At 52.1% G+C, this 57303-nt stretch carries 62 protein-coding genes and 2 pseudogenes (1 of these 64 only partly in view); 5 read left to right on the top strand and 59 right to left on the bottom strand.

All coding sequences use genetic code 11. The features are described 5' to 3' along the window. From ETC02_RS07640 to ETC02_RS07520, 25 genes are all read right to left on the bottom strand, one after another. On the bottom strand, positions 1–934 hold the 5' portion of the coding sequence (locus ETC02_RS07640) for a gluconeogenesis factor YvcK family protein (protein ID WP_063211642.1). The gene continues 20 nt to the left of window position 1, outside the view; 934 of the gene's 954 nt are visible here — the first part of the coding sequence; it begins with the start codon at positions 932–934; the stop codon falls past the left edge of the window. Next, a complete protein-coding gene (rapZ, locus tag ETC02_RS07635; RefSeq protein ID WP_033012069.1) occupies positions 931–1827 on the bottom strand; it encodes an RNase adapter RapZ in 897 nt (298 codons plus the stop codon). The genes ETC02_RS07640 and rapZ overlap by 4 nt, the downstream gene beginning before the upstream one ends. Positions 1828–1845: 18 nt before the next feature. After that, positions 1846–2304 carry an NUDIX hydrolase gene (locus ETC02_RS07630; RefSeq protein WP_033012106.1) on the bottom strand — a complete coding sequence of 153 codons (459 nt, stop codon included), beginning with the start codon at positions 2302–2304 and terminating at the stop codon, positions 1846–1848. A 313-nt stretch (positions 2305–2617) separates the two neighbouring features. Then, the gene (gene trxB / locus ETC02_RS07625; protein WP_011232538.1) at positions 2618–3574 is read right to left on the bottom strand and encodes a thioredoxin-disulfide reductase; all 957 of its coding nucleotides are present in this window, start codon (positions 3572–3574) and stop codon (positions 2618–2620) included. Positions 3575–3649: 75 nt separating this feature from the next. Then, positions 3650–5119: a tetratricopeptide repeat protein gene (locus ETC02_RS07620; protein ID WP_063211644.1), complete on the bottom strand. Its 1470-nt coding sequence runs from the start codon at positions 5117–5119 to the stop codon at positions 3650–3652. Between the two features lie 152 nt (positions 5120–5271). Continuing rightward, a complete protein-coding gene (gene hisIE, locus ETC02_RS07615) occupies positions 5272–5919 on the bottom strand; it encodes a bifunctional phosphoribosyl-AMP cyclohydrolase/phosphoribosyl-ATP diphosphatase HisIE (protein ID WP_014196726.1) in 648 nt (215 codons plus the stop codon). Continuing rightward, complete coding sequence (gene hisF / locus ETC02_RS07610) at positions 5916–6674, bottom strand: imidazole glycerol phosphate synthase subunit HisF (protein WP_014196727.1); 759 nt, start codon at positions 6672–6674, stop codon at positions 5916–5918. The genes hisIE and hisF overlap by 4 nt, the downstream gene beginning before the upstream one ends. Beyond that, entirely contained in the window at positions 6671–7408 is a 738-nt protein-coding gene (hisA, locus tag ETC02_RS07605) for a 1-(5-phosphoribosyl)-5-[(5-phosphoribosylamino)methylideneamino]imidazole-4-carboxamide isomerase (protein ID WP_014196728.1), read from the bottom strand. Before hisA ends, hisF begins: the two co-directional genes overlap by 4 nt. Further along, positions 7408–8049 carry an imidazole glycerol phosphate synthase subunit HisH gene (gene hisH / locus ETC02_RS07600; RefSeq protein ID WP_014196729.1) on the bottom strand — a complete coding sequence of 214 codons (642 nt, stop codon included), beginning with the start codon at positions 8047–8049 and terminating at the stop codon, positions 7408–7410. The genes hisA and hisH overlap by 1 nt, the downstream gene beginning before the upstream one ends. A 225-nt stretch (positions 8050–8274) precedes the next feature. Next, on the bottom strand, positions 8275–8862 hold the full coding sequence (gene hisB / locus ETC02_RS07595) for an imidazoleglycerol-phosphate dehydratase HisB (protein WP_011232544.1): 588 nt from the start codon (positions 8860–8862) through the stop codon (positions 8275–8277). 3 nt (positions 8863–8865) lie between these two features. Further along, positions 8866–10140, bottom strand: a complete 1275-nt coding sequence (gene hisD / locus ETC02_RS07590) for a histidinol dehydrogenase (RefSeq protein WP_063211646.1) — start codon at positions 10138–10140, stop codon at positions 8866–8868. Between the two features lie 350 nt (positions 10141–10490). After that, complete coding sequence (gene hisG, locus ETC02_RS07585; protein WP_015375795.1) at positions 10491–11114, bottom strand: ATP phosphoribosyltransferase; 624 nt, start codon at positions 11112–11114, stop codon at positions 10491–10493. Positions 11115–11141: 27 nt separating this feature from the next. Further along, positions 11142–11303 (bottom strand): hypothetical protein, encoded by a 162-nt coding sequence (locus ETC02_RS07580; protein ID WP_156484087.1) that lies wholly within the window; start codon positions 11301–11303, stop codon positions 11142–11144. Next, positions 11293–12477, bottom strand: coding sequence for an ATP phosphoribosyltransferase regulatory subunit (locus ETC02_RS07575; RefSeq protein WP_063211648.1), 1185 nt, complete (start codon positions 12475–12477; stop codon positions 11293–11295). The genes ETC02_RS07580 and ETC02_RS07575 overlap by 11 nt, the downstream gene beginning before the upstream one ends. Before the next feature lie 283 nt (positions 12478–12760). After that, on the bottom strand, positions 12761–13258 hold the full coding sequence (locus tag ETC02_RS07570) for an acyltransferase (protein WP_063211650.1): 498 nt from the start codon (positions 13256–13258) through the stop codon (positions 12761–12763). 20 nt (positions 13259–13278) lie between these two features. Beyond that, positions 13279–13923: a pyrophosphatase PpaX gene (gene ppaX, locus ETC02_RS07565; protein ID WP_063211859.1), complete on the bottom strand. Its 645-nt coding sequence runs from the start codon at positions 13921–13923 to the stop codon at positions 13279–13281. Next, the gene (locus ETC02_RS07560) at positions 13920–14858 is read right to left on the bottom strand and encodes a nucleoside recognition domain-containing protein (RefSeq protein ID WP_063211861.1); all 939 of its coding nucleotides are present in this window, start codon (positions 14856–14858) and stop codon (positions 13920–13922) included. Before ETC02_RS07560 ends, ppaX begins: the two co-directional genes overlap by 4 nt. Positions 14859–14957: 99 nt before the next feature. Further along, a complete protein-coding gene (gene lgt, locus ETC02_RS07555; RefSeq protein WP_011232551.1) occupies positions 14958–15770 on the bottom strand; it encodes a prolipoprotein diacylglyceryl transferase in 813 nt (270 codons plus the stop codon). 59 nt (positions 15771–15829) lie between these two features. After that, positions 15830–16765 carry an HPr(Ser) kinase/phosphatase gene (gene hprK / locus ETC02_RS07550; RefSeq protein ID WP_011232552.1) on the bottom strand — a complete coding sequence of 312 codons (936 nt, stop codon included), beginning with the start codon at positions 16763–16765 and terminating at the stop codon, positions 15830–15832. 247 nt (positions 16766–17012) lie between these two features. Continuing rightward, complete coding sequence (locus tag ETC02_RS07545) at positions 17013–17375, bottom strand: phage holin family protein (RefSeq protein WP_033015030.1); 363 nt, start codon at positions 17373–17375, stop codon at positions 17013–17015. A gap of 102 nt (positions 17376–17477) precedes the next feature. Then, a complete protein-coding gene (locus tag ETC02_RS07540; protein ID WP_050367795.1) occupies positions 17478–17804 on the bottom strand; it encodes a magnetosome magnetite crystal formation protein family in 327 nt (108 codons plus the stop codon). Between the two features lie 128 nt (positions 17805–17932). Beyond that, positions 17933–20791, bottom strand: a complete 2859-nt coding sequence (uvrA, locus tag ETC02_RS07535; RefSeq protein WP_171698167.1) for an excinuclease ABC subunit UvrA — start codon at positions 20789–20791, stop codon at positions 17933–17935. 16 nt (positions 20792–20807) lie between these two features. After that, the gene (uvrB, locus tag ETC02_RS07530) at positions 20808–22784 is read right to left on the bottom strand and encodes an excinuclease ABC subunit UvrB (RefSeq protein ID WP_171698165.1); all 1977 of its coding nucleotides are present in this window, start codon (positions 22782–22784) and stop codon (positions 20808–20810) included. 175 nt (positions 22785–22959) lie between these two features. Beyond that, positions 22960–23181, bottom strand: coding sequence for a CsbA family protein (locus tag ETC02_RS07525; RefSeq protein WP_033012047.1), 222 nt, complete (start codon positions 23179–23181; stop codon positions 22960–22962). Positions 23182–23195: 14 nt separating this feature from the next. After that, entirely contained in the window at positions 23196–24368 is a 1173-nt protein-coding gene (locus ETC02_RS07520; protein ID WP_050367797.1) for a PDZ domain-containing protein, read from the bottom strand. A gap of 220 nt (positions 24369–24588) precedes the next feature. Between ETC02_RS07520 and ETC02_RS07515 the strand changes: the two genes are divergently transcribed. The 3 genes and pseudogenes from ETC02_RS07515 to ETC02_RS07505 form a co-directional block, all read left to right on the top strand. Further along, the gene (locus ETC02_RS07515; RefSeq protein ID WP_033012045.1) at positions 24589–25131 is read left to right on the top strand and encodes a MerR family transcriptional regulator; all 543 of its coding nucleotides are present in this window, start codon (positions 24589–24591) and stop codon (positions 25129–25131) included. A gap of 250 nt (positions 25132–25381) precedes the next feature. Next, positions 25382–25996, top strand: a pseudogene (locus ETC02_RS07510) (DUF6044 family protein); the annotation flags it as partial. A gap of 16 nt (positions 25997–26012) precedes the next feature. Then, positions 26013–26114: pseudogene (locus ETC02_RS07505) on the top strand (glycosyltransferase); the annotation flags it as partial. 130 nt (positions 26115–26244) lie between these two features. Here the strand turns inward: ETC02_RS07505 and ETC02_RS07500 are convergent. The 16 genes from ETC02_RS07500 to hpf form a co-directional block, all read right to left on the bottom strand. Further along, on the bottom strand, positions 26245–27705 hold the full coding sequence (locus ETC02_RS07500) for a S41 family peptidase (protein WP_050367799.1): 1461 nt from the start codon (positions 27703–27705) through the stop codon (positions 26245–26247). 603 nt (positions 27706–28308) lie between these two features. After that, positions 28309–29772 carry a transposase gene (locus tag ETC02_RS07495; protein ID WP_289668182.1) on the bottom strand — a complete coding sequence of 488 codons (1464 nt, stop codon included), beginning with the start codon at positions 29770–29772 and terminating at the stop codon, positions 28309–28311. 8 nt (positions 29773–29780) lie between these two features. Next, positions 29781–30182, bottom strand: coding sequence for an IS200/IS605 family transposase (gene tnpA, locus ETC02_RS07490; RefSeq protein WP_033012039.1), 402 nt, complete (start codon positions 30180–30182; stop codon positions 29781–29783). Continuing rightward, the gene (locus tag ETC02_RS07485) at positions 30157–30345 is read right to left on the bottom strand and encodes a hypothetical protein (protein ID WP_050367801.1); all 189 of its coding nucleotides are present in this window, start codon (positions 30343–30345) and stop codon (positions 30157–30159) included. Before ETC02_RS07485 ends, tnpA begins: the two co-directional genes overlap by 26 nt. Positions 30346–30540: 195 nt before the next feature. Continuing rightward, a complete protein-coding gene (locus ETC02_RS07480; RefSeq protein ID WP_033012100.1) occupies positions 30541–30765 on the bottom strand; it encodes a heavy-metal-associated domain-containing protein in 225 nt (74 codons plus the stop codon). 253 nt (positions 30766–31018) lie between these two features. Next, positions 31019–32317, bottom strand: coding sequence for a murein hydrolase activator EnvC family protein (locus ETC02_RS07475; protein ID WP_033012036.1), 1299 nt, complete (start codon positions 32315–32317; stop codon positions 31019–31021). A gap of 24 nt (positions 32318–32341) precedes the next feature. Then, entirely contained in the window at positions 32342–33235 is an 894-nt protein-coding gene (ftsX, locus tag ETC02_RS07470) for a permease-like cell division protein FtsX (protein ID WP_033012035.1), read from the bottom strand. After that, complete coding sequence (gene ftsE, locus ETC02_RS07465) at positions 33216–33911, bottom strand: cell division ATP-binding protein FtsE (RefSeq protein ID WP_011232571.1); 696 nt, start codon at positions 33909–33911, stop codon at positions 33216–33218. Before ftsE ends, ftsX begins: the two co-directional genes overlap by 20 nt. 259 nt (positions 33912–34170) lie before the next feature. Continuing rightward, complete coding sequence (gene cccB, locus ETC02_RS07460) at positions 34171–34509, bottom strand: cytochrome c551 (protein WP_033012034.1); 339 nt, start codon at positions 34507–34509, stop codon at positions 34171–34173. A gap of 62 nt (positions 34510–34571) precedes the next feature. Continuing rightward, positions 34572–35435 (bottom strand): YitT family protein, encoded by an 864-nt coding sequence (locus ETC02_RS07455; protein ID WP_171698164.1) that lies wholly within the window; start codon positions 35433–35435, stop codon positions 34572–34574. Positions 35436–35571: 136 nt separating this feature from the next. Next, entirely contained in the window at positions 35572–35832 is a 261-nt protein-coding gene (locus ETC02_RS07450) for a type II toxin-antitoxin system RelE family toxin (protein ID WP_042381729.1), read from the bottom strand. Then, complete coding sequence (locus ETC02_RS07445; protein WP_014196753.1) at positions 35801–36061, bottom strand: hypothetical protein; 261 nt, start codon at positions 36059–36061, stop codon at positions 35801–35803. Before ETC02_RS07445 ends, ETC02_RS07450 begins: the two co-directional genes overlap by 32 nt. Positions 36062–36169: 108 nt before the next feature. Then, positions 36170–37274, bottom strand: a protein-coding gene (prfB, locus tag ETC02_RS07440; RefSeq protein WP_122983794.1) for a peptide chain release factor 2 whose coding sequence is annotated in 2 segments (ribosomal slippage) — positions 36170–37198 and positions 37200–37274 — 1104 coding nt in all. Because the reading frame shifts where the segments join, the coding sequence is not laid out codon by codon here. 92 nt (positions 37275–37366) lie between these two features. Beyond that, positions 37367–39880 (bottom strand): preprotein translocase subunit SecA, encoded by a 2514-nt coding sequence (gene secA, locus ETC02_RS07435; RefSeq protein ID WP_171698163.1) that lies wholly within the window; start codon positions 39878–39880, stop codon positions 37367–37369. 108 nt (positions 39881–39988) lie between these two features. After that, positions 39989–40693, bottom strand: a complete 705-nt coding sequence (locus ETC02_RS07430; RefSeq protein WP_171698162.1) for a tropomyosin — start codon at positions 40691–40693, stop codon at positions 39989–39991. Between the two features lie 85 nt (positions 40694–40778). Beyond that, positions 40779–41327, bottom strand: coding sequence for a ribosome hibernation-promoting factor, HPF/YfiA family (hpf, locus tag ETC02_RS07425; protein ID WP_100664405.1), 549 nt, complete (start codon positions 41325–41327; stop codon positions 40779–40781). Positions 41328–41501: 174 nt separating this feature from the next. On the opposite strand from hpf, the gene ETC02_RS07420 reads away from it, so the two are divergent. Next, the gene (locus tag ETC02_RS07420; RefSeq protein ID WP_171698161.1) at positions 41502–42581 is read left to right on the top strand and encodes an HD-GYP domain-containing protein; all 1080 of its coding nucleotides are present in this window, start codon (positions 41502–41504) and stop codon (positions 42579–42581) included. Between the two features lie 139 nt (positions 42582–42720). Here the strand turns inward: ETC02_RS07420 and ETC02_RS07415 are convergent, their stop codons facing one another. From ETC02_RS07415 to flaG, 5 genes are all read right to left on the bottom strand, one after another. Further along, the gene (locus tag ETC02_RS07415; RefSeq protein ID WP_050367806.1) at positions 42721–43107 is read right to left on the bottom strand and encodes a DUF8042 domain-containing protein; all 387 of its coding nucleotides are present in this window, start codon (positions 43105–43107) and stop codon (positions 42721–42723) included. Between the two features lie 11 nt (positions 43108–43118). Further along, on the bottom strand, positions 43119–43472 hold the full coding sequence (fliT, locus tag ETC02_RS07410) for a flagellar protein FliT (RefSeq protein ID WP_050367807.1): 354 nt from the start codon (positions 43470–43472) through the stop codon (positions 43119–43121). Then, on the bottom strand, positions 43472–43873 hold the full coding sequence (fliS, locus tag ETC02_RS07405) for a flagellar export chaperone FliS (protein WP_050367808.1): 402 nt from the start codon (positions 43871–43873) through the stop codon (positions 43472–43474). Before fliS ends, fliT begins: the two co-directional genes overlap by 1 nt. Before the next feature lie 202 nt (positions 43874–44075). Next, positions 44076–45686, bottom strand: coding sequence for a flagellar hook-associated protein 2 (locus tag ETC02_RS07400; RefSeq protein WP_171698160.1), 1611 nt, complete (start codon positions 45684–45686; stop codon positions 44076–44078). 15 nt (positions 45687–45701) lie between these two features. Next, positions 45702–46064, bottom strand: a complete 363-nt coding sequence (gene flaG, locus ETC02_RS07395) for a flagellar protein FlaG (protein WP_171698159.1) — start codon at positions 46062–46064, stop codon at positions 45702–45704. Between the two features lie 166 nt (positions 46065–46230). On the opposite strand from flaG, the gene ETC02_RS07390 reads away from it, so the two are divergent. After that, the gene (locus tag ETC02_RS07390; RefSeq protein ID WP_171698157.1) at positions 46231–46779 is read left to right on the top strand and encodes a hypothetical protein; all 549 of its coding nucleotides are present in this window, start codon (positions 46231–46233) and stop codon (positions 46777–46779) included. A 54-nt stretch (positions 46780–46833) separates the two neighbouring features. On the opposite strand, the gene ETC02_RS07385 is transcribed toward ETC02_RS07390, so the two are convergent. From ETC02_RS07385 to ETC02_RS07325, 13 genes are all read right to left on the bottom strand, one after another. Continuing rightward, positions 46834–47208 (bottom strand): hypothetical protein, encoded by a 375-nt coding sequence (locus tag ETC02_RS07385; RefSeq protein WP_171698158.1) that lies wholly within the window; start codon positions 47206–47208, stop codon positions 46834–46836. Further along, the gene (locus ETC02_RS07380; protein WP_062898942.1) at positions 47171–47767 is read right to left on the bottom strand and encodes a hypothetical protein; all 597 of its coding nucleotides are present in this window, start codon (positions 47765–47767) and stop codon (positions 47171–47173) included. Before ETC02_RS07380 ends, ETC02_RS07385 begins: the two co-directional genes overlap by 38 nt. Next, positions 47764–48111: a hypothetical protein gene (locus tag ETC02_RS07375; RefSeq protein ID WP_062898943.1), complete on the bottom strand. Its 348-nt coding sequence runs from the start codon at positions 48109–48111 to the stop codon at positions 47764–47766. Before ETC02_RS07375 ends, ETC02_RS07380 begins: the two co-directional genes overlap by 4 nt. Positions 48112–48345: 234 nt before the next feature. Continuing rightward, the gene (locus tag ETC02_RS07370) at positions 48346–48651 is read right to left on the bottom strand and encodes a hypothetical protein (protein ID WP_062898945.1); all 306 of its coding nucleotides are present in this window, start codon (positions 48649–48651) and stop codon (positions 48346–48348) included. 16 nt (positions 48652–48667) lie between these two features. After that, the gene (gene pseC / locus ETC02_RS07365) at positions 48668–49849 is read right to left on the bottom strand and encodes a UDP-4-amino-4,6-dideoxy-N-acetyl-beta-L-altrosamine transaminase (protein WP_062898946.1); all 1182 of its coding nucleotides are present in this window, start codon (positions 49847–49849) and stop codon (positions 48668–48670) included. 44 nt (positions 49850–49893) lie between these two features. Beyond that, the gene (locus tag ETC02_RS07360) at positions 49894–50841 is read right to left on the bottom strand and encodes a GDP-mannose 4,6-dehydratase (RefSeq protein WP_062898947.1); all 948 of its coding nucleotides are present in this window, start codon (positions 50839–50841) and stop codon (positions 49894–49896) included. 12 nt (positions 50842–50853) lie between these two features. Then, positions 50854–51909: a pseudaminic acid synthase gene (gene pseI, locus ETC02_RS07355; protein WP_062898948.1), complete on the bottom strand. Its 1056-nt coding sequence runs from the start codon at positions 51907–51909 to the stop codon at positions 50854–50856. Between the two features lie 4 nt (positions 51910–51913). Continuing rightward, complete coding sequence (gene pseG, locus ETC02_RS07350) at positions 51914–52963, bottom strand: UDP-2,4-diacetamido-2,4,6-trideoxy-beta-L-altropyranose hydrolase (protein ID WP_062898949.1); 1050 nt, start codon at positions 52961–52963, stop codon at positions 51914–51916. A gap of 27 nt (positions 52964–52990) precedes the next feature. After that, positions 52991–53197 carry a glycosyltransferase gene (locus ETC02_RS07345; protein WP_253264104.1) on the bottom strand — a complete coding sequence of 69 codons (207 nt, stop codon included), beginning with the start codon at positions 53195–53197 and terminating at the stop codon, positions 52991–52993. Positions 53198–53319: 122 nt separating this feature from the next. Further along, positions 53320–54045, bottom strand: a complete 726-nt coding sequence (locus ETC02_RS07340; protein ID WP_062898951.1) for a cytidylyltransferase domain-containing protein — start codon at positions 54043–54045, stop codon at positions 53320–53322. A 12-nt stretch (positions 54046–54057) separates the two neighbouring features. Further along, positions 54058–55026 (bottom strand): ATP-grasp domain-containing protein, encoded by a 969-nt coding sequence (locus ETC02_RS07335; RefSeq protein ID WP_062898952.1) that lies wholly within the window; start codon positions 55024–55026, stop codon positions 54058–54060. Positions 55027–55048: 22 nt separating this feature from the next. Next, positions 55049–55723, bottom strand: coding sequence for an HAD family hydrolase (locus ETC02_RS07330; RefSeq protein WP_062898953.1), 675 nt, complete (start codon positions 55721–55723; stop codon positions 55049–55051). 58 nt (positions 55724–55781) lie between these two features. Beyond that, positions 55782–56951 carry a glycosyltransferase gene (locus tag ETC02_RS07325; RefSeq protein ID WP_062898954.1) on the bottom strand — a complete coding sequence of 390 codons (1170 nt, stop codon included), beginning with the start codon at positions 56949–56951 and terminating at the stop codon, positions 55782–55784. Between the last annotated feature and the right edge of the window lie 352 nt (positions 56952–57303).

Raw genomic sequence — 57303 nt, 5'->3', positions numbered from 1 at the left:
CGAGAAGAAGGGCGGCGACTTTCGCCGTATTATGGCGAATGACCCCATCCTCGTACGTGACAATATCGTCGCGGATGACTTGCAACGAAAGCCCGCTACTGTCGTCACGCACCGGCTCGGCCCGCTCCGCCTCGTAGCGGCGGCGGATCGCTTCCGGGATCGCTCCGCTGTTGATGATCACCGCGTCCAAAAACGGGCCGCCAAGATGAGCATGAAGCGCCTCCACATGGTCGCTCACCGTATAGTGCGGCGTCTCGCCGGCCTGAGTCATAATGTTGCATATATATACTTTTTTCGCCTTCGCCTTGCATACTTCCTGCCCGATTTTCGGCACGAGCAAGTTCGGCAAAATGCTTGTGTACAGACTCCCCGGGCCGATGACAATCAAGTCGGCGCCGCGGATGGCGGCGGTCGTCTCCGGCAACGGTTCAATATCTTCCGGGGTTAAAAACACCCTCTTAATTTTTTTCCCCGCGCCAGGAATTTTCGACTCGCCCGAAACAATGGTACCATCTTCCATTTCCGCGTGCAACACGACGCTTTTGTTCGCCGCCGGCAACACTTGGCCGCGCACGTTCAACACTTTGCTCATTTCGCGGATCGCCTTCACAAAATCGCCGGTGATCGATGTGAGCGCCGCCAAAATCAAATTGCCGAGCGAGTGTCCCGATAAGCCGTTGCCGTTTTGAAAACGGTGTTGAAACAGCTCAACAATAAGCGGTTCGACATCAGACAGCGCGGCGAGCACGTTGCGCACATCCCCAGGCGGCGGGATGTGCAGTTCATCCCGGAGCCGCCCGGAACTCCCCCCGTCATCGGCGACGGTGACGATAGCCGTCAAGTCAAGATCGTGCTGTTTCAGACCCCGAAGCAGGACGGGAAGCCCAGTGCCGCCGCCGATGACGACGATCTTCGCTGCTCGTTTGTCTCTCATCGATGCGCTTCCTTTCTCCTCTCCATGTCCCGGTGCGAGACAACCGTTTTATAATCGGCGGAAAAATGGCGGGCGATATGCTCAGCGAGCGCCACGGAACGATGCTGACCGCCCGTGCAGCCGATGGCGATCACCAGCTGGCTTTTTCCTTCGCGCTGGTAATACGGCAGCATAAACGCCAGCAAATCAATCAGCTTTTCCAAAAACTTTTGCGTTTCTCCCCATTTGAGCACATATGACGCCACTTCCTCATCGAGCCCGGTTTTCGGCCGCATATGCTCAATGTAGTGCGGGTTCGGCAAAAAGCGGACATCAAACACCAAGTCAGCGTCAATCGGGATGCCGTATTTAAATCCAAACGACATAACGTTGACCGTAAAGCCGGACTGGGCGTGCGATGAAAACTGGCGGACGATTTTCTCCCGCAGTTCGCGCGGCTTGAGCCCAGTCGTGTCATAAACGATTTGCGCCCGCCCTTTGAGCTCCTCAAGCAGTTTCCGCTCCAGGCGGATGCCTTCAAGCGGCGGCTCATTCGGCGCGAGCGGATGCGTCCGCCGCGTTTCTTTATAGCGGGCCACAAGCGTCGAGTCTTGCGCATCCAAAAACAAAATTTGCGGCATAATCCACGCCTGCCCGGCCAACTCATCGAGCGCGGCAAACAAGTGGTCGAAAAAGTCGCGGCTGCGCAAATCCATGACGAGCGCGACTTTATTCATTTTATTCCCGGACTCTTTCACAAGCTCCAAAAACTTCGGCAACAGCGTCGGCGGCAAGTTGTCGACGCAAAAAAAGCCGAGGTCTTCAAAGCTTTGGATCGCCACCGTTTTGCCCGCCCCGGACATGCCGGTGATGATGACGAGTTGAATCGGTTGCTGCGCCCCGTGTTTCCCCATTTTTCTGCTCCCCTTCCGCTAACTTGGATCAAGACGATATGAAAGCAGCTCAAACTCCTCCGTATATACAAACGTTCCGTACATGACCCCTTCGCCTTTGACAGCGTATTCTAAAATATGGTAGTCTCCTGGGGCCATCGGCAACGTGGACAGCGCTTCAACCTCATGCCAAGCGAGCGTCCCTTCTTCGGAAGACGGCACGTTTTCGCCGATGAAGTCGTCGGCGAAAAACGTAAACATCATCCACTCCGACACCGTTTCATTCCCGTTTTTCATCACGATCGTAAAAACGCCCTTGAGCCTCGGATTTTTCAAATAAATGCCCGTCTCTTCCCGGTATTCACGAATGCAAGCTTCACGCACCGTTTCACCGGGCTCCATTTTGCCGCCTGGGGCGACCCACCACCCGCGCTTTGGTTTTTGCAAAAGCAACACGCGGCCGTCTTTATATAGTACGCAATTCGTTACCCGTTGCAAGTCGTTCCCCCCAACTGTTGCGCGCATCTCATTATTTTTATTTTACCATAAATGGCTAGGCCGCTCCACCTTCAAACCGTTGGAAAACGCCCGTCTGTCAAAACGCCGGCGGCCTTCCCGCACTCCGCCCGGCCAACGCCTTTCGCGCCCAGCGAGCGCCAGACAAAAAAAGACGCGGACAAATGCCCGCGCCAAAAAGGATCTATATAAAAGGGGGTCAATTACTTACTTATAGCATACGACAAATGTGTTGCGCCCGTGTTACAGATGGGTTAAATAACCATTACGATTTGATTGCGATTTGGTTACCGGATCAGCTGACTCCTTGCTTATTGAGCTTTTCTTTCAGTTCCTCAACGTAATGCTGGGCGCTTTGCGCGGCGATGCTGCCGTCGCCGGTAGCCGTCACGATTTGCCGGAGCGTTTTTTCCCGCACATCACCGGCGGCGAAAATGCCCGGCACTTTCGTCTCCATCTTTTCGTTCGTGACGATATAGCCGTTTTCATTCGTGATGCCAAGATTGGCAAACGGCTTCGAGAGCGGCACCATCCCGATGTAAATGAAAACGCCGTCGCACGGAAATTCGCGTTCCTCGCCTGTTTGCGTATGCACAAGCGTCACGCTGCCGACTTTTCCGTCCTTTTCGTTGATTTGTTTCACCGTATGGTTCCAGATGAAATCAATTTTTTCATTGGCGAACGCCCGGTCTTGCAAAATTTTTTGCGCCCGCAGCTTGTCGCGGCGGTGAACGATCGTCACTTTATTGGCAAACCGCGTCAAATAAACGCCCTCTTCGACCGCCGAGTCGCCCCCACCCACGACGACCAAATCTTTTCCTTTGAAAAACGCCCCGTCGCACACCGCACAGTACGAAACGCCGCGGCCGCCGAGCTCCGCTTCACCCGGTACACCGAGTTTTTTATATTCCGCTCCGGTGGCGATGATGACCGCGCGGGCCTTGTACTCTTTATCGCCGACGATGACCGTTTTGTACGCCTCGCCGTCGATGATTTCTTTCACATCGCCGTATGCGTACTCCGCGCCGAATTTTTTCGCATGCTCAAACATTTTCGCCGCCAATTCCGGGCCTAAAATCGTTTCAAAGCCGGGATAGTTCTCGACTTCCTCAGTGTTGACCATCTGCCCGCCCGGAACGCCGCGCTCGATCATCAGCGTCGACAAATTGGCGCGCGATGTATAGACAGCCGCCGTCAGCCCAGCCGGCCCGGCTCCGGCAATAATGACATCGTAAATTTTTTCGTCTGCCACACCGTCCACTCCCTCGCTTGAGAATCATTCCATTTTCATCGTATAGAAGTCGATTCGCCCTGTCTATTGATTTGCTCATGTATAGAGCCGGCGCGCTTTTTGCACGTATTTTTGCACCGTCGACGCCGACACGCCGTATTTGGCCGCCATCTCTCTTTGCGTCACACGCTCTCCTTGCTGTCGGCGCCACATGTATTCAATCGCCGCCGCCCACGCCGCTCCGTTCGCAAACCGTTCGCCATCGGCCAGCGGATGGACGGCAATCGCAAACGCAAAGCGGCAGAGTGCTTCCTTTTCTTCATTATTTGCCGAAAGCGCATCGACCATGCGGCCGACGTTCCCCGCCCGGGCGGACGAGCCGTCGGTCAAGCCAAATAAAAACGAGTCGATGAATGGACGCAAGCGCGGGTCAGACGGCAACAAGCGGCAGACCGCCAGCGACATGGCCGTTTCCTCCGCTTGCTTCGAGCGGCTGAACAAATATAAGCCGTACAACTGGTCAGCCAATCCTTCCTGCTCAATCCAGCGGATGATGCGGGCAAACGCTTCGTCGAACGACGGAACAGCCCACGGCTCCTCGCCGCGCTTTTCCGGATGAAACACGAGAAACTCTTCCCACATGTTCCGAGCGAGCGATTCATGCCCCGTATGGTAGGCGGTGCAGGCGAGCCAGTAGTAAAACGGCCCGTCGCCGCGAAAGCCGCTTTTGTACAGGCGGTGCAGCCAGCGGAACGCCAAATCGAACCGCCCGACAAGCGCGAACGTCGCCCCGAGCTTGTATTGATGCTCATGGAAAAACGGATAAAGCCCGGCGAGCGTCCGGCAAAGGGAAGAGACTTGCTCCTGATCATGCAAGTAATACGCGAAAACGAGCGCATTGCAAAGCGCATGCAAATTGCCGGGATCGCGTTTGAGCACTTCACGCACTTTCTGTTTCGCTTTGTCGACATCGCCGCTGTAAAAATAAGCAAGCGCCAAATTGTTATGCGCCGACCAAACGTCCGGATAGCGCACGACGAGCGCTTCAAGCGCTTCAATCGCTTCCGCAAACCGCTCCTCCTCAAGCAAACGGCGGGCCCGATCCTCCAGCACCATCAGCTGCTCCTCTTCTTCCGTCCATTCCGAGCCATCGAGCCGAAGCAGCTCAAGCAAGTCAGCAGCATCGTCGGCAAACTCTCCGGCCGGCTCATGCGCCAAATAACGTTCCGCGTATTGCCTTGCTTCACGAAACAAGCCGAGGCAGGCGAAATTGTTCGCCAAAAAATACAAACAGTCGTACATCGTTTCGTCCAAATCATGGATAATTTTGAACAGCCATTGATTGGAAAATTGATATTCACCAAGCTCCGACAGCACAAGGGCAAGCTGCAAGGCGAATGAGGCGTCGCGCTCATCCAAACGGACGGCGCGCTCAAAATATTTCCTCGCCTTTTCCAAATCGCCTCGGTCGTATGCTTTCATTCCTTTTTTAAAAAAGTAATCTCCGCTTTGGATGAACGGTACAATCGTCGCTTTTCGTGATGATCGCTTCAGTTGTTTTCCCATTCTGTCCTCCGTCGTCCGTAAAATTCGTCGAACAACAGTATACCATATCGGCGGCGAAAACAAGCAAGAAACTTTAGGAATGCGGTTTTTCCGTGCAAAAAAGGAACGCCGGCGCGATGGCAGACGTTCCTTTTTCTCACCTAACCATCTTGTTATTTTTTGTCGCTCGCTTCCACCTTTTGCGCGTGCCGCTCGGCAAGCGTCGCAAGCACCGCGTCAAGCGGCAGCTTTTGTTCGCGCAACAGCACAAGCAAATGGTACAACAAGTCGGCCGCTTCCCATTTCAATTCGTCATGGCTCCGGTTTTTCGCCGCGATGATGACTTCCGCCGCTTCTTCGCCGACTTTCTTCAAAATTTTATCGACGCCTTTTTCAAACAAGTACGTCGTGTACGACCCTTCCGGCCGTTCGGCGTCGCGCTGGGCGATGATCTGTTCCAACTCGTTCAAAATGGCAAACCGGTCGGCCGCCGGCGTGCGCGCCGCGCCGTCCAGCGAGCGGGAAAAACAGGAATACGACCCGGTATGGCAAGCCGGGCCGGCCGGCTCGACGAGAACGAGCAGGGCGTCGGCGTCGCAGTCGTAGCGGATGTCGACAACGCGCTGCACGTTTCCAGATGTCGCCCCTTTATGCCATAGTTCTTGGCGCGAGCGGCTGTAAAACCATGTTTCTCCGGTCTCCAGCGTTTTTTTAAGCGACTCTTTGTTCATATAGGCAAGCGTGAGCACTTCCTTGCTTTGCGCATCTTGGACGATGGCAGGTACAAGCCCTTTTTCATCAAAGCGAATGTCCGCCGTCATCGCACGTTCACCCCTTTTTCTTTCAAGTACGCTTTCACTTGTCCGACTGACGTTTCTTTGTAATGGAAAATCGATGCCGCGAGCGCCGCGTCTGCTTTCCCTTTTTCGAACGCTTCGAGGAAATGCTCCGCCTTGCCGGCGCCGCCCGAGGCGATGACCGGAATCGGGACCGCTTCGCTCACCCGCCGCGTCAACTCAATATCAAAACCGTTTTTGCCGCCGTCCGCGTCCATGCTCGTCAGCAAAATCTCCCCGGCGCCAAGACGGACCGCTTCCTGCGCCCAAGCGACGACTTCCCAGTTCGTGGCGTTGCGGCCGCCGTGCGTATAGACGCGCCATGAACCAAGCGTTTCATCGTATTTCGCGTCAATGGCGACGACGATGCATTGCGAGCCGAAAAAGTCCGCCCCTTCGGTGATCAAGGTCGGATGGAGCACCGCGGCGGTGTTGAGCGACACTTTGTCGGCCCCGGCGCGAAGCATCCGCTTCATATCCTCAAGCGAGTGGATGCCGCCGCCGACCGTAAACGGAATCGCTAGCTGGGCGGCGACGCGCTCGACGACATCGACCATCGTTTTCCGCCCTTCATGGGAAGCGGAAATGTCCAAAAACACGAGCTCGTCCGCCCCTTGCTCATCGTACGCCTTCGCGAGCTCCACCGGATCGCCGGCATCGCGCAGCTGGACAAATTGTACTCCTTTGACGACGCGCCCGTCTTTCACATCGAGGCACGGGATGATGCGCTTCGTGATCATCGCTCGTTCACCGCCTTGAGCGCTTCCGCGAGCGTAAACTGATTCGTATAAAGCGCCTTGCCGACGATCGCGCCGCCGATGCCTTGTCCAGCATATTGGCAGAGCGCGCGCAAATCGTCAAGCGAGCTGACGCCGCCAGAAGCGATCACTTCTTTTCCCGTCGCCTCGGCCAACCGGACCGCGGCGGCGATGTTCGGGCCCGACAGCGTGCCATCGGTCGCAATATCGGTGAAAATAAACGTCTCCGCCCCCGCCTCAGCGAGCATCCGCCCGAGCTCTTCCGCCTTGACGTTCGACGTCGCAAGCCACCCTTCCGTCGCCACGAAGCCGTCGCGGGCGTCAATGCCAATCACGATGCGGCGGCCGTATTTTTGGAGCATCTTTTTCACAAACGGCGGGTCGGAAATGGCCGCACTTCCTAAAATGACGCGGGCGACCCCATTTTCTAAATAATGCACGATATCCTCTTCCGTCCGGATGCCGCCGCCCACTTGCACATGGACGGAAAGACGACGGGCCGCTTCAATGACAAACCGGTCGTTGACGCGGCGCCCTTCTTTCGCTCCGTCCAAATCGACCATATGAATCCACTCCGCCCCTTGAGCGGCGAATTGCTCGGCCATCGCGACCGGCGAATCGCCGTACACCGTTTCTTTGTTGTAATCGCCTTGCAGCAGGCGGACGCACTTGCCGCCGCGCATATCGATCGCCGGATAAATCGTAAACGCCGCCATCAGCCGTTCCCCCTTCCCGTGGCGATGCCGACATAATTGTTCAAGATGCTCATGCCGACCGCACCGCTTTTTTCCGGATGAAACTGTGTGCCAAACACACAGCCGCGCCCGACGACCGCCGGAACATCAACGTCATATTCACTGCTCGCGAGCACGACGTCCTCATCCCCTGGAATGACATAATACGAATGGACAAAATAGACATGCCCTTCCTCGACGCCACGAAGGAGCGGCGACGGACGATGAAAGCGGAGCCGGTTCCAGCCCATGTGCGGCACTTTGTATGGCTCGCCGGTTTTCGTGACGCCCGGAAAGCGGACGACGCGGCCGCGAAGCAAGCCAAGCCCTTTTGTCGGCCCGTTTTCTTCGCTTTCGTCAAACAACAGCTGCATCCCTAAACAAATGCCGAGCAGCGGCGTGCCGTTTTCAACCGCCGAACGGATGAAAGCAGCTAGGCCTGTCTCATTTAAAATGTGCATCGCATCGCGAAACGAGCCGACACCGGGCAAAATCAGCCCGCGCGCCTGCTCGAGCTCCTCTTTGTCGCCGCTTAGGACATACGGACAGCCGAGCCGCTCGAGCGCTTTGCTGACGCTGTATAAGTTGCCCATGCCATAGTCGATGATCCCGATCATCGTCATCCCATTCCTTTCTTCCCTGATCCATGCCCATCCCCTTGTTCAATGAACAACGGTATGGCGGCATGCTTTTTTACGGCGCTCCTTCCATGTGCAAACCTCTCCTTGGCATCCGGTCGCCTTTCCTGCATCCATGGAGCTTTTCCCGCAGGAAGCGCTGCCTCGATCCGACCGCCTTTCCTGCGCCTGCGGAACTCTTTCCCCACGGGGGGCGCCCCACTCCATCGGCTACAGCATCCCTTTTGTCGACGGAACGCCTTTGACGCGCGGGTCGATCATCGTTGCTTCATCGAGCGCCCGCCCGAGCGCCTTAAACACCGCTTCGACCATATGGTGCGTATTGCGCCCGTAATGGACGATGACATGCAAGTTCATCCGCGCTTCAAGCGCCAGTTTCCATAAAAACTCATGCACGAGTTCGACATCAAACGCGCCGACTTTCGCTGCCGGAAACTCGCCGCGAAACTCAAAATGCGGGCGATTGCTCAAGTCGATCACAACTTGCGCCAAGGCGTCATCCATCGGCACAAACGCGTTGCCGTACCGCTTGATTCCTTTTTTGTCGCCAAGCGCTTCCTTGATCGCCTGCCCGAGGCAAATGCCGATGTCTTCCGTCGTATGGTGGTCGTCAATATGCGTGTCGCCTTTGGCCTCAATGTGCAAATCGAACTGGCCGTGCTTGGCGAACAAATCGAGCATATGGGTTAAAAACGGCACGCCCGTTTCCAGTTCCGCCTTCCCTTCGCCATCCAACGAAAGCGATAACTGAATGCTCGTCTCGTTCGTCGTTCTTGCGATCATCGCTTCCCTTGCCATCATTCATTCCCCTTTCTCGAGCCGCACCTCAATGGCGCGCGCGTGCGCCTCCAGCCCCTCGAGGCGGGCAAAGGCGGCGATTTTGTCGCCATGTTGTTTCAATGCGGTTTCACTGTAAACAATCACGCTTGATTTTTTCACAAACTCGTCAACGCTCAAGCCGCTTGAGAATCTGGCCGTGCCGTTGGTTGGCAGCACGTGGTTCGGCCCGGCGAAATAGTCGCCGACCGGCTCGGAGCTGAAGCGGCCGAAAAACATCGCTCCCGCATGGCGGAGCCGGCCGAAAAGCGAGAGCGGTTCTGCCGTCATCACTTCCAAATGCTCCGGCGCCAGTTCGTTCACGACATCCACCGCTTCCTCAAGCGTCTCGGTGACGTAAATGGCGCCGTAGTTCTCGAGCGCCGCTTGGGCAATGTCGCGGCGCGGCAGCGTTTCCAGCTGCCGTTCGACTTCGCTCGCCACCGCCAGCGCCAATTTCATCGACGGCGTCACCAAAATGGCCGACGCCCGCACGTCATGCTCGGCTTGCGACAACAAATCCGCCGCAATCTCATCCGGTCGGGCCGTTTCATCCGCCAGCACGACAATTTCGCTCGGCCCCGCGATCATGTCGATCGCCACATGCCCGAACACTTCCCGCTTCGCCAATGCCACATAAATATTGCCCGGCCCGAAAATTTTGTCAACCGGCCGGATCGTTTCCGTCCCATAAGCAAGCGCGGCGATCGCCTGCGCGCCGCCGACTTTGTAAATTTCCGTCACGCCGAGTTCATAGGCGGCGGCCAGCACCCCAGCCGGGAGCGTGCCGTCTTTGTTTGGCGGCGAGGTGATGACAATCCGTTTCACCCCCGCCACTTGTGCGGGAATAACGTTCATCAGCACAGACGACGGATAAGCGGCCGTCCCGCCTGGCACGTACAACCCGACCGCATCGAGCGGCGTCACCTTTTGTCCGAGAATTGTGCCGTCTTCTTTCGTCATCCACCATGATTCGCGCTTTTGCCGTTTGTGGTAGTCGCGAATGTTGGCCGCCGCTTGGCGAATGATCTCCAGCATCTCCGCATCCATCGCCGCATGCGCGCGCTTCATTTCCTCTTCCGTCACCTTGAGCGAATCCAGCTTGACGCCGTCAAACCGTTCCGTATATTCTTTCAGCGCCGCATCGCCACGCACCCGCACCGCGGCGATGATATCCAGCACCGCGCGCCGCTGCTCCTCCGTTCCGCTTTCAATCGTGCGCCGCAGCGAGACGCCGCCTCGGATCCGTTCGATTTTCATCGTTCGCTCCCCTTTCTGTGACGTCCATCGGTTTTCGTCCATTGGCAATCTGTATCGATGCAATTTGAAGCTTTACCATTTGCAGCTTTTACCGAGTATTTGATCGACTGTCGGGCGACCGAACAACGCCGCTTAAAGACCCATATATGGGTCTGTGAAGCAGGCGGTTGTTCGATCCTCCGTCAGTCGAAAATGGACAAACCGCTTTTCCGTCAAGGATATGTTAAAGTTCTTCGTTGCATCTATATGCTATTTTCCAACGGCGTTGTCAACGCCGCTCCGCCATTCCCGAATCTCCACCAACCCATTCTTCGGAAACCGCCCATTTCCGCTCTGTCACACCTTTTTTCCTACGGCTGGGGAATGACCGCCGCCAATCGGTCGACCAACCGTTCAATGTCCCCGCCGTTTAGCCGGTAGCTCGCCGGGTTGACAATCAGGCGCGACGTCACCTCGGCGATCCGTTCAAGTTCGACAAGCCCGTTTTCTCTGAGCGTCCGCCCCGTGGAAACGATGTCCACGATCCGGTCGGCAAGGCCGATCAGCGGGGCGAGTTCAATGGATCCGTTCAGGCGGATGATTTCGACTTGCTCGCCTTGCTCGCGAAAATACGTTGACGCGATGTTCGGGTATTTCGTCGCCACCCTTGGTGCGATTTCGTTCATCTTGGCGCCGGGCAGCCCGGCGACCGCCAAATGGCAGCGGCTGATGTGCAAATCGAGCAGTTCGTACACATCCCGTTCTTCTTCCATCAGCACGTCCTTGCCGGCAATGCCCAAATCCGCGACCCCATGCTCGACATAGGTGACGACATCCATCGGTTTCGCCAAAATAAAGCGCATGTTTTCCTCTGGCACATCAATGACGAGCTTGCGCGACTCGGTAAATTCCGGCGGCAGCGCATAATCCGCCCGCCGCAGCAACTCGACCGCCTCTTCAAAAATGCGCCCTTTTGGCATGGCAATCGTCAGCATCATTCTTCCTCCTTGCTCCTCATCATGTCAAATGCGGCGCTGGGCCTCGAGTACACCGCATGCTCTCCACCGCCATGGGCAGCCTTTCCCGTCCGTTCTTCGCATCCGCTCTGTCCCGCCAATCGCTGCCGTTTTCAACAGCGTCGATGACCAACCGGCGGCGCCTTCTCTGTTATGTTCACTGCCCATCGCGCCCGCTGCGGCCAAGCAAATACACGATCGACCGGTAGCGCTGGCTGTAGGCGTCAATATCACGAATGCCGGCAATGTGCTGCAAGACGACGCGCTTGCCTTCCGCCCGTTTCGCCTCGGCGAGCTCCACCGCTTCCGCCAGCCGCTCTTGGCTAAAGACGATGCACTCGATGTCATCGCGCACATCCGTTTCCCCAATCGCCTCAATCAACCGATCGACGCGCAACCCAAACCCCGTCGCCGGCGCCGGGCGCGAGAACTTCGCCAATAAATCATCATACCGCCCGCCGTTGCCGATCGGGAATCCAACCTGCTCGGCGTACACGTCAAACAAAATGCCAGTGTAATAGCTCATATGGCTGACAAGCGCCATATCGAGCTTCACCGCCTCGGCCACCCCATACGTCCGAAGCGCTGCCATGAGCGCCGCCAGCTCGTCGGACGCCCGCCGCCCCTCCTCGCTTGTGACGAGCGTTTTCGCCTGTTCGATCACGTCCGTTCCGCCGCGCAAGGAAAGAAGATCCAACAGCCGTTTTTGATCGATCGACGAAAGCGGCCACGACTTCACATGTTCACGGTAGCCGACGTAATTTTTCTCATATAAAAAACGGCGCAATACACTCGCCCGCTCCTCATTCCCTAAAATCTCCAAAAACAGTGCGTTCACATACCCGATATGGCCGATGGCCACCGAAAAGCGGCCCAACCCCACGCGCTTCAACAACGCGACCATTAAGCTGATGACTTCGGCGTCGGCGGCCACCGTGCCGTCGCCGATCAGCTCGACGCCGATCTGCTCAAACTCCGCCGGCCGGCCGCCCTCGCGCTGCTGGGCGCGGAACACGTTGGCATTGTACGCCAACCGGAGCGGATTGCCGTCGTCATACAACCGCGACGCCGCCACCCGGGCGATCGGCGCCGTCATATCGGGCCGCAATACGAGCGTATGCCCTTGCTGATCGAGGAGCTTAAACAGCCGATGATCGGCAATCGCCGACGCCGCCCCGACCGTTTCATAATACTCAAGCGTCGGCGTTTCGATAAACTCGTACCCCCAGCGCTCAATTTCTTCCGCCATCACCGAGCGCACTTGCTTTTTCAACTCATATAAAAACGGCAGCGTATCGCGCATGCCTAACGGTTTTTCAAACATGAACAGCTTTTTTGCCATGTCCCCACGCCCTTTATCAAAATGCTTTAGTTTGCTAATATGGTAGAGAAGTGAAGTTATTAGTAGTTTACTCCTTTGCGGCCACAGCGTCAAGGGGAAAACGCTTTGCCAATAACAAAACGGACAAGATCGCTTCAAAAACAAGAAGCGCTTCGTTCCACACGGCATAGGCGGTGATCTGCTTTCTAATAAAAATAGCGGTAGTCCATCTTGTCAAAATCCGCAATTCTCCTTTTTTGTTTCTTTCCTTTTTTCCTATTCCAAAATGGAAAACCGCCCCCGTTCAATCGGAAGGCGGTTCATTCCGGCGAACGATGCGCATCGGGCAGCCGGCGACCATCGCTCCGGGCGGGACGTCTTGATGAACGACCGTGCCGGCGGCGACCACGGCGCGGTCGCCGATCACCACACCAGGCAAAATGGTCGAGTTCGCGCCGATCATCACCTCATCGCCGATCACGACATCGCCGAGGCGGTATTCGTCAACCAAATATTCGTGGGCGAGAATCGTCGTGTTGTAGCCGATGACGCAGTTGCGGCCGATGCGGATTTTTTCAGGGAAGAGAATATCTGGCATGACCATAAAGGCGAGCGCGGTTTGCTCGCCGATGTTCATGCCGAGAAACGTGCGGTACAGCCAGCGTTTCAGCGGCAAAAACGGCGTGTAGCGCCCGATTTGAATGATGATGACGTTTTTCAGCACTTTCCAAAACGATACGGTGCGATACAATTGCCAGAGCGAGTTCGCCCCTTGGACAGGGTATTTTGTCGTTCGTCTCACCGGGAGAACGGATCCCCCTTTCATTCGTTGATGCCAACAATGGCCAACAAGTCGCTCATTTTTTCCAGCATATAGTCCGGTTCATATTGTTCCAAATATTGGCGGCCTTTAATCGCCCACGCGACGCCGGCTGTTTTGACGCCGGCGTTTTGGCCGGCCAACATGTCGTGGTAGTTGTCGCCGACCATGAGCGCTTCGTCCGGTGTTGACTGCAGCACCTCAAGCGCCTTGTAAATCGGCTCGGGGTCCGGCTTTGGCCGCGTGACGTCATCGAGGCCGATGACGCACGAGAAAAACGGCGCCAGCCGCGTTTTTCTTAACCCCATCAGGGCGGTGTCGTGCATTTTCGTCGTCACAACGCCAAGGCGGAAGCCATGGCGGTGGAGCGTTTCGATCGTTTCATACACGGTGTCAAACTCGCGAATCAGTTCGTCATGATGGGCGTGGTTGAACGTGCGGTACGTCTTCACCATCTCCTCGACCCGTTCCGGATCGAGCGAGCCGAACGTTTCATAGAGCGACGGGCCGATGAACGGCAAGACGTCCTCACGCCCGTAGCGGCCCGGATAATACTTCTCCAGCGTATGCAAAAACGACTGGATGATCAGCTCATTCGTATCAATCAACGTTCCGTCAAGGTCAAATAAAATCGTGCGAATCGTCATGATGCGGCTTCCTTTCTCATCGGGTGTTCAAAACGGCGCCAAAGGAACGCCACCGCCATCGTCAACAGCACAGCCGTAACGAGGCGAATGACCAACAACGGCCAGACCGGGATGCCGAGCGGAACGAAAATGAGCGTGTCTTCGACAACCGCATGGCAAGAAACGAGAAAAATAAACGCCAACGTCAAATCGCGCTTCGAGACGCCGTCTTCTTTCGCCGCCTGAATCATCACCCCCGCCCCATAAGCGAGGCCGAACACAAAACCGGCGGCAAGGGTGAGCGATGTGTTCGCGCTCATGCCGAGCATCTTGGTCGCTGGCGCCATCCAGCGCGAAAACGTCTCAATCCAGTGGCGTTCTTTCAACACTTGAATGATCGTCATCAATGGAATGACAATCGCAACCAGCTGGACGATGCCGGTCGCCGCTTTTTTCAGCGCCGCCAAGATGATCTCTCCCCAGCCGGACGGCGGGGCGGCTTCAGGCGAGACAAACCCATATTGAGCGAGTTCCTGCCCCCCATCCCATAGATGGGCGATCAACAAACCGGAGACAACGGCCAAGCCAATGCGCACGGCGAGCATGAGCCAAACGCTCATACCCGTCCGCGAAGCGACGGAAGACTCGACGATCAAGTTGTGAGAAAAGGAAAGCATGACAGCGAGAATGAGCACTTCTTTCACTGTAAACTCGATCGTCAGCATCGCCCCGATCGCGGCGTACAGCCCGAGCAAATTGCCGAGCACCAGCGGCACGGCCGCGTCGCCGGATAAGCCGAACCACTTCATCAGGGGAGTGACAAGGTCGATCAACCATGAAAATAAAGGGGTCGGCTGCAACAGCGCTAAAATGAGCGTCACTGGAAAAATGATTTTGCCGAGCGCCCATGACGTCTTCAGTCCGGCGATGACGCCGCGCTGCAATGTTCCTACCATATCTCCTCTCTCCTTCGCTTGTCTTCATGCCGCCGTGTGACCTTTTCACCACACGCCGCCTCTCTTTTTCCCTAGTCATCCGTCAACGGATAAGGACGGCTATTCGTCTTGATACCTTGCTTTTGCCCATCCTTTCGCCCGGCGCACGATCCACAGTGCGATCGACAACACGATCAGCGTCACGGATACGACTTGGGCCGCGCGCAGACTGCCGGCCAGCATCAAGCTGTCGGTGCGCATCCCTTCAATCCAAAAGCGGCCGACGGAATACCAAATCAAATAGGACAAAAACAGCTCGCCGCGCCGCAAATTGACGCGCCGCAGCCAAAGAAGCAAGAAAAAGCCGACGAGGTTCCAAAGGGACTCATATAAAAAAGTCGGATGCCAATAACGGCCGTCAATGTACATTTGATTGATGATCCAATCCGGCAAATGCAAATTTTCAAGAAACTGGCGCGACACAGGGCCGCCGTGCGCCTCTTGGTTCATAAAATTGCCCCAGCGCCCGATCGCCTGGCCTAAAATGATGCTTGGTGCGGCAATATCGGCGAGCTTCCAAAACGACAGCCCGCGCGCGCGGGCGAACACCGCGCCCGTCGCCACCGCGCCAATCAAACCGCCGTGAATGGCGAGGCCGCCTTGCCAAACTTTTGGAATCTCGGACAAATGCTTTGAATAATAGTGCCATTCAAACAGCACGTAGTACGCCCGCGCGCAGACAATGGCGATCGGCACGGCAAATAACACCAAATCGACAAACGTCTCTTTCGGCAAGCCGCGCCGCACTGCTTCGCGCGTCGCGAGCCATAGCCCAATCAACACACCGGTGCCGATAATGACCCCATACCAATAAATCGTAATAGGGCCAAGGTGCAAAAACACGCGGTCGAGCGGCTGAATCGTCGATTCCATCGTTTCCACCTCCTATGCTTCATGCCCAAACGAGATCCATTCCTTTGACGCAAGAAACATCAGTCGTAATCGTGCGCGCCGTCTTCGATGGCGTCGCTCAATCGCGCCGAAAACTCCTCAGCCGCGTTGACCCCGAGCCGCTTCAGCCGGAAGTTCATCGCCGCCACTTCGACGATGACCGCCAAGTTGCGCCCTGGGCGGACCGGAATCGTTAATTTCGGCAATTCGGTATCCAAAATTTTCACTTTCTCTTCTTCCAACCCGAGCCGATCGTACTGCTTCTCCGGATCCCAAAGCTCCAAGTCGACGACGAGCGAAATGCGCTTATGCGTCCGCACCGCCCCTGCGCCGAACAGCGTCATCATATTAATAATGCCGAGGCCGCGAATTTCAAGCAGATGCTCGATCAGCTCCGGCGCGCTGCCGACGAGCGTATCTTCATCTTCTTGGCGGATTTCCACACAGTCGTCGGCGACCAACCGATGGCCGCGTTTGACGAGCTCCAGCGCCGTTTCGCTTTTGCCGACGCCGCTTTTGCCCGTGATCAACACCCCGACGCCGTACACATCGACAAGCACCCCGTGCACCGCGGTGGTGGGGGCGAGCTTGCTTTCCAAATAGTTTGTCAATCGGCTTGACAGGCGGGTCGTTTTCATCGTCGAGCGCATGACCGGCACCGACTGGCGCTCAGACGCTTCGATCAGCTCCGGCGGCACTTCCAATCCACGCGAGACGATGATCCCTGGCGTAATGTCGGTGCAAAGCCGTTCCATCCGCGACTTTTTTTCTTCCGGCGTCAACGTTTCATAAAACGACAGCTCCGTCCGTCCGAGCAGCTGCAGACGCTCCGCCGGGTAATAGGCGAAATAGCCGGCCATTTCAATCCCCGGCCGCGACAAATCGCTTGTCGTAATCGGGCGGTAAATGCCCTCCGCGCCGCTGACGAGCTCGAGCTGGAACTGTTCAATGATGTCTTTCGTCCGCACTTTTGGCATACGTCGCCTTTCTCCCCTTTCTTCATCTTTTTCCATTGTAACACGTTTCGTTCCGCCATTGAATGGAAAACATCGGGGAAAACAAAACAGGGACGGCTCCCCCCGTCCCGATCAAGCCAAACACATCAAACCGAAACGATCTTCACCGCATCGTTTCTCCCATTGCAACCCCTTGCCGCATTTGCCATCTTTTCACACGATCACGGAAAACCATGGCGCCACCGGCCTTCCAATGGATCACGCCCCGTTACGACCGGTTGTGGAGCGGCTCGATCACCGCTTTTTGCACAAGCAAATGGAAAAACGACAAGACGATCGACGCAAGCAGCGCCGTGCCAAAGCCGCCGATTTGAAACGCATCGCCCATCAGCCCTGCAGTCATCATGAGCGTGATGGCGTTAATGACAAACAAAAACAAACCAAGCGTCAACACGGTCACCGGCAGCGTCAACAAGATGAGCACCGGGCGCACGACGGCGTTGAGCACCGCCAAAATCACGCTCGCCAAAAACGCCGCGCCGATGCCGCTGAAGTGAATATCGTCAAAATAGCCGTCAATCGCCATGAGCAACACCGTATTGATCAACACACCGATCAGCCAATTGAGCATCCCATCACCATCTTTATTCGAGTCTCGCGCCCGCCGGCCACACCTTGTTACAGTCCCAAAGAAACGGGGCCACGGCATTCGCCGGCAAACGGGCGCTTTCTCTTATTTTAACACTTGAATCCCTTTTATGACATTCCAAACAATGACAACAAGATTCACCGCCCCAGCAACGAAGAACCCAAGCCAGACGAGCCCGCCGCCAAAAAGAAGCGATTCCTCGCCCCAATGGCCGAACAGCACCGGCGACGCGGCCAACGCAATGAACAAGAGGATCGTAACGGCCGGAATCAAATGCGACACGAGCGACCGCTTCGCATGGCGTTTGACTTCAAGATCTTCGACAACAAAATAGACGACAATCGGCAAAATGAACGGCGCAAAAAAGACGCTGAAATAACAAAGCGCGGATAACACTTTGTTCGTCGACAATCGGCAATCCCCTTTCCAAGTTTCCTTTACCTGTATATACGACGGCCGCTAGGAAAAGTTTCCTGCCGACGGCAAAAAAAGGAGGCGGCCGCCGGTATCCCAAGCGGCGGACAAAGCCGCAAAGGCCTTTACGCCTTCGCCGCTTCATATTGCGCCTGCATGCGCGCCCGGTCGCGTTCGAGAATCGGTTTTAAGTAGCGGCCGGTGTGCGACTCCTCCACCTCGGCCACCTCTTCCGGCGTGCCGACGGCCACGATTTGCCCGCCGCGGTCGCCGCCCTCTGGGCCTAAATCAATAATATAGTCCGCGGTTTTGATGACGTCCAAATTATGCTCGATGACAAGCACGGTATCACCGTTGTCGACGAGCCGATGGAGCACGTCAAGCAGCCGGGCGATGTCATCGACATGAAGCCCGGTCGTCGGCTCGTCCAAAATGTAGAGCGTCCGTCCGTTGGAGCGGCGGTGAAGCTCAGCGGCGAGCTTGACGCGCTGCGCCTCGCCGCCGGAGAGCGTTGTCGCCGGCTGGCCGAGCTTCATATACCCGAGCCCGACGTCATAGAGCGTCTCGAGCTTGCGTTTGATTTTCGGGATCGAAGCGAAAAAGTCAAGCGCATCTTCGACCGTCATGTCGAGCACCTCGGCGATGTTTTTTCCTTTATACGTCACCTCGAGCGTCTCGCGGTTGTACCGTTTGCCGTGGCACACTTCGCACGGGACGTACACGTCCGGCAAAAAGTGCATCTCAATTTTGATGATCCCATCGCCATGGCACGCCTCGCAGCGCCCGCCTTTGACATTGAAGCTGAACCGCCCTTTTTTGTAGCCGCGCACTTTCGCTTCGTTCGTTGAGGCAAACACGTCGCGGATGTCGTCAAACACCCCGGTGTACGTCGCCGGGTTCGACCGTGGCGTGCGGCCGATCGGCGACTGGTCGATGTCAATCACTTTGTCGAGATGCTCCAGCCCGCGGATGTCGCGATGCTCGCCCGGCTTGGCTTTCGCCCGGTGCAGCTTTTGCGCCAGCGCCTTATACAACACTTCGTTCACGAGCGTGCTTTTGCCCGAGCCCGACACCCCGGTGACAGCGACAAACGTGCCGAGCGGGATGTTCACCGATACGTTTTTCAAGTTATGCTCGCGCGCGCCGACCACCTCAAGCCAACGTCCGTCCGGACGGCGACGCTCGGCCGGAATCGGGATGAATTTTTTCCCCGATAAATACTGGCCGGTGAGCGAGTTCGGATTGTCCATCACCTCTTCCGGCGTGCCGGCGGCGACGACCTCGCCGCCGTGGATGCCCGCCCCCGGACCAATGTCAATCAAATAGTCCGCGGCTAGCATCGTATCCTCGTCGTGCTCCACCACAATGAGCGTATTGCCGAGGTCGCGCATGCTTTTCAACGTCGCGATCAAGCGATCGTTGTCGCGCTGATGAAGCCCGATCGACGGCTCGTCGAGCACGTACAGCACCCCCGTCAGCCGCGAGCCGATCTGCGTCGCCAAGCGGATGCGCTGCGCCTCGCCGCCGGAGAGCGTTCCTGCCGAGCGGCTGAGCGTCAAATAGTCGAGGCCGACGTTTTGCAAAAAGCCGAGCCGGTCGCGAATTTCACGCAAAATAAGGCGGGCGATTTGCGCTTCTTTTTCGGTCAGCTCGAGCCCGTCAAAAAAGGCGAGCGCCTCGGTCACCGACATGGCGGTGACCTCGCCGATATGCTTGCCGCCGACAAGGACGGCCAGGCTTTCTTTTTTCAGCCGGTAGCCTTGGCATGTCGGACATGGTTGTTCCGCCATATACTTTTCCATCTGCTCGCGGATGTAGTCCGAGCTCGTCTCGCGATAGCGGCGTTCGACGTTCGGAATGACGCCTTCAAATGCGATGTATTGTTCGCGCACTTGTCCGAAATCATTCGTATAGCGGAAATAAATCGGCTCTCCGCCGCTGCCGTACAAAATTTTATCGAGCTGCTCTTTCGGCAACTCCTTCACCGGCACGTCCATCGGGATGCCGTAATGGCGGCACACGGCTTCGAGCAGCTGCGGGTAATATTGCGAGCTTTGCGGCTCCCACGGAGCGATGGCGTGTTCTTTTAACGTCAGCTCATCGTTCGGGATGACCAAATCGAGATCCACTTCGAGCTTCACCCCGAGCCCGTCGCAGTCCGGGCAGGCGCCGAACGGACTGTTGAACGAAAAGAGGCGCGGTTCAAGCTCCCCGATCGAAAAGCCGCAGTACGGACAAGCATGTTTTTCGCTGAACAAGAGCTCCCCCTCGCCGATCACGTCAACGACCACTTTGCCGTCGGCGAGCTTCAGCGCCGTCTCCAACGAATCGGCAAGCCTTGATGCGATGCCGTCCTTGATGACAATCCGGTCGACGACGACATCAATCGAATGTTTTTTATTTTTTTCAAGCTCAATGTCCTCCGTCAACTCGCGCATCTCACCGTCAATGCGAACACGCACATACCCTTGTTTGCGAATATCCTCCAATGTCTTGGCGTGCGTCCCTTTTTTTCCCGAGACGATCGGCGCCAAAATTTGCATTTTCGTCCGCTCCGGGTAAGCAAGCAGCCGGTCGACCATTTGCTCGATCGTCTGCGATTGGATTTCAATGCCGTGCGTCGGGCAAATGGGGCGGCCGATGCGGGCGAATAGAAGCCGCAAGTAATCGTAAATTTCTGTCACCGTGCCGACGGTTGAGCGCGGGTTGCGGCTCGTCGTTTTTTGATCGATCGAAATGGCCGGCGACAAGCCTTCAATCGCATCGACGTCCGGTTTTTCCATCTGCCCTAAAAACTGGCGGGCGTACGCCGACAGCGATTCGACGTAGCGCCGCTGACCTTCCGCGTAAATCGTATCAAACGCCAGCGACGACTTCCCCGACCCGGACAGCCCGGTCAAGACGACGAGCTTGCCGCGCGGGATTTCAACGTCAATGTTTTTCAAGTTGTGGGCGCGCGCCCCTTTGACAATGATTTTCTCCATTCCGTTCACCCGGCCATCATCCTTCCGCTTTCAATTCGAAAATGATATCGCGCAGCTGGGCGGCCCGCTCGAAGTCGAGCGCTTTGGCCGCCTCTTTCATCTCCGCCTCGAGCGTTCGAATCAGCTCTTCCCGCTCTTGTTTCGTCATCGCTGCCGCCGGCTTCGCCTCGTACATCTCCGTCTCTTCCGCCGCATACGTCGCGCGGATGACGTCGCGAATCTCCTTTTTCACCGTGCGCGGCACGATGCCGTGCTTTCGGTTGTACTCTTCTTGAATCGCCCGGCGCCGCTTCGTCTCTTGAATAGCGATTTCCATCGATTTCGTCACTGTATCGGCGTACATGATCACATGGCCGTTCGCGTTGCGCGCCGCCCGGCCGATCGTCTGGATGAGCGAGCGCTCCGAACGCAAAAACCCTTCTTTGTCGGCATCCAAAATGGCGACAAGCGACACTTCCGGAATGTCCAATCCTTCCCGCAGCAAGTTGATGCCGACCAGTACATCGTATTTGCCGAGCCGCAAATCGCGGATGATTTCAATGCGCTCGAGCGTCTTAATTTCCGAATGCAAATACGCCACCTTGATCCCCGCTTCTTTTAAATAATCGGTCAAATCCTCCGCCATTTTTTTCGTCAGCGTCGTCACGAGCGTCCGTTCATTCCGCTCGGCGCGCTCATGAATTTCGCCGATCAAATCGTCGATTTGTCCTTTTGTCGGACGGACGTCGATCGTTGGGTCAAGAAGCCCGGTCGGGCGAATGATTTGTTCGACAACGCCCGGGCTGTGCTCGAGCTCGTACGGCCCTGGCGTCGCCGAGACGTAAATAATTTGATGGATTTTTTGCTCGAACTCTTCAAAGGTAAGCGGACGGTTGTCGAGCGCCGACGGCAGACGGAAGCCGTGGTCGACGAGCACTTGCTTGCGCGCCCGGTCGCCGTTGTACATGCCGCGCAGCTGCGGCAAAGTGACGTGTGACTCATCGACGATAATCAAAAAATCGTCCGGAAAATAGTCAAGCAATGTATACGGCGTCGATCCCGGCGGCCGCAGCGCCAAATGGCGCGAGTAGTTTTCGATGCCGGAACAAAAGCCCATCTCGCGCATCATTTCCAAATCATAGCGCGTCCGTTGCTCCAGCCGCTGCGCCTCCAACAGCTTTCCTTGGGCGCGCAGTTCGGCGAGCCGCTCCTCAAGCTCTTGTTCGATGTTTTGAATGGCGAGCTGCATTTTCTCCTCGCGCGTCACGAAGTGCGACGCCGGGAAAATGGCGACATGCTCGCGCTCGCCGAGCACTTCGCCCGTCAAGGCGTCCACCTCGCGGATGCGCTCGATTTCATCGCCAAAAAATTCGACGCGAATGCAATGTTCATCGCGCGACGCGGGGAAAATTTCGACCACATCGCCGCGGACGCGGAACGTGCCGCGCCGAAAGTCGATATCATTGCGGTCGTATTGGATGTCAACGAGCCGCCGCAGCAACGCGTTGCGCTCGATTTCCATCCCCACGCGCAATGAAACGACAAGCTCGCGGTATTCTTCCGGCGACCCTAAGCCGTAAATGCATGAGACGCTGGCCACGATGATGACATCCCGGCGCTCAAACAACGCCGACGTTGCCGAGTGCCGCAATTTGTCGATTTCATCGTTGATTTTCGCATCTTTTTCAATGTACGTATCCGTCTGCGGCACGTACGCTTCCGGCTGATAATAATCGTAATAGCTGACAAAATATTCGACGGCGTTGTGTGGGAAAAACTCTTTCAGCTCGCTGTACAATTGACCGGCGAGCGTTTTGTTGTGGGCGATGACAAGCGTCGGCTTGTTGACTTGGGCGATCACGTTCGAGATCGTAAACGTTTTGCCCGTCCCCGTCGCCCCAAGGAGCGTTTGATGTTTCACACCCCGCTGCAAGCCGTCCACAAGCTTGGCGATCGCCTGCGGCTGATCGCCTTGCGGTTCGTACGGCGACACTAATTGAAAACGGCCCTCCACCGTTTCGCCTCCTTCTTCAATCCATCTTTCCCCATTGTATCATATCCTCTGCGCAGATGCACAAAAAATGCGAACTGGTATTCGTTCCAACCTGCACAGCGATTTCCATTCCGTCAGGCCGCTTCCAGCTGCATAGATGAAAAAGCGGACCGCTGCAGATGGGTCCGCTTCTCTGTCATTTCTTTAAGTTGTCCAACATTCGCCCCGCCAACAGAAAACCGGCAATCGTCGAGGCGATGTCGGCGACGATTTCGTGCAGCTCGTCCGTATACCCTTTGGCATACGAGGCGACAAGCAAGGCAACGGTCAACAACAACGCAATGTAACGGTTGTACGTCACCCGCGCAAACAGCAGCAACAAAAGGCACGGGATGATAAGGGCCGCGAGAAACCACATACGTCTAGTCTCCTTTACGACACAGCTTCGGACGCCGAAGCGCCTCGTTGATGAACGAACAGCAGACCAAGTTCGTGGTGGCCGTCTTCATACACCGCTCCTTGAACGAAGCGGATCTCGCCGTTATGGCTGATGACTTCCAGCTTGCAAAACGCGCGGTTGCGCTGGAGCGCCTCGTAAAACTCGGCCTCAGTCTGCACTGGAACGCCGTTCGCTTTTACAATCACTTCACCAATGCTTAACCCCATTTGTTCCGCTTTGGAATTCGGGAGCACCCCGACGATCACCACGCCTTGCGGATGGCGGGCAAACCGGGGCGGGCGGGCGCGGTCGGCGCGGTGACCGGAAAAGGCAATCCACTCCCGCCCAATGATGGCTGCAGCTCCTGCGGCAGCCCCTAGCAACGGATGCCATAATCCGAAGACGGCCAGCACGGCGACAAGCCAAGCGAGGCGAAGCACGCGCCGCCCTTCTTCACGAGCTGCTTCCGCTGGCAGCACGTGCTGCCGGCGCTGCGAAAAGCCGAGAAGAAACGGCACAAGCCAAAACGAATAGCCGTCCCCAGCTGGAATGAGCGGCCACCACGAAACCGACGGCAACGCGCCGTCGGATATCGGCAGCACGACCGGCACAAACCAAAACCGTTGCGTCCACTGCATGCCGACAATCATTCCGCGTTTGCTTCTCGCAAGCTGCGGCGAGGCCGCCCCATTTCGCGAGCGGAGAATCAGCCATCCTTCCGCCAACAGCAACAACACAAGCAGGGCGGCAAGCGCCCCTCCATCCGCCGCGCCGTCTGACAACAGATGAGCGGCAAGTCCGCTTGGCCCCGCCAAGCCGAGCAAGACGAGCGCTCCGCCCACTGTATAAGCCGGTGAAAGGAGGCGCGCCTCCATCGTCAGGCCAAGCAGGATCGTCAACCCCGTCACCGCCCACACCGCATCCGGCGGCAACGCGAGCCCGATGCCGGACGCAATGACAGACAGCACAGCGCCCGCAACCCATCCCCACGTCCAAAGCCCACGCCATTCTTGCCCCAGCCGATAGACGCGCACATGAAAATCGCGGCGCTCCCGCTTCACCCGCCGCCAACCGGCACCCCAGGCCAACAGCAGGCCGTAATACAAGAGCGGCTGCCGCCACACATTGGCGACGCCTTCCAACCATTCCAATCCCCAAGTTGCCATCCGCCTTCCCCCTCGCTTCGTTCCCCATTCTTTATCTTCTATTCTACCAAATGACTGGGACAAATCCCATGCCTGTCGCCATCTTTTTTGCCTGAATGGCGAATTTGCGCTGTTTTCCACTTTCTTTGCCGAATGGACACTAGTTTTGTCGCCCGGGCAGGATTTCTTACGCCAATGAAAAAAGGGATATAGAAGAAGACAAAAAAGGAGGAGTGGAACGATGGAGTTAAAAACACCCGACGTTGCCGCCCGTCTCGGAGTGTCGCCAAAAACGATCCAGCGCTGGGTGCGGAAATACAACATTCCGCTGCAAAAAAATGAAGCCGGCCACTACTTGTTTGACGAAAAAACGATCGCCCTGCTTGAGCGGGTCAAATTTGAACAAGGCGCCGCGCTGGAAACGCAGCCGAAAGCAGAACCGAAAACACCGCCGGCCCCTAGCCGTCCTTCAACATCGCCGCCGAACGTTCCTATTCATGCCCTGTTTCAAGAATATGTCGGACCGGAAATCAGCCGCGTCTCCCTGCGCCTTGATCAACTCGAGCAGCAACTGGAACAAAAAGCGGATGACGTCGTTTCCGTTCAATTGCTGCACCACCGACGGGAGATGGAAGAAATCACCGCCCGCCTGACCGCCTTGGAACAGCTCGTCGCCCGCCTCGAGCAACAGCTGAATCACCAGCCGCCCGCCCCGCACAATCCGTCCGAAGAACCGAAGCGGAAACGGCGCGGCCTCGGGCGGGTGATGAACTTGTTTGTCTAACCGTGCAAAAGCACAATCAGCCCCACCAAACAGGCAACGAGTTTATCGTGCGCTCTGCCTTAGGCAGGGCGTTTTTTCTGCCCTTCCTTATGATCCGTCCTTTTCCTTCTCTTCACTGCTTCTTTACTCTTTTTTTATTCTTTTTTAATCATCGTTCTTTATAATGTCCCGTGTTGCCAATGCTACGCCTGTCCAAAAAGGGGGAGCAACAAGTGAAACAGATTGAACGCAGGGCCATCGCCGCCTCCTTTTTGCCTTGGCCTTGCAAATCTTAGCCAAGGAACGGACCGCATGGCGGCGCCTCGTGCCGATCGCCTTGGCGCTGCAGCTGCTTTTGCTTGGCGGGTTTAATGAAGAAATCCGCTATCGCCTCGCTGGCACCCCATCGTTCGAGCAGTTTTATTCCGAACATTTATTTACCAAAATCAAGCAATATATCGGCAAGCCGGTATCGTCCTACCGCGTCGCCAGCGTTGGACTTCACCCGGCCATCGCCCAATACAACGGGTTTTATACGCTCGATACGTACAACAATTTTTACCCATTATCGTATAAGCGGAAGTTCCGCCGCATCATTGCCAAAGAATTGGACAAAAGCCCCGTGCTGAAAGACTATTTCGACCATTGGGGCAACCGCGTCTATTTGTTTTCGGCAGAGCTCGGGAAACATTACATGTTCACGAAACGCTCGCATAAGGTCATCCGTCATTTCGAGATCGACACAAAGGCGTTCAAACAGCTTGGCGGCAAGTACATTTTTTCCTCCGTTCCGATCGAAAACGCCCGCGACATCCATCTCCGCTTCTTGCGGGCGTTCACCGATCGACAGTCAGTCTGGAAAATTTATGTGTACGAAGTGGAGTGAAAGGGAGGCAAGAAACATGGTGGACAAACCATTGTTAGCCATCGTCGTCCCCTGCTACAACGAAGAAGAAGTGCTGCCAGAAACGGCCCGGCGGCTGACCGCTTTGCTTGAGCAGCTGCCGCTTCCATCAGAAAAGGAGAAAACACCAGCCCATTTGTAGGAAGCCAGCGATAGTCCACAGGCAAATCAGTCACAAAGAAAAGGGTGCCTCTGCGTTGTCAGAGGCACCCTTTTCTCTTTACTCGTCATCATTGGCTCGCTCGCGACGGAAACAACACGCCAAGCGCTTTTTTCAACTGCACATCATGCTTCGGATCGCGGACGGCTTCCATGATTTTCGTTTGCAGCACATCCGCCGTCGTCTCATCGATTCGCCCCGTAACCGGGAGCTGATTCGCTTTTTGGAACGCTTGGACGGCTTGCTCGGTGTCTTTGCTGAAGTAGCCATCCGTGCGGCCCGGGTTGAAGCCAAGCCCTTTGAGCATTTTTTGCGCATTGGCGATTTGCTCGTCGTTCATGTCATACCGAAGCGGTTTTTCGACATGAAGCGGAGCGACGTGGAAATAATCCGGCTGCGCCACCGCGACATCCGGCTTGATCCCTTTTTTATGGATCCAATGCCCATCTGGCGTCAGCCATTTGTACAGCGTCAATTTGATGTTGCTGCCGTCGCCCATCGGGATCGCCTGCTGCACCGTCCCTTTGCCGAACGTTGCCTCGCCGACCAGCTTGTAGCCGCCCGCTTCCTTCATCGCTCCAGCCAAAATCTCTGACGCCGATGCGCTTCCTTTGTCGATGAGCACAACGATCGGGTATGGCTTTTTCGCCGTTAAATCGGAATAAAACTTTTGCCGATCGCCATCGCGTTCTTCAATTTGCACATATGGTTTGCCTTTCGGGATGAGTTGCTTCAAAATTTCCTCAACGCTTTGCAAATAGCCGCCCGGGTTGCCGCGCACATCGATGATCAAGCCATCAATATGTTCGGCCTCAAGCTTCGCCAGTTTCTTTTTAAAATCGGCGGCCGTGTTTTCCGAGAATGATGTAATTTGCAAATAGCCGGCCTTTTTGCCTTCATACGTTTTGACCGACTCATACACCGTCTGAATCGGAATTTCGTCGCGGACGACTTTGACTTTCATCACGTTTTTGACGCCCGGGCGCAAAATGTCAAGCTCCACTGTCGTCCTTTTTTTGCCGCGGATTTTCAGCACCGCTTCATACAAGTCAAGCCCCTCTAGGCTTTCCCCGTTCACTCGCAAAATTTGGTCGTTCGGCTTCAGCCCCGCTTTTTCCGCCGGCGAATTTTTGATCGGAGCGACGATCGTCACCTTGCCGTCGATCATGCTCACTTCGGCGCCGATTCCTTCAAACGACGAGTCGAGCGACTCATTGAACTGCTCCGTCGTTTCCGCATCCATGTAGACGGAATACGGATCATGGAGCGTGTCGATCATCCCTTGAATGGCGCCTTCCGTTAATGTTTCTTCATCCACTTTTTCCACATACCGGTTTTTAATGAGTTCGTACGCCTGGCGGATTTTTTTCATTTCGTCATGATCGCTGGCCGTCTTGGACAGTTCCTCAGAAATGGCCTCCGGCATCGGCCCGTCTTCTGCTCCGCCAGCCAGCTGCAAACCGGCATACGTTCCGCCGGCCCCGACGAGCATTGAGATGGCCATGAGTGCGGCCGTTGTCGTTTTCTTCACGTTGTTTCCTCCTCACCCTAAACCTGCCCTTTCCATTGCCTGCAACGGAAGGGAAAGGGGGTCTCTTCGTTCTCCTTCGGCGAAACAAGCGGATGCCTCTAACGCCAATGAGAAAAGGAAAAGCACCGCCCAAACGCCGTGCCATGCCTTTATCTCCATCATATGTTAGGCTTGTACCGAGTATGCTCATTCGTTGTCTATCCTTTACTAGTTTACACGCTGCGTTTTGATTTCTCAACTCATACGGGCGCGGAAAAAAGAGGCACCCCCCGCCATTTTGGCGAACGATGCCTCTTTTTGATTCGTCTTCTTAGCCGCATCCGAAGTGGCTGTCAAACGAATGAACCGCACAAAAACGAAATGCTCTTACTCCTCTTTGGGCAAATCAATGAGCATGAACTGCGCTCCTTCGTTCGTCACCAAGCGAAGCGCCGGCGTGTCCCTGAACCTCCCGATGGCTAAAGCCACGGGGTTCTTGTGTACTATAGAGCTTCTTCCATACCTTCGCATGGACACTGACTCTAATTCCACAAGACTTTCATGGGCAAACACCTTACTGGTGCTTATCGCCCTGTGCGCCCGATTCAAGACGCTTTTTATCATTTAAATTCCCATACTACTTACGACACATGAATGAAGATGAAGTCGTTTGATTTCTTCATCATGCAGTCGAATAAATTGATCCCATCTCTCTAAACATTTTTGTCTATCTATTTCTTTTCGATTGTCTTTCACATTCATGATTAAAAATGCGCTGTATAAATCTCGTTGCACTCTGCGTCCGTCTACTTCGTGCCATCGTTGGGAAAGTGTTTTCTTGTTGTACTCATCGTTTTGGTGGTCGTATTGACTTGCCTTGACGCGAAATGTGTCGATGTATTGAAGGGAATAGCCTTCATATTGCAGTTTTTGATTCAGTATGTTTAAAAACAAACTTGGTGCACGATTCGCAATACTTTTTCCAAATCGTTTTTTCTTTTTGTATTTTCCGTTGGCATCGACTTTTGTTTCTTTTGCCTTTGCTTGAAGTGCTCTGAAATTCATTTTTTCTACTTGGATATGATGACCTAATGCGATGATCCAATTGGCAAGCCGTTGATGATCTTGTTTCCGTTTATCTGCCATTTTTCTTTGTAATTCTGCTAACTGATTTCTCGTTTTGAGATAATTTTTACTCCAAACCCATTTTTCCTTGTTATCTTTTTTTATTGTCCCATCTTCATTGTATTTGTGCGGATTATTCGCCCGTCTTTGACGATCCAATTTTCGTTGAAGAACTCGCTTTTGCTTTTCTATGTTTTCGACACTCGGCGCAAGAATAAGCAACTTGACATTATTCATCGAGCAAATAGCGACGGTTTGTGTTCCTATGTCGATACCAACATCGCCTCGCCCTATTGGATGTTTTATTTCTCCTGTTTGGCGGTTTATTTTCTTTGGTGGCACACCTTCAAGAGTGAGTTGAAGAAAATACTTGATTTTTCCTCTAATTCGTCTACGGACGATGCGACAATATTTTATACGGTCTTGTAGAGCCAGATGTGTATATATGTCGTTTGGGTGAATTATAACAGGAATAGATAAACCATTCCAAAGCAAATGTTTGTTTTTGAAACGGATGCCTGCGCTATTTGTTTTTCCTTCTAATGAATCCATATCGTTGTATTTCTTAAAAGACACTTTTTTTGCATTACCAAAGATGAGTTCTTCCATTGCCATCCATGCTCTCGTAGCGATTTTTTGTGCGGTGTGTGAGTCGATGTGTTTCTTGAAATGGTGTTGCATTGGCTTAACAAAATCGTGCATAGCGTATTCATTGATTCCGTACTGACGATATAACTCATTTAGCAAGTTGTTTCTTTCTTTTGATTTTGGTTGTTGGGCTAGATGACGATACTGCTTATCATGTTGTAGTTTTTTATGCCGTTTCAACAATTCGCCCAAACAAGCGTTGTATATTTTTCTGCCAATTTCAAAACGTTTCTCTAATATGTACGCCTGCCATAGTTCTGTTTTGAGTTTCAACGTCAGCACATAACTTTTGGTTTTTGTTTTCGCCAACGACACCACTTCCTTTATACGTTCTTTTGATTTTCGATGTATTGTTTAACCGCTTCTTCTGAAATATAGCCGACAGTACAACAAAAATAACTTCGTGTCCATAGCGATGGTAGTCTGCTTTTTAACGAAGGATATTTCTCCCTTAATATTCGACTGCTTTTCCCTTTAAACGCTTGTATAATTTTGTGCAAATGTTGACGAGGGTCAAAAGAAATGAACAAATGAACATGATCAGGCATAATTTCCATTGCTTTGATTTGTACATCATGTTCTTTGGCAACTTCTTCAAAAATTTTTTTTAAATCTCGTTCAATATCTCCAACTAACACTTTTCTACGGTATTTTGGACAAAACACAATATGATATTGATTGAGATAAACAATCCCTTTTTTATGGGTGTATTTTTCGTTTTCCAAAAACAATCACCTCTATACTAAATATACCATAAACAATAGATAAAATAAACACATCTAATAAATTTATCAAAAAAAATACGCAATTCATCCCCTTGTCTAAAGACAGGGGCTTTCTTGCGCTTCCCCCGTAATAACGGGATGAAGCCCGGTCGATGCGGATCATCTTTTCCACTCCTTCATTGCAAGAAATGATGGGCCATCAAGCGCTTGCTGTTCCGAATCCGCAAGTGCCATAACCACCAACGCCTACGCTATTGATTCCCGTTTTTTCTTGTCTCATCCTCGTTAGGCGCAACCATTTCTCTTCATTCAATAAATCTTGAATTCGAGATAATTATATAAAACTTCCGTTCGCCTGTCAACCTAAAAACAGGCGAAAAATGTCCCCCGGCTCGTAATGGGCGTTTTTGACCGCTTGTCTCGCCATGTCAACGTCTGTGTCCTCGGGCAGCGCGAATACTGCTTCACCGCGCTGGAAGCTGACATCCATCAGCTTGGCCCCAATCGCCCCCAGCGCTCTGGCGACATGTTGTTCACAGCCGGTGCATGTCATGCCTTGGACGGTCATTCGGTATGTTTTCATGATAAAAATCACTCCTATCCAGAAATGTCTCTTTCTTAATTTGTTCAGATCCTCGATCATGAACCCTATATCACTCATTCTCCTTTCGACAACGGGAAGATTTCCATTGTTGTGTACCATTATAAACAGTGTACTAAGGTACAGAGTCAAGGGGGGATGTGGTGCAGCCAAACCGTTTTCCTTGATGTCAAATCAATCAAAAAAATACGCAACTTGTCCGTCTCATAGACAGACAAGTTGCGTATAGCAGAATTTAGAAAGCGATGTAATTACGCGGATCGACCGCATTCGTTTTTCCTGGGTTCCAGCCGCCGCGGTGCAGTTCAAAATGAAGGTGCGGACCGGTCGAATTTCCAGTATTACCCATATAACCGATGACTTGTCCTTTGCGAACGTGCTGCCCTTCGCCAACAAGACGCGCTTCTAAATGAGCATACACAGTCGTATAGGTTTGCCCATTAATCACATGGCTGACGAAAATGACGTTGCCGTAGCTGCTAGAATAGTAGGAGCGGAACACAATGCCGTCCGCTGCCGCGACAACCGGCACAACAGGAGCTCGCTTGCCAATGTCGACCCCGGGATGGAAGTCCGTGCCACCAAACCGGTAGCCAAAGCCCGAGTTGATCGGACCGTTGGCTGGACGGGTGAAGGCCCCGCTCGACACAGGCGGTGTGCTGCCGCCCGATGGCGCTTCTTCTGATGACGATCCTCCATCGTTTGGCGCGGTATATGTACGTCCCCTCTGTTTCGCTTCTTCTTCCGCCCGTTTTTGCCGTTCGAGTTCGGCAAGCTGCTCTTTCACCGCCGCTTCTTGTTTGGCGATCAGTTCTTTTTCTTCTTCAAGCGCCATCTTATGATCATGCTCTTCTTCCTCTTTTTGCTTCAAATCAGCCATCAGGCGATTTTTTTGTTCCAACTGGCCAGCCAGTTCAGCCTGCAGCTGCTTCAATTCTTGCAAATCCGCTTGCAGCTTGTTCCGCTTTTCGGTCAATTCTGTTTCCTTTTTTTCTTTCAGCGCTTTGTCCGCTTCCTGTTCACGAATGATTTGCTGGTCCGCTTCCATAATCGTGGTGACGGCGCTCATCCGGTCGATGAAGTCGCTGAAGCTTTGGGCGCCGAGCAACACTTCCAAGTAGCTGATCGCTCCGCCGCTTTCCTGCAAGGAACGAAGCCGCTCCTTCAAAATTTCATTCCGCTTTTCAATCCGTTCTTGAATTTCGGCAATTTCTTGTTTCAATTGGTCAATGGCTTGCTCCGTTTGGTCAATATCTGCGCTGACGTTGCGGATTTTGCCGCTCGTTTCGTCAATCGCCACGTTGAGTTTTTGAATGTCATTGGCAACTTGGCGCTGTTGCGAGCGAAGCGATTCGATCGTTTTTTGCGCCTCATTGATTTTTTGCTCGACATCGGACCGCTTCGAACGCAGCGAATCCATTTCATCCCGCTTCTGCTCGATGTCGCGCGTACTGACGGCGTCCGCCGCCGGCGGGAGAATGCCCAGCCCAAGCGCCCCGGCAACAGCGAGCGCCAACATGCGTTTCTTTTTCATCTTTCCCCTCTCCCTTTCTATCATTTATACTTTTAAAAACTTGCGCACAGACATAACGCTTCCCCAGACGCCGATGCCGGCGCCAATCACTAGCAGCAGCCCGCTTAACTGCCACATAAACGGCGAAAACGGAAGAAGTTCAAAAAACGGCAAGGAAACCCACTGTTCATACACCTGATACACGTTGTAGTACACGATCGAAAGCGCCGCGATCGGGAAGAGAGCGCCAAGCATTCCAAGCCATAACCCTTCCAAAAAGAACGGCCAGCGGATAAACCCGTTCGTCGCGCCCACGAGCCGCATAATTTCGATTTCGCGGCGGCGGGCGAAAATCGTAATTTTGATCGTGTTGGAAATGAGAAACATCGCCGTAAACAACAATCCGAGAATGAGCACGAGCCCCACGTTGCGCGCCACTTTCAGTGCGTCAAACAGCTTCTCGACCGTCCCTTGGCCATAATTGACTTTATGGACGAACGGCAATGTTTCGATTTGTTTGGCGATTTTCACTGTATCTTGCGGGCGGGCCGCTTTCACGACGTATACATCGCTTAGTGGGTTGTCCTGTTCAAATAAGCGGAACGACGAGCCTTCCTCCCCCATGCTTTTGATCAGCCGCTTCAGCTCTTCGTCCTTTGATGAATAGCGCACTTCCTTGACGTTTGGAATGGCTTCAATTTGCCGGCGCAAAGCGTTTTTTTGCTGGTTGTCGGCCGTCAGCTCGATATGGACGCGAATTTCGACATCGTTTTCGACTTTCTGGGCAAAATGGTTGATGTTGAACATGACGACAAAAAAGACGCCGACAAGCAACAGCGTCACCGTGACGGCGCTCGCGGACGCAAATGTCATCCAACCGTTGCGGCCGAGGCTTTTCATGCTCTCCCGAACGTGGCGCTTAAACGTATGAAGCGTCATAACCGTATTCCCCCTTCGCCTCGTCGCGGACGATTTTCCCGTTTTCGATGGCGATGACGCGCCGCCGGGTCGCGTTGACGATCTCTTTGTTGTGGGTCGCCATCACAATCGTCGTTCCCCGGTCATTGATTTTTTCAAACAGCTCCACAATGCCCCATGAGGTTTCCGGGTCCAAGTTTCCTGTCGGTTCGTCGGCAATCACGATCTTCGGGGAGTTGACGATTGAGCGGGCGATCGAGACGCGCTGCTGTTCGCCCCCGGACAGTTCGTTCGGGTAAGAGCGGATTTTATGTTTGAGGCCGACTAGGTCGAGTACTTCCATCACTTTTTTGCGGATCACTTTCGGCGATTCTTCAATGACTTCCAAGGCAAAGGCCACGTTTTCGTAAACGTTGAGCTTCGGAAGCAGCTTGAAATCTTGGAACACAACACCGATATGGCGGCGCAAAAGAGGAACTTTGCTGTCTTTCAGCTTGGCAAGGTTGACGCCGTTGACCATAATGGTCCCGCTCGTCGGCTTTTCCTCGCGGTACATCATTTTAATAAACGTCGACTTCCCAGCTCCGCTGGGCCCAACGACGTAGACGAATTCTCCTTGCTTGATGCGAACGTTGATGCCGTTTAGCGCCACAACGCCGTTTGGATACGTTTTGTATACATCTTGCATTTCAATCATCATCATCACCTATTTTCGACTTTCCTGCTGCCATTTCTCGAGCTGTTTCGAATGAATCCCGCAAAATTCCGCAAGGATTATTATAACACGATTTTCTATTGTCGAATTTTACATTTATATTTCAAATGGGGAACAATGGAGAAACTAGGACAAAAGACGCAAAAACAGAAAACACCGCCCAGTTCTTGAGCGAACAAGGCGGTGCACTTTCCTTGAGTGAAACGATCTTTTCTTTCAAAGAGTCAGAAACATCCATCCATTATTTTTTCGCGGCCAGCCACTCGGCCACTTTATCAGCGTCTTCCCCTTTGATGATTCCGGCCGGCATGGCGCCGCGGCCGTTGGCAATGATCTCTTTGATCTGCTCTTTGGAGTACTTGCTTCCAACCTTTTGCAAGTTCGGACCGACCCCACCCGAAAGGTCTTGACCGTGGCATGATGCACAGTTTTGCTGATAGATTTGTTCAGCAGCGGCAACGGTATCCCCTCCACCGTTGTTATTGCCGCCGTTTTGGTCCCCGGCGTTGTCCCCGCCACCGCCGCACGCGGCAAGCGCGAGCGAAACGCCAAGGAACATCGCAGCCAACTTCCACTTCATGGCGAACTCCCCCCAGAAAACAAAAATTTCATTCTCCTTTATTATAACCGATTTTTTCCGTTTTACGTACGTTGAAATCCCTCTCCAAGCACTTCAGCGGCGTTGGCAACGACGACAAACGCTGTCGGATCAATGGTTCGCACGATTTGTTTCAATTTTGTGAACTCCGATTGAGCGACGACGCACATCAACACCGGCCGTTCATGTTCGGTGTAACCGCCGTACGCCGGCAGCCGCGTCACCCCGCGATCGATTTCGTGCAAAATGGCGCGGCGCACTTTTTCTTCTTCCTTTGTAATGATGAGAGCGATTTTTGAGTAGCCGAGCCCGACTTGGACGAGGTCGATCGTTTTGCTCGTCACATACAAGGCGATCAGCGCGTAGAGCGCTCGCTCAATGTCAAAGACAAACGCCGCGGTCAACACGATCAAGCCGTCAATCAAAATCACACACATGCCGAGCGACAGCCCGGTATATTTATGGATGATTTGCGCCGCCAAATCGGTGCCGCCCGTCGAAGCGCGGCCGCGAAATACAATGCCAAGGCCGAGTCCGACACCGATACCGCCAAAGATCGCGCCAAGAAGCGGATTCGTCGTCGCCGGCTCCATCCCTTTCGTCAAATAGACGACAAGCGGCAAAAACACCGTCCCGACAAACGTCTTGACGCCAAACTGCCGGCCCAAAAGCACAACGCCAGCGATAAAGAGCGGAATGTTGAGCGCCCATTGGACGTAGGCAGGCTCAATGCCAAACAGCGCGTGCATAATCGTGCTCACGCCGCTTACCCCGCCCGAGGCGATCCGATTCGGCAGCAAAAACACGTTAAACGCCACAGCGACGATCGCCGCGCCGATCAGAACATACGCATACTCCAAAGCCGCCTCCACCGCCGGAGGCATGGTCTTCTCTCTTCGCTTCCGCATGCTTCCCCACCTTCCTCTGTGAGTATAGCATGCCCGTTTTGGCAAGTAAATGACAGCCGATTAACGCGATAATGGTCTGCTATGCTAAAGGAAAAAAGGACGATCCGATGATCGCCCTAGCCAAAAAATACAAGCCTCAATACACATCCCCGCGGTTGCCGATCGCCTCAATATAGATGATTCGTTCTTCATGATCGATGCGAAACAAAACACGATATGTTCCGACCCGCAGCCGATATAATCCATCCTGCCCCTTCAACTTTTTAATATCCCCCTGCGGCGGGATCGCAAGCAGACCTTGCAACCCAGAGGCCAACCGTTCTTGAACCTCTTTTTCTTGCCTAGCGATGAATTTGACTGCGGCCCTACGGTAAATCAACTTGTAGCCCGAATTCACGCTTGGCTTCTCCCCCGGTGATATATCCTTCATCGCTTTGCAGCTGCTGGCGCTCTTCTTCCGTCAACGCTTCTTCTTCATCTGTTTCGTCAATCCGCTCCCATACCATTCGTTCCTTTCTGGACCGATCAAGCAAGTACATCAAAAAATCGTACACTGTTTGATGATCCGTTTCATCCAACCGGTCAATCAGTTCGTAAAGCAATTGTTTGCGCACAGCCAAAGCCATCGCCCTCCTTTTGCCTTTCGTTACCTTCAGCATACCACCGGGATGCAGATGCGTCAAAATCAGAAAAATGATTTTTGAAACGAAAAAGGACGATCGGATGATCGCCCTTTACTTCAACTTCGCGCGCAAATACGCGTCAATGAACACATCGATTTCCCCATCCATGACCGCCTGCACATTGCCGACCTCGACGTTCGTCCGATGGTCTTTGACAAGCGAATACGGATGGAAGACGTACGAACGAATTTGGTTGCCCCAGCCGATTTCTTTTTGCTCGCCGCGCAGCTCAGCGAGTTCGGCTTGTTGCTCCTCGAGTTTCTTTTGGTACAATTTCGCCTTCAACATATTCATCGCTTTTTCGCGGTTTTTGATTTGCGACCGCTCCGATTGGCACGTGACGACAATCCCGGTCGGCAAGTGGGTGATGCGCACGGCCGAGTCGGTCGTGTTGACGTGCTGCCCGCCCGCGCCGCTTGAGCGGTACGTGTCGATTTTCAGCTCTTCCGGCCGGATCTCAATTTCAATGTTATCATCCATCTCCGGCACAACCTCGCACGACACGAACGACGTATGGCGGCGGCCTGAGGCGTCAAACGGCGAGATGCGAACCAGCCGATGCACCCCTTTTTCCGCTTTTAAGTAGCCGTAGGCGTTGTGCCCTTTAATGAGCAGCGTGACGCTTTTAATCCCCGCTTCCTCGCCCGGGAGGTAATCGAGCGTCTCGACTTTAAACCCTTTTTTCTCCGCCCAGCGCGTGTACATGCGCAACAGCATCGACGCCCAGTCTTGCGACTCCGTGCCGCCCGCACCCGGGTGGAGCTCCAAAATAGCGTTGTTTTGATCGTACGGCTCATTGAGCAGCAACTGCAACTCAAACTCGCTGAAGTCTTTCATCAGCTTTTTCGCTTCCTCGACGAGCTCAGCTTGGAGCTCGTCATCCGGCTCTTCCTTGAGCAGTTCGTACGTCACTTCCAAGTTGTCAAACCGTTCTTCAAGCGAGGAAAATTCCTCGACGAGATCTTTGAGCGCATTCACTTCGGAAATGACCGCCTGCGCCGCCTTTTGATCATCCCAAAAGTTGGGCGCCGCCATTTGCTCTTCTAATTCGCGAATGCGCGCCTGCTTCGCTTCGAGGTCAAAGAGACCCCCTGATTTCCGCTAATCGCTTAGCCATTTTCTCAAGCTCTTGCTTGATTTCCACCAAATCGATCATGTTGTCCTCACCTCATCATGAATATAGTATGTCAATGGTTCATATCTGCCATTCAAAAGGGAGGCAGCGCCCCCCCTATTATTTATAAACCGTTACACCGTTCTTCCGCAACAATGTTTATATTTCTTCCCGCTCCCGCACGGGCACGGGTCGTTGCGGCCGACGCGCACCGCCTTGCGGACCGGTTTTCGCTTCGGCTCTTCGCCGTCTTCTTTCGGATGCACGGCCTCGCCTTTCGCCACTTCTTGGCGTTCGAGGTTTTGATGGATTTCCGCTTTCATGATATACGTCGCGACTTCCTCTTCGATCGCGGCAATCATGTTTTCAAACATCGCATAGCCTTCCATTTGGTATTCGCGCAGCGGGTCAACTTGCCCGTACGCACGCAAATGGATGCCTTGGCGGAGCTGCTCCATCGCGTCGATATGGTTCATCCATTTCATATCGACAGCGCGCAAGACGACGACGCGTTCAAACTCGCGCATCTGTTCCGGCGGGATTTGCGTTTCTTTCTCATCATAGCGCGCCTTCACTTTCGACCAAATGAGCTCGATCATCTCTTCGGGCTCTTTGCCGCGCAAGTCAGCTTCCGTTACATCCCCTTCCGGAAGCAGATGGGCGTTGAGATACTCAACGAGCCCTTTCAAATTCCATTCTTCCGGAACCTCTTCTTTCGGCGTATGAGCGTTGACGACGCGCTCGATCACCGATTGGATCATCTTTTCGATAATGCCGCGCAAGTTGTCGGAATCAAGCACTTCAAAACGCTGGCGGTAAATGATTTCCCGCTGTTCGCGCAACACGTCGTCATATTGAAGCAGTTGCTTGCGGGCGTCGAAGTTGTTGCCTTCGACCCGTTTTTGCGCCGACTCAACGGCCCGTGTCACCATTTTGCTTTGGATCGGCTGCGAATCGTCCATCCCCAGGCGGTCCATCATCGCCATCAAGCTCTCGGAACCGAAGCGGCGCATCAATTCATCCTCAAGCGACAAATAGAACTGCGACACCCCAGGGTCGCCTTGGCGTCCCGAGCGGCCGCGCAGCTGGTTGTCAATCCGCCGGCTTTCATGCCGCTCCGTGCCGATGACGGCCAATCCGCCAAGCTCCTTGACCCCTTCGCCAAGCTTAATGTCCGTCCCGCGCCCGGCCATGTTCGTCGCGATCGTCACCGCGCCTTTTTGTCCTGCTTGGGCGATGATCTCCGCCTCTTTCGCATGGTTTTTCGCGTTTAAGACGTTGTGCGGGATGCCGCGTTTTTTCAACATCTCCGACAACAGCTCCGACGTCTCGATCGCCACCGTGCCGACCAACACCGGCTGCCCTTTCGCATGGCGGGCGGCGATGTCCTCGACCACGGCGCGGAACTTCCCTTCCATCGTCCGATAAATCAAATCCGGACGGTCCTCCCGGATCACCGGGCGGTTCGTCGGAATGACGACGACGCGCATGTTGTAAATATTGCGGAACTCTTCCTCTTCCGTCTTCGCCGTCCCCGTCATCCCCGCGAGTTTTTCATACATGCGGAAATAGTTTTGGAACGTAATCGTAGCCAACGTCATCGACTCGTTTTGAATCTCGAGCCCTTCCTTCGCCTCAATGGCTTGATGAAGTCCATCGCTGTAGCGGCGGCCATGCATCAAGCGCCCGGTGAACGGGTCGACGATGATCACTTTTCCGTCTTGCACGACGTAGTCGACATCGCGCTGCATCACAACATGCGCCCGCAGCGCCAGCTGAATATGGTGGTTGAGCGTCACGTGCTTCAAATCAAACAAGTTGTCGATGCCAAACGCCCGCTCGGCTTTGTTCATTCCTTCTTCCGTCAGCTGGACGCTTTTCGATTTTTCATCGTATGTGTAATCGACATCTTTGCGCAGCGTGCGGACAAACGCGTTCGCCTGCACGTACAGCTTGGTCGACTTTTGCGCCGTCCCGGAAATAATAAGCGGCGTCCGCGCTTCATCGATCAAAATCGAGTCAACCTCGTCGATCACGGCAAAATGCAGCGGCCGCTGCACCATATGCTCCTTATAAAGCACCATGTTGTCGCGCAAATAGTCAAAGCCAAACTCGTTGTTCGTCCCGTACGTAATGTCGGCGTTGTACGCCGCTTGCTTCTCCTCGCGCGACATACCGCTTAAGTTCAACCCGACAGTCATGCCTAAAAACTCATACAGTTTGCCCATTTCCGTCGCATCGCGCGTCGCCAAGTATTCGTTGACCGTCACGACATGCACGCCGCGCCCCGTCAAGGCGTTCAAATAGACAGGCATCGTCGCCGTCAACGTTTTCCCTTCACCCGTTTTCATCTCGGCGATGTCGCCTTCATGCAAAACGACGCCGCCCATAATTTGCACTTTATATGGGTACAAGCCAAGGACGCGCTTCGCCCCTTCGCGCACAACGGCAAACGCCTCGACAAGCAAATCATCGAGCGATTCGCCTTGTTGGTAGCGGGCTTTGAATTCCTCGGTTTTTTGCCGCAGCTGTTCATCGGACAGTCGGGCCATCTCCGGACCGAGCGCGTCGACTTGATCGGCAATTTTCTCAAGCCTTGCCAACTGACGCTTGTTCGGGTCAAATACTTTTTTTAAGACTCCAAGCATAGGAAACGCTCCTTATTTTTCATGGACTCACTTCTTCATCATATCATTTACAGGGATCAGTGACAACTGTTGTACAGGCTGGGAGAGGGGCATGTCCAAGAGAGGGGATCACAACTTGGACTGAAGTTGCTCAATCGCCGCTTCCGCATGGTGAAGCCGCCGATTCAGCGCATAAATTTCAAAACTTTTCTCCTCCACTTTTTCGTGAATTTTGCGAAGCAAGATTTGCACATCATCCACAAGCTGCGTTTCGACCCGATGAAGCGTCTCTTTCACTTCCCTCAATTCGTTTTCCACACCATCCAACCGGGTCTCCACACCATTCAACCGCGTTTCCACGCCGTCCAATCGGGTCTCCACACCATTCAACCGCGTTTCCACGCCGTCCAATCGGGTCTCCACACCATTCAACCGCGTTTCCACGCCGTCCAACCGGGTCTCCACACCATTCAACCGCGTTTCCACGCCGTCCAACCGGGTCTCTACGCCATTCAACCGCGTTTCCACACCATCCAACCGGGTCTCTACGCCATTCAACCGCGTTTCCACGCCGTCCAACCGGGTCTCTACGCCATTCAACCGCGTTTCCACGCCGTCCAATCGGGCCTCTACGCCATTCAACCGCGTTTCCACACGGTCTAACCGCTCTTTCACTGCGCCCATTTCCCGTTCGAGGCCGACGAGGCGTCCGTTCATCTCCGTCAAACGGCCATCCATCTGCTCAAACCGTTGGCGAGTTTCTTCTTGGAACGCCAAAAATCCTTTTTCCATGTTGTCCAACTTGGACAAGATTTGACGCAACAGTTCCTCCATCGCTCTCCCCCATTTTGATTTTTCTCATGCATATTATAACATCCCCTGCCAAAAAAAGCAGGGGATGCGCACAAGAGGCAACCGTTTAATTCGCCTCGATCAGTCCGTATTTTCCGTCTTTGCGGCGGTAGACGATGTTCGTCCGGTTTGTTTCCGCGTTGGTGAAAATGAAGAAGTTGTGCCCTAACAAATTCATCTGCAAAATCGCTTCTTCGCTGTCCATCGGCTTCAAGCTGAAGTGTTTCGTGCGCACGATTTCAAACTCCTCTTCATTCTCCGCTGCGGAAGCGCCGATCGAGACAGGGGCAGCCAGCTTCACCTCTTTCTCGCGGTCGCGCAGCTTGCGGTTCACCTTTGTTTTATGTTTGCGGATTTGCCGCTCCAGTTTATCGGCTACTAAATCGATCGCCGCATACATATCTTCATGGCGCTCTTCAGCGCGCAGCAACAAATGCGGAATCGGAATGGTCACCTCGATTTTCCCTTGCCCATCGTTGTAGACTTTTAAATTGACGTGCACATGCACGTCATCGGTGCCATCAAAGTAGCGTTCCAGTTTCCCGATTTTTTTCTCCACATACTCGCGCAACGCTGGCGTGACTTCGAGGTTTTCCCCGCGAACGTTATACATCATCGCTGACCACTCCTTATCTTATAAAACTGTAAATCCCTACACTTTTTATTACCCATCCAATCCATGTTTCAATCAAAAATATTTTTGAAGATTTTGTGAAAAACATAGGAAAATATGGTAAGATAGGCATAGGTGTTTTTTCTTATGATGTGGAAGGTACGGAGTGTGTGAACGATGCGAAAGGTCCATATTTCCCATGCGAAAAGCGGCGACGTGCTCGCTGTCGACTTGTTTGCCGCCAACGGCAGCGTCCTTTTGTCGCGCGGCGTACGGCTGACCAGCGGCTACATCCGTTCGTTGGCGCAAAAAGGGGTTCAATACATTTACATTGACGACAAACAAACCTATGACATCCGCCCGCGCCCGCTCATCAGCCCGACCGTGCGCCAACAGGCGGTGAAAAAAGTGTACGAGACGATGACGGCCTTGATTGAGCAAAAAAAACTGCTCAGCCGTGTGTCTTCCCTCGATTTAGGAAAAGAGTACGAAAAAGTGTTCAAAGACATTTTGGATTATTTGCTAAAACAAGAAGATTTGCTCATCAACTTGTCGGACTTGGTCATCTCCAACGGCTACTTTTTCCACCACTCGGTCAACGTGGCCACCATCGCCGGCGTCATCGGCATCGCCAAAGGCTACCGCCCCGATCAGCTGCTTGACCTCGGCATCGGCGCGCTGCTGTTTGACATCGGCATGACCCAGCTGCCTGACGGCCTTTGGCGAAAAAAAGGAGCCTTGACGGAAGAGGAAAAGGAAATCATCCGCCGCCATACGTATCTCGGCTTTGAACTGTTGCGGCGCCAGCGCAACAGCTCGCTCTTTTCCGCCCACTGCGCCTTGCAGCACCATGAGCGGTGCGACGGCAGCGGCTACCCGCGCGCCTTATCGGGCGATGACATTCACGAATACGCCCGCATCGTCGCCATCGCCGACGTTTTTGACGCCTTGACATCGGCGCGCTACCACCGAAGACAATACTCGCCGCACGAGGCAGCCGAATACCTATCCGCCGCCGGCGGCATTTTAGACTATGATCTGATCAAGCTGTTTCTCTCTCACATCGCCATCTACCCGGTCGCCACGACCGTTAAGCTCAACACCGGAGAAGTCGGCGTCGTCTCGCAAGTGTTTCCAGGCTTCCCGCTCCGCCCGATCGTCCGTGTCATCAAAAATCCAGCAGGCGAGGAGCTGAAAAGCCCGTATGAGATTGACTTGCGGAAAGAGATGAACATCACGATTGTCAAGGCCGTTTGACTCTTTTGCCGCTCACGGCAAAAACAGGCGAACGAATGCCGGTTTCATTCGCCCTGCCGCATAAAAGCGGGTGCCCTCGACCCATCAAGAGGACACCCGCTTTCGCTTGAATGGCTGCCAAAGCACCGCCGTTCGTTCTTCACTGCACAACATACCGCCGCAGACCGCTCTCCATCGCACTCTTCCACGCCTGAAACGCCGGCGACAACCGTCCGCAAACAATCCGCTCCTTTGCCGCTGCATCAGAAAACTGCCCGTCAAGTGCCGCGGCCGCGTCGAGCACATCGACAAACCGTTCAAGATGACGGACGAAATCGTTCTCCTCAGCGAACAGCTGCTCTAGATACACGTTCGTCTCGCCAATTTTCCCAAGCGCCAGCAACACATCCGAAAGCAGCACGTCCGCATGCATCCGCCGCGGGTCAGAAAAGCTCGCCGCCACATAGTCGAGCCCTTCTTCGACTGTCTCGAGCAACGCTGCGTATTGGCGGATGATGTCCAGCGCGTCACTCGTCAATTTTGCCATATCCATTCCACCTATCGCCGTTTATCGTAAAACATTCCATCGAACGAAAGCGGCTGCTCGTACGGATGAACGTAGCGAGCGTTCGCCTGCCGCTTCGCCCCTGCCATGCGCAAATCGTTTCGAATCTCATCACCCACGCGGTGAAGCCGCCTCTCAATTTCTTCATTCCAAGCGATGATCTCGCGGCCAAGCCGCTGCTCTTCCTCGCTGTACGGCGGACGCAGCTTCCAAAGGAGCTCCTGGCGCTCCCGAAGCAATCGATCAACCGTCCGAAGCCGCTCTTCCCGTTCCTCGGACGGCCACGGCAGCGCCGTCGCCTCCAGCAGCTCCTTCGTCACCCGCCATACATCATGCACCACGCCCATTACGCCTGCCCGCCTTCCGCGTATTGGCGCTGCCGATTGAGCTGAATCACTTGCTTCCACGTATCGCGAAACTCCGTGACATACCCTTCCACTTCATCCAAAATCGCCGCATCGTGTTTCACATTCGCCTCAACCAGGCGGCGGTAGATGTAGTCATACATCGTCATCATGGATTTCGCGACTTCATACTCCATCTTCAATGTCTTCATGAGTTCCAAAATGATGTTTTGCGCCTTAATCAAATTTTCATTGCGCGCCGCAATGTCCCCCTTCTCGATCGCCTGGCGCGCGAGCTTGATAAACTTCAAGCAGCCGTTATACAGCATCAATGTCAACTCCCCAGGCGACGCCGTCTGCACGGCGTTCGCTTGGTAGTGTTGATACGGATTGTTCGTTGCCATCCCGATCACTCCTCTTCCACGTCAAGTGCTGCACACGTTTCAAGACTGAAGCAAGAACGTTTTTTTCAGCCAAACCGCCCCTGTCAAGAGGCGTCGCGCCTTTTCAGTTGTCTCAGCCTAAAACCTCCATCATCAGGAAGCGGATCGCTTTCCGATGATGGCCAAGCGCCAACGGACGCCTGCATGCCACAGCCGCTGATCGTTATCTTTGCATGCCGCCAAAGGCATTCATCAAATACATGCTTTGTTGGTTGGCGCGCTGAATCGCCTCTTCCATCGCTGTGAATTGGCGGTAGTAGCGGTCTTCAATTTGTTTCAAGCGGTCTTGGAATCGATCAATTTGGTCATTGATTTGAATTAAATCGCGCCCGATCGCAAACTGCTGGTTCGTCCAAATCGTCTTCCCCGCCTTCTGCTCAATCTTTCCGATCGTCGCCTTGATCGTATCGCGCAGGCGGCGGGCGATGCCTTTCTCCGCATCGGTCGCACCGTCTTGGTTAAACAACTGATAGACGGCATCCGGATTTTCCTTGATTTTCTCCCGCAGCTTCGTTTCGTCAATGATCAACTTCCCGCCGTCTAGATAATTCGACGACGTCGTAATCCCGATTTGCGCCAGCTGCGAAAATCCGCTCGGGATGTTCGCCCCTTCCACTTTCGTGTACAAGTCCATCCGCATTTGGCTGAGGGCGCTCGACAAAATCGAATCGCCGCGAAGCATGCCGCTCCGCGCTTTTTCTTCCCACAGCTCCACTTGCTTTTCCGTCATCGCTTCCTTTTGCTCGTCGGTAAGCGGCGGATAGTCGCGGTAGCGCTCTTCTTTCAGCTCGGCGTTGATTTTGGCGATCACTTCATTGTATTTATCAACGAAGGCTTTGATTGAGTTAAAAATTGAGTCGGTATCGGTTGTAGTAGAGATAGTTACAGTTCCTGATGTTTTAGTATTTTTTAACGTATAAGTCATACCATTAATCGTAAATGTATTGGTCGTACGTTCGATTGGCAATCCGTTAATTGTAAACTTAGCATTTTGTCCATCTACTTTTCCTGTTAATTCGTTATTAGCTCGGGCTGACTCAAATCCAAGTGCATTAAGAAAACCGATTGTCCCAGGAGTACCATCGCTTGCCCCTTCAATTACTTTAATTGAAGCCCCTGCTCCTGTTTCATTTTTGGTTATGACCAGTTTTTGACTAAACTCATCGAAAAAGACGCTAACTCCTAATTTGCTGTTTTGATTCAATTTAGCAATAACGCTATTTAACGTATCAACTGTCGGATCAATGGAAATATCCACTGTCTCCGGCGTCGAACTTCCCGGTTTTACTACTTCAAATTTTAAAGAAAACGCCTCTGTAAATGTGATTTCTTGCGGATTCCCACTACTATCTTCCACCAGGAAAGTAACGTCTTTCAATTTATCGTTTGGATTAATTTTTCCAGACGCACTTGTGGTTTGAATAGGTTGCTCCGATATCCATCTCGCAGCAGTCGCCAATTGGGTGATATTCGACAGCTCAACCGTTTGATTTCCAGCAACATTGACTGCCGTTGCGGTGACAACACTCTCATCCGAACTTGTAACCGTTTTTTTCAAAAATGTACTCTGCCTAAATACTCCATCGAAAATAAGCGTATCTAGTTCTTGTAATAATTTGTTCATCTCCCGATAATCATCGCGCTGCCACTCTAAAATTTGCTTTTTCTGTTTCAACTTATCAAGCGGCATCCGTTCCACTTTCATTAAGTCCTTAACGATCTGGTCGATATCCATGCCGCTCGCCAAACCGCTAATGCGCAAATTCCCTGCCATCTGTCTTCACCACCGTTAAATTTTTCGATCCACCAACAATCCGACAAACTCCATCATCGCTGCATACGTATCCAGCAGCTTCTTCGGCGGAATTTCGCGGATCACCTCATGCGTCTTTTCATCGATCACTTGCACGTAGTACTCATTCAACTCCTTATGCAGCTCGAACCGGATCGATGTATGGCTTGGCTGCAACAACTCATTCAACCCATTGACCACATTCTCGAGCTCATCGTGCGAAAACAGCCGCGCAGGAGAAGAAGCCGACTCCTCTCCTTCTGACGGCCGCACCGCCGACAGCCCAGCATTCGTCTTCGCCTGGTCATTTCGCATCGGTTCATACGAAGGAAACGAAGAAGACAACCGTTCAATCGTCATACGACCCGCTCCTTTGGTTTGGACGCTTTCTATGATTTATATCGGATGAAACATGGGAAGTGTGAAGTGGGGAAAGGAGAGAAATGCGGTGGGTAACGGCGAAAGAGTCCTTCTTGGAAAAATTGATGTATAATAAAGGTATCGAAAAGCAAAGGAGATGAGTACATTGGGGTTGGAGCATTTAGAGCAGTTTTTGAAACAGAAGAAAGAAGAAAGGGAGCGAAAGCAACTCAATCGCGAGGAGTTAAAAAAGCAATGGCTACGTGAAATCGAATCGTTCTATAGGCAAATCGAACCATTCCTTACCCCATTGCAGGAAAAAGGGTTGCTGTCAGTGAAGCGGGAAAACATCAAAATACAAGAAGAACTTCTCGGGGAATACACGACAGAAAAATGGCAGCTCCATTTTCCCGACCAAATCGTCACGATCGAACCGGTCGGGAAGGAAGTAATCGGCGCAAACGGGAGAATTGATATGATCGGAAAAAACGAAACCGTGAAATTTCTGCTAGTCGATCAACAGGCGCTGTCACCGAACATCACCGTTTCTTTTCCCAACTTGCCGGCTGAGGCATTCAAGAAGAGGGGCCTTCTCCGTGACAAAGACGACATCGAATACGCCTGGAAAATCGCCACTCCCCCGCCAAACATCCGGTTTCTTGAGCTAAACGAAGATTCTTTTTCCGACGCTTTATTAGAGGTTCTTGTGCGTTGAGACGGACGGTTTTGTCGGGGGAAGGAAAATTTTGTTTTCACCAGTCTTGTAGATCTATGCGCGATAAACAACTGCACAATGCAATGCCAGCTTTCTCGCTTTAGCGGTTGATAACATCGTTTTACTAGGGGAATCATGAATTTCGGCATGATATGGATTTCGTCGCGACGGACAATAAACAAGATGAGCGCCGATATCCATACAAAAACCGGCTTCAACATAGACGACAGCCTTTACTTTTTCCACACCAAAACGGTCTTGAAACTTAGAAACGACCTCTTCCTCCGTGCGTCCACCGTCTCGGTCAACAGAAACCCCTCTCTTATCTTTGAACAAAGCAGATGATGGACGATTGTGCTCCTCATCCCATACAATGCTCGGAAAAACAGCCCTAAACAGCCTTTCTTCCCGTCCGATCTCTGGTTTCATAAAAGTCAACAATGATTCGATTTATCTCCCGCACATCGTATGGGATCGATTTTTCCATTTCACGTCCATCTGCATATGACACAAAAACATCAATTTTGTTTTCAAAAAGTTCAAACTCCAAGTAATCTCCATTTTCTTTTTCAAACTCAAGCTGAATGCTATCTCGTGCTGTGGGGAACAGCTTCGGCTGCTTAATGATCGTGTGAATCACACTGAAGACCTTCTCAATCAATTTATCGGAAAATGAATCCGCGCCATTTCCATTCCAATCGTTCCCCAGTTCTCTGATGGCTTGCAGTTTGGCTATGTTTTCTGCCTTTCGCACTTGGTCATAAATAAAGGGAGTCACCCGTCCAAAAGAATGCTCATTTCGCCATATCACCGTTTTCATCGGTGTTGCTGTTTCCTCAACATGGGGCAACCAAACATGTTCCTCTCCCACTGTTTCCCGAATCAATGGTTCCGAAACGGGGAAACGGGCACGGACAGCTTGGGTTTTCGGCAAACGAAAATACTCGTCGATTCCAGTAGATGAAGACTTCTCTGCGCGTAAAATCATCGCTGTGTCCCCTCGTTCCGAATTTGTTCCAACATCATAATATGCTCACCCAGCCACTCGTGAAAAAGTTTCGCGGTCTCCAAATTCATCACAACCCCAGTTGACACATAGCGGATAATATTTTCTTCATGGTCAGGGGGCCGTACATCCGTCTTTCTTGCTGGCTGTCCTGTTCCTTCAAACACGTATGTTTCCTCGTAAGGCAAGGGACGGCGTTCAAAATAAAAGTTCACAACAATCTCCCCCTGCGGAGAAATTCCGCCGTGCGCCCCATTGACGTAGACAGGATTATAGTCATCAGCAAACAAGTATTTAAAATGAACGACCTTTTCTTTGCCAGACATTATACAACCTCCACGCAACAGTCTTTATTTTCATTATGACATGACATACGTTTTGAAATAAGCAAGATATAACCTGAGGCTAAAATCCTTAACGATAGCTAAATCATGAAACTGTATTTTTATTTTCTCCATTTCTATAGAAATCTCCTGCCGTGATAACCAGTAAGACTCAGAAAGCTGTTTCCGCAAAATAAAAACGAGCATGAAAAGGCTGGTGAAAGACAATCATTTCCCCTAAACCGATGGTTCACGAGCACAAAGAAGAGCAATATGATAAGGGCATTCTCTTCCCCGAGCCCCAATAAAATATCGCTCCTCTACCTCAATTCGCTCGTTGCTGGTGTGAAAAATATACAACTCTTTTTCCGGAAACGTCCGATGTTGTTGCTTATAGCTGCTCCATGCCTCAGATACATGTTCATAACAGCCGACCACCGCCATGTCTTCAATCATGCGCTTACCATGTTGAGAGCAGGCGGAGACGGCTTCCACTAAAACAAATTGGTTCGGGTATGTTTGGCGGATTTCTGCCCACCTCATCGTTTTTCGCTCCTCGTTATTTTCGATAAAAGGAGAGCACTTTGTTTACCCCTTCAATAACCGTTCTGATATCATATTCACTCATTTTTGGAAAAAGAGGAATGGTTAACGCCGTTTCATACCATTTTTCCGCAACTGGACAAATTCCTTTTTTATACCCTAATTTTTGATAATAAGGGTGAAAATAAACCGGGATGTAGTGAACATGCACTCCAATATTTTCTGCCCGCAACGCTTCAAATATCTCTTTACGCCCAACCCGGAAATGCTCCAATTGCAACTGAAGCACATATAAATGCCAGCTAGAGTCAACATATGGAAGTTGATAAGGAATGCGTACACCAGGAACGTTAGAAAACGCCTCATTATATATCGCAGCAATTTCTCGCCGTTTCTGCACAAATGCATCAAGCTTTGTCAACTGGCTGAGCCCAAGCGCTGCTTGCAAATCCGTCATTCGGTAATTGTAGCCGAGATCCACCATCTCATAATACCAAGGCCCTTCATCATTGTTTACATTTTCTGTTATAATCCCATGCGTACGAAAGCGTTTTAATTTATGATAATACTCCTCATCGTCAGTGACAATAATCCCTCCCTCACCAGTCGTAATATGCTTGACAGGATGAAAGCTGAACATCGTCATATCGGCCAACGAGCCTACTTTCTTTCCTTTATAACACGAACCTAGAGAATGAGCTGCATCTTCGATGAAGACGAGACCATATTTTCTGGCGATTTCCCGAATTGGATCTAAATCGGCAGGCTGGCCTGTAAAATCAACGGCAATAATCGCCTTCGTGCGCGAAGTGATGGCCTTCTCAATCCGGCTTGGATCGATATTGTACGTTTTTTCGTCAATATCCACAAACACAGGTGTTCCGCCAACATACAGAACACAGTTGGCGCTGGCTGCGAAGGTAATCGGGGTCGTAATCACCTCATCTCCCCGAGAGATGCCAGCGGCAAAGCAAGCGCCATGTAAAGCGGCTGTTCCATTGGCAAATGCCACTGCGTATTTTGCGCCGGCGTATCGGGCGATCGCTTCTTCAAATTGCTGAATTTTCGGCCCTTGTGTAATAAAAGGGCTTCTTAATGTCTCCACCACCGCTTCAATATCATCCTCATCAATCCATTGCTGTCCGTAAGATAAAAAAGATTCACGCACAGGAGTCCCCCCATGGATGGCTAACTTCATGCTTCATTTCCTCCTTGACATCTCGACGAAGAAAAGCCACCCGACTACATCAGGCGGCTCGTTTTGATCCATTCTTCCGTCTTTTGAATCCCTTCTTCAAGAGACACTTTCGGTTCCCAGCCTAACAGCCGTTTGGCTTTCTCATAATTGCATAACAACTTCTGAATCTCACTCTGTGGATGAATATGGGGAACATGCTCAATCTGCTTTTCATCGCCCACAATGAGCTTAGCTAGATCATTAATCGAAATGTCTCTGCCTAATCCAGCGTTTAAGATTTCCCCATTCACCTTATCGGAGTAACCCGCCTGAACAACGAACTGCGCACAATCATCCACATACAATAAATCACGTGTTTGTGTACCATCGCCATAAATTTGCAATGGTTCACCCGTCAGTTTTTTCCGGATAAAGATGGCCACAACCCCACCTTCACCGTTTGTTTTTTGGTAAGGTCCGTAGGTGTTAAACGGCCGGACAACTACTACAGGCAGTTGATAGGCATAAAAATACGACAGCACCATATTTTCCGCCGCAATTTTCGCCCCAGCATACGGCGAAGCCGGCTTTGTCGGGTGAGTTTCGGCAATCCCTGTTTCATGATAGCAACGGTCATACACCATGCATGTGCTCATAAAAACCAATTTGGTTCGATGCTTCCGACATTGTTCAAGGAGATAAAACGTTCCAATCGTATCGTTGTAAAACGTTGTTCTTGGATCATCAATGGAATCTTGCACATTAATCGACGCCGCTAAATGGTAACAAAGATCATATGTATGTTCACGAAAAAGCTGTGCAAGCAAACGTTCGTCTTTGATATCCCCGACGATGAACTGCTTCAAATTCGGATGATGGCGAAACTCGGAAATATTTTCTTCCCGCCCATTCGAAAGGTCGTCAAGAATCCAGACATCATGCCCATCGTCAAGCAGCCGTTTCGCCACGGCGCGTCCAATAAACCCTGCACCGCCTGTTAATAGTATTCTCATCTCGATCACCTCTTACAATAATAAATCCCATGTCACCGGCGTTCCTTTTTTTACGTCACGTTTCACTGTTTTTCCAAGCAGCTGGTCGAAATATTTCGGCGGCAATCCATTGCCAGGACGAATCGCGCGGACGTTTTCCTTCGTCAACGTCTCGCCTGCCTTCATATCTCGCACAATGTATAACGATCGCCGATGTTTCAATGATGCTTTCTCCGCTTTCGTAGGGCCATATTGAACTCCACCGATGCTTTGCCATGCCCGTTCCGTTTCGATCACTAATGCGGCCATTTCATGCGGTTCCATTGAAAATGCTGCATCCACTCCTCCTTCTGCGCGCGAAAGGGTAAAATGTTTTTCAATGACAGTGGCTCCGAGCGCAACAGCGGCGACACTGACCCCAATGCCCATCGTATGGTCGGACAACCCTACTTGACATTGAAACAGCTCTCTCATATGCGGAATAGTGGCCAAATGTGAGTTCTCTGGCGTCGCGGGATATGTGCTTGTACATTTTAATAAAATCAGGTCGTGGCATCCCGATTCCCTTGCTGCTCTGACCGTTTCGTCCAACTCCGCCGCTGTTGCCATTCCTGTTGAAATGATCAATGGTTTCCCCGTCTCGGCAACCTTGCGGATTAAAGGCAAATCCGTGTTTTCAAACGAGGCGATTTTATAGGCTGGAACATTTAGTTCCTCTAAAAACTCAACGGCCGTTTCATCAAAAGGGGTGCTGAACGCAATAAGCCCTAATTCTTTACAGCGCTGAAAAATCGGCTCATGCCATTCCCAAGGCGTGTAAGCTTCCTGATAGAGCTTATAAAGCGAATTCCCCTGCCAAAGGTTATCGGGGTCATCAATAAAAAAATCTCCCTCGTCCATATCGAGCGTCATTGTATCCGCCGTATACGTCTGCAATTTCACCGCATCGACGCCTGCCCGCGCTGCTGCTTCCACGATGGCTAACGCTCTCTCCAACGATTGATTATGGTTACCGGACATTTCCGCAATAATAAACGGTTTATGATTCGGCCCAATAAGACGATGGCCAATTTGAATGTCTTTGATCAATGGATCATCCCTCCAATAGCGCCTCCACGACCGGATGTACGATATATTCTTTTGTACTCCCTACCAATTCGAGCGCTTTGCGGCTCATGTGCTTCAGTTGTTCCCGTGAAGCAATCGCTCTATATACTATATCGGCATAATCAGCCGATTTTACATCTGCATGCCAACCTATATTCCAAACGGCTCCGTACGCGGCGGCGTCTTCCGTCGATCGCCTTTGGTTTTCCGCAACGATCGTCACCGCGGAAGGCAGGCCGAGAAAACAGCGTTCCCACATCGACGCGCCACCAGCCCCAAGTGAAAAATCCGCCTTTGCCATCAGCTTGGCAAGGTAATCAATTTGACAATGGTAACGAAATCCCATTTCACGACAGAATTGTTCCACGCGAAAACGATTCAAATTGGCTTTCCCTACCACAACGTCAACTTCCACATCAAGAACATCCAACTCCTTGAAAGCATGCAGCGCTTTCTCTGTTTCATTCGTCGGATCGCTGCCGCCAAAAAACAGGAGTACCCGTTGCACTTGGCCACTACGAAGGCTTACGAATTTTTTGGCCTCATAAAATTCCGGCCGCAACAACATATATTGAGGGCCTAACAATAGACGGCAGCCTAGCGGCACAAGTCCATTATACCGTTGCTGCGCATGTTGGTAATAGTTTTGATCCAACAAAACATCGCATTCATGAGGACGGTTCGCTAAATCATCAATCACCATCACATGGCTGACATAGGCTTTCACTTTTTCTTCCCAGCGGCGATCAAGCTCATAATGGTCGACAATGAACCAATCTACCGACTGAAGGAATCGTCGAACCACATCAATCGTCCATTGTGCGTCCACTTCTTGTGACACAGGTCCATCATAAACAAGACGGAACACGGGAAACCCTCTGCTTTCCACCTCATCGCACAAATCCCCTGGGCCTACCCTCATCGCAAAATAAACGGCACAACCGACTTCTTTCAGCATCCTCGCCAATGCCAAACAGCGCATCACATGGCCGGTGCCGATCGCAAACGATGAGTCAACACGGAATAAAATATTCATGATCCCATTCGCCTCTACCCATTCAAGTCATAAATGCTTGTGATACATAACCGTTTCAATGATTTTTTCCGCTCTTGCCAGCCAAGTATGCTTTTCCATGACTTTCTTTCTTCCATTCTCAGCAATCTTCTGCAACGTTGCGTTATCATCTAAAAATGACTGTATCCTAGCATGAGGATATGGAGTAAAAGAGTACAAAAGAAGATCTTCTCCGTCCTTAAATTCACGTTCCAAAAATAAAACTTGCAGCGAGATCTTGAATAAAATATCGAAGCACACCATACTGACTTTGCCCATTATAAAAGATAATCGTTTTATTTTGATGACCCATCGCTTCTCCTCCCCGAGTACACATGTTACACCACCGGTTTTTGCTGAACGTGGGCGTTGAGTTTGGCCACATCGGGATGAGCCAGTAAAAACTGAACGACCTCGCTCGAACGAACGAATCGATCCCCTCTGAAATGGTTCGCAATGGCCGCGCATAATTGATAGTCTTCTTCGGTATCCAATGTGATGCGCAACTGCGGTTGGCAAATGGCTTTCGGCGCTTGAACATAGGTGCGTCGGAATTCACTTGGAAATTCATAGGCATAGTATGTCACATGCTCGCGATGACGCGGTTCTTTGCCATGATGGTATATGTATTCGAGCGCCGAAAACGACACCATTTCAACCACTAGGCCGCGCGGCAACTCTCCCTCCACGATGACAATATCCGATGGTTCTGCTTTCATAGCTCCCACAATTTGGTCTGCCAATTCATAATCAACAAACGGACAATCCGCCGTCACACGAATCACATAGTCAGGCTGATAAGGTTTTGCACATTCATAATAGCGCGCAAGCACATCATCCTCCGATCCGCGAAAGCACGGAACGTGATGCTGTTTGCACCACGACTCAATCGCATCATCCTGCGGCAGAGTAGACGTGGCGACAATCACATCATCCATTTCCTTTACTTGTTGGCATCGTGAAACAACATAGTCCAACACAACCGTATCCCCAAGCGGCATGAGCACTTTTCCCGGCAGCCGCGATGATCCCATGCGGGCTTGGATGATGATGAGTGTTTTCAACTGAATCCCCCTTTACAAATCGATTACGAAATCGGCGGGATACCGAATTTGTTTCTTTTCATTCGTTGAACGGATAAATGGATAATCGTTCAAGTTCACCCCTTGGGACTCAAGGAAAAACCAATAAAAACTATCCAAACCAGCTTCGATGCTTAACGTCGAAGCCCCACCGAAGCGGGGGTTGCACTCGATGAGATGAAACTGCCCCTCACGATCAATGATCACCTGCATCACTGCATGCCCGTATAACCCTAAATAGGAGGCGACAGCGGTACACATGCCCTCTAATTTTTCATTTCTGATCGTTGTAGTGATTTGCGACTCCCCATTGACCACGTAATCCCTTTTTCGCGCTACTGCTCCTTTCGTTCGCCCCATCCGCGTCATGTAGAGATCAATGCTGATCTCTGTCCCAGCGATAAAAGGTTGAAAAACAGGGGCCTCCAGCTTCTTGGCATGCCGATTTGCTTCCTCTTTCGTTAAACAAAGCCCTATGTTTCTCGCCCCCGCTCCGTAACGCTCCTTCACAACATAATCACCATCGTTCAGCTCTTCCAACGAAAGTGCTGTCGGAATGACAGGAAACCCTTGAGCAGAGAGCAGTTCATAAAACCGCAACTTGTCAAGACAAATCTCAATCGCGTTCCGTTCAGACACCATGACAAATATACCGTTCTCTTCGAATACTTGACGATAGGCAGAAAAGAACGGAAGCTCGCCATCTCTTGTCGGTATAATGAAGCGGATGCGCTTTTGGCGGCAAATCGAAATGAATTCTTCAACGGCTAGATCGTCTAACGAGGGCATCTCCCAAAATTCATCAATAAAATAGCGTCCAATGCAATTCCCGTTGCGATCAGCGCCAATGAGAGCCCCCGTCATCCCTGCTTTTCGCATCGCCCGCCGGACAGCACTGAGCAATGGGACTTTTTTCGAAATGCTTGTCACCAAGACGTTGATACGAACCACCTCTTTCACCAAACGCGGAAAAAGCCCCCTCCACCTACAAACGCCTGTCAATCAATTCGGTCAACGAATGAATCGTCATGTCCGCTTCGTATTCGTCCCCCAACATCGTTCGCATATGATCGCCGACATCTCGAATGATCCGCACCGTGCCCATCCCAAGCCTTTTCGCGGCAATAAAGTCTTTATTTGGGTTATCGCCGATGTATACGCAATCGCGAAAATCCAATCCCAAATCCTCCACCATCTTTCGATACGGCGTCTCGCTCGGCTTCCAATGTTCCCTTCCCAAATCGCCGGTGACGATGATGGCATCTACGACATGCTCGAGTTCAAGCGCTTTGATTTTCGACCATTGCATCGTCGAATCCCCATCCGTGATGATGCCGAGCTTTTTTCCTGTCTGTCTCAAATGAGCCAGGACTTCCTTCGCATCATCATATAGCGAAATATCGGGCCGATGACTGCGATAAAGATGGACGAGGCGGGCAATATCGGCGTCAATACCTAGCTGCTTGCATACGTCATCAAACACCCGCCCGCGCCCATTTCGCCGCCATTCATCGATCAGCATTTGATGAATGCCGTCTATCCCTATGTCTGGACGCTGCTTCGCCAGCTCATTCGCCACCGTCCAAAATCCCGATCTGACGTAATCGTGTTCACAATACAGCGTGTCGTCGAGGTCGAAGATGTATCCTTTGTAGCTCATTAGTTACTCCAACGCTTGTGATAGTCTTGGAACACTTCCGAAGCCCGTAGAAAAGATTTTATTGCTGATTATAAGAGATTAATTTAGAACGTAATTTTCTCCATGTAAACTTCAGCGATTTCCAAGTATAAGGCGGATTCGTCTGAAGATTATAACTAGCATCTAAATAATTAGGGTAAAGTTCTAAAGCTCTTAGCAGCAAGTTCCTACCTTCCTCTACTTTTCCTCTGATTAACTTCACAGCTCCTAAATTATTTAAAGATGCCCCATCACACTGGTTAACGTTAAGTATCTCTGCAAATCTTTTCTCAGCCTCTATAGCGCTCTCGGTCTTCAGAAAATAAATCCCCTCTAAGAATAAGACCTGCTCATCATTACGGTCATCATCTTTTAACTCTTGTATAATTGTATAGCCTTCCTCCCATTTGTCTAAACGAAAAAGAATGGAAACATAATCACACATATTCTGCGTGGGAGAAAGTTGCGTCCTTCTAAAGATCGCTTCTTTTATCTTCTCTAATGAATAAGACAGTAGCACTTTTTTTTCATACTCATGCATGGTAGACATACTCGCAGATAAATTATGAGAATGTCTTCGAATATCAACTAAATGTTTATTGATATGGGCGATTCCGCTATGTTCACTCATTCGCAACCATAAATCCCAATCTTCTGCATAACGATATTCAGTATTGAATCCACCTACTTTTCGAAACAACTCCCGATTCACTAAAATACCACTTGTCGCGATTGTATTCCTTAATAGCAGAAATCCCAAAGCTTCCTCTTTTCTATATGGACGACCGTAGTTTAACTCATCTATCACATTCCCATGTTCATCAATATGACGATAGTTGGGATGAGCAAGAAAATACTCTGGCTGATCACATGTTCGATTCAAACGCTCCAAATGTGCTTGAAGCTCTTCAATTAATAGCGGATGAGCTATATCATCAGAATCCATAAATAGGATCCAATCACTGTCTGCATGCTCAACCCCAATATTTCGTGCGTACGAAGGGCCTGAATTTTGTTTTAATTGAATCAACTCTATATTTTTGTTTTCCCGCATCATTCCATTAATGACTTCTAACGTGCCATCTTGACTGCCATCATCTACAATAACGATTTTATGGAGTGGTTTTGTCTGATTTAAAAGGCTGGCAACGGTCTGTTCAATATGTAACTCTGAGTTAAAGGACGGAACAACTGCGCAGATAGTGGTCATAATTTATCACCTCATACAGAAATTTCCCTACAAAAGTACCCAACCTTGCTCCTCATTATTTAACTCACATTTCGCACCCTCCCAACGAAAATCGGGAGGATTTTTTGTGTCCATCGTCGAATGAATCCTTGACATACAAGGAAGGTGAAGGAGTTTTTCTCTCATGAACGTTCAAGTCAAAAAGGTCTATCGCAATCATTATTTGAATATAATAAGTGCCCTATTTGTAAATTATCATTTTATTTCAGCACAAAACGCCCATTTTTTTGCACATTCTTTCAGAAAGCCCTCTCCCCTTTTCTGAAGGAATGTGCTAAATTTTTTGTGAATTGTTTCGGACAAAGATTTCCTT

Source organism: Geobacillus sp. DSP4a (assembly GCF_013096875.1).
Lineage (GTDB): Bacteria > Bacillota > Bacilli > Bacillales > Anoxybacillaceae > Geobacillus > Geobacillus thermophilus.
The sequence above is the reverse complement of the archived record's forward strand: the minus strand, read 5'-3'. Positions and strand labels throughout refer to the sequence as shown.

Coding starts and splice junctions, on each gene's coding strand:
- fliS (WP_050367808.1), bottom strand. CDS start 43,873: ATGGCAACGAACAATCCGTATCAACACTACCAAGCGAACGCCGTGCAG.
- ETC02_RS07370 (WP_062898945.1), bottom strand. CDS start 48,651: ATGAGGTGGGCAGAAATCCGCCAAACATACCCGAACCAATTTGTTTTA.
- ETC02_RS07430 (WP_171698162.1), bottom strand. CDS start 40,693: ATGGAGGAACTGTTGCGTCAAATCTTGTCCAAGTTGGACAACATGGAA.
- hprK (WP_011232552.1), bottom strand. CDS start 16,765: ATGCCAAAAGTGCGGACGAAAGACATCATTGAACAGTTCCAGCTCGAG.
- ETC02_RS07545 (WP_033015030.1), bottom strand. CDS start 17,375: ATGCTCAATTGGCTGATCGGTGTGTTGATCAATACGGTGTTGCTCATG.
- ETC02_RS07620 (WP_063211644.1), bottom strand. CDS start 5,119: ATGGGAAAACAACTGAAGCGATCATCACGAAAAGCGACGATTGTACCG.
- ETC02_RS07480 (WP_033012100.1), bottom strand. CDS start 30,765: ATGAAAACATACCGAATGACCGTCCAAGGCATGACATGCACCGGCTGT.
- hisF (WP_014196727.1), bottom strand. CDS start 6,674: ATGATCACGAAGCGCATCATCCCGTGCCTCGATGTGAAAGACGGGCGC.
- ETC02_RS07445 (WP_014196753.1), bottom strand. CDS start 36,061: ATGGCTTTGGCTGTGCGCAAACAATTGCTTTACGAACTGATTGACCGG.
- ETC02_RS07475 (WP_033012036.1), bottom strand. CDS start 32,317: ATGAAAAAGAAACGCATGTTGGCGCTCGCTGTTGCCGGGGCGCTTGGG.
- hisIE (WP_014196726.1), bottom strand. CDS start 5,919: ATGACGGCGGACATTCGCTTTGATGAAAAAGGGCTTGTACCTGCCATC.
- ETC02_RS07330 (WP_062898953.1), bottom strand. CDS start 55,723: ATGAGCTACAAAGGATACATCTTCGACCTCGACGACACGCTGTATTGT.
- ETC02_RS07380 (WP_062898942.1), bottom strand. CDS start 47,767: ATGATTTTACGCGCAGAGAAGTCTTCATCTACTGGAATCGACGAGTAT.
- ETC02_RS07360 (WP_062898947.1), bottom strand. CDS start 50,841: ATGAGAATACTATTAACAGGCGGTGCAGGGTTTATTGGACGCGCCGTG.
- hpf (WP_100664405.1), bottom strand. CDS start 41,327: ATGATGTATAACGTTCGCGGGGAAAACCTCGAAGTCACGCCAGCGTTG.
- hisH (WP_014196729.1), bottom strand. CDS start 8,049: ATGACGATGATCGGGATCATCGACTATGGCATGGGCAACTTATACAGC.
- ETC02_RS07400 (WP_171698160.1), bottom strand. CDS start 45,686: ATGGCAGGGAATTTGCGCATTAGCGGTTTGGCGAGCGGCATGGATATC.
- hisG (WP_015375795.1), bottom strand. CDS start 11,114: ATGCTGACGATTGCCATGCCAAAAGGGCGCATTTTTGAAGAGGCGGTC.
- ftsX (WP_033012035.1), bottom strand. CDS start 33,235: ATGACGCTTCATACGTTTAAGCGCCACGTTCGGGAGAGCATGAAAAGC.
- ETC02_RS07525 (WP_033012047.1), bottom strand. CDS start 23,181: ATGTGGTTTCTCGCGGCCCTTATCATCCCGTGCCTTTTGTTGCTGCTG.
- secA (WP_171698163.1), bottom strand. CDS start 39,880: ATGCTTGGAGTCTTAAAAAAAGTATTTGACCCGAACAAGCGTCAGTTG.
- ppaX (WP_063211859.1), bottom strand. CDS start 13,923: ATGACGATTCGCACGATTTTATTTGACCTTGACGGAACGTTGATTGAT.
- pseG (WP_062898949.1), bottom strand. CDS start 52,963: ATGAATATTTTATTCCGTGTTGACTCATCGTTTGCGATCGGCACCGGC.
- pseC (WP_062898946.1), bottom strand. CDS start 49,849: ATGAAGTTAGCCATCCATGGGGGGACTCCTGTGCGTGAATCTTTTTTA.
- ETC02_RS07515 (WP_033012045.1), top strand. CDS start 24,589: ATGGAGTTAAAAACACCCGACGTTGCCGCCCGTCTCGGAGTGTCGCCA.
- uvrA (WP_171698167.1), bottom strand. CDS start 20,791: ATGGAGAAAATCATTGTCAAAGGGGCGCGCGCCCACAACTTGAAAAAC.
- ETC02_RS07420 (WP_171698161.1), top strand. CDS start 41,502: ATGCGAAAGGTCCATATTTCCCATGCGAAAAGCGGCGACGTGCTCGCT.
- ETC02_RS07415 (WP_050367806.1), bottom strand. CDS start 43,107: ATGGCAAAATTGACGAGTGACGCGCTGGACATCATCCGCCAATACGCA.
- ETC02_RS07580 (WP_156484087.1), bottom strand. CDS start 11,303: ATGGGCAGTGAACATAACAGAGAAGGCGCCGCCGGTTGGTCATCGACG.
- ETC02_RS07560 (WP_063211861.1), bottom strand. CDS start 14,858: ATGGTAGGAACATTGCAGCGCGGCGTCATCGCCGGACTGAAGACGTCA.
- fliT (WP_050367807.1), bottom strand. CDS start 43,472: ATGGGCGTGGTGCATGATGTATGGCGGGTGACGAAGGAGCTGCTGGAG.
- ETC02_RS07455 (WP_171698164.1), bottom strand. CDS start 35,435: ATGCGGAAGCGAAGAGAGAAGACCATGCCTCCGGCGGTGGAGGCGGCT.
- cccB (WP_033012034.1), bottom strand. CDS start 34,509: ATGAAGTGGAAGTTGGCTGCGATGTTCCTTGGCGTTTCGCTCGCGCTT.
- ETC02_RS07485 (WP_050367801.1), bottom strand. CDS start 30,345: ATGATCCGCATCGACCGGGCTTCATCCCGTTATTACGGGGGAAGCGCA.
- rapZ (WP_033012069.1), bottom strand. CDS start 1,827: ATGGGGAAACACGGGGCGCAGCAACCGATTCAACTCGTCATCATCACC.
- ETC02_RS07575 (WP_063211648.1), bottom strand. CDS start 12,477: ATGGCAAAAAAGCTGTTCATGTTTGAAAAACCGTTAGGCATGCGCGAT.
- hisD (WP_063211646.1), bottom strand. CDS start 10,140: ATGAAAATCGAACGGATCCGAGGCGGCGTCTCGCTGCGGCGCACGATT.
- hisA (WP_014196728.1), bottom strand. CDS start 7,408: ATGGCGGCGTTTACGATTTATCCGGCGATCGATATGCGCGGCGGCAAG.
- flaG (WP_171698159.1), bottom strand. CDS start 46,064: ATGACGATTGAACGGTTGTCTTCTTCGTTTCCTTCGTATGAACCGATG.
- ftsE (WP_011232571.1), bottom strand. CDS start 33,911: ATGATTGAAATGCAAGATGTATACAAAACGTATCCAAACGGCGTTGTG.
- ETC02_RS07325 (WP_062898954.1), bottom strand. CDS start 56,951: ATGACCACTATCTGCGCAGTTGTTCCGTCCTTTAACTCAGAGTTACAT.
- ETC02_RS07385 (WP_171698158.1), bottom strand. CDS start 47,208: ATGAAACCAGAGATCGGACGGGAAGAAAGGCTGTTTAGGGCTGTTTTT.
- hisB (WP_011232544.1), bottom strand. CDS start 8,862: ATGGCAAGGGAAGCGATGATCGCAAGAACGACGAACGAGACGAGCATT.
- lgt (WP_011232551.1), bottom strand. CDS start 15,770: ATGGAATCGACGATTCAGCCGCTCGACCGCGTGTTTTTGCACCTTGGC.
- ETC02_RS07520 (WP_050367797.1), bottom strand. CDS start 24,368: ATGGCAACTTGGGGATTGGAATGGTTGGAAGGCGTCGCCAATGTGTGG.
- ETC02_RS07375 (WP_062898943.1), bottom strand. CDS start 48,111: ATGTCTGGCAAAGAAAAGGTCGTTCATTTTAAATACTTGTTTGCTGAT.